Here is a 57,671-nt window from a genome sequence, read left to right on the forward strand (position 1 = left end):
CAAAACATTCTTGTTCGCATTCTGCTGCAATCTCAACAAACTCAGGATCATCTTGTCCAGTACGAAGTAAGTTCAACATGTGTTGAGTACTTGTTAGGTGTAATGATTCATCACGAGCGATCAGCTTGATGATTTTTGCGTTACCTTCCATCAGTTCACGTTCAGCAAAAGCAAATGAACAAGCAAAACTTACGTAGAATCGAATGGCTTCTAATGCATTAACTGACATTAAGCATAGGTATAATTTCTTTTTAAGCTCACGCTTAGAAATAGTAATTTCTTGACCGTTTAAAACGTGTGTACCTTCACCGAAGCGATGATAATCATTTGTTGCTTGAATTAGATTATCGTAATAGTGAGCAATGTCTTTTGCACGTTTTAGGATCTCTTCATTTTCAACAATATCGTCAAAAATAACAGAAGGGTTATTAACGATATTACGAATAATATGAGTATAAGAACGTGAGTGAATTGTTTCAGAGAACGACCAAGTTTCAATCCACGTCTCTAGTTCAGGAATAGAAACAAGAGGAAGTAAAGCAACATTTGGACTACGACCTTGAATTGAATCAAGCAACGTTTGGTACTTTAAGTTACTGATGAAGATGTGTTGTTCGTGTTCTGGTAAGTTGTTGTAATCAATACGGTCACCAGAAACATCAACTTCTTCCGGACGCCAGAAAAATGAAAGCTGTTTTTCGATAAGTTTTTCAAAAATTTGAAATTTTTGTTGGTCATAACGAGCAACGTTTACCGAGTTGCCTAAAAACATAGGTTCTTTCAATTGATCATTTTTTTCTTGTCGGAAAGTACTGTACGCCATGGAAACCTCAATGTTATCAAAGCCAAAGAAATAGAAAAGGGCTCTTTATTTAAAAATTATGCCGATAGATACCTATACGAACTTAGGTACATATTGGATTAACCATTAAAGATGTTGAAACTAAAGATAATAAGCCCGCTAATGAAAGCGGGCTAAATATTAATGTGAAAACTTAGATCTTACAACCGCCGCCTGCACAATCGTCATCTTGTCCTAGGTCGTCTTGTGAGTCGCTAGCACCATCACGAGTGTTATGGTAGTAAAGTGTTTTAAGACCAAGCTTATAAGCAGTTAGAAGGTCTTTTAATAACAGCTTCATTGGCACTTTGCCATTTGGTTGAATGTTTGGATCATAATTAGTATTCGCTGAAATTGCTTGGTCAACGAATTTTTGCATGATGCCTACAAGTTGTAGATAACCATCATTTGAACCAATATTCCAAAGTAGTTCATAGTTGTTTTTCAGATTCGCAAAATCAGGAACCACTTGCTTCAAAATACCATCTTTTGATGCTTTAACTGATACAAAACCACGTGGTGGTTCAATACCGTTAGTTGCATTTGAGATCTGAGAAGACGTCTCAGACGGCATCAATGCAGATAGTGTAGAGTTACGTAGACCGTGTGTCTTGATCTCTTCACGCAATGTTTCCCAATCTAAATGTAATTCTTCATTACAGATAGCATCGATATCTTTCTTGTAAGAATCGATAGGTAGAATACCTTGAGCATAGGTTGTTTCATTGAAAGCAGGACATGCGCCTTGCTCTTTTGCTAGACCAACAGATGCTTTTAATAGGTAGTATTGAATCGCTTCAAATGTTTTGTGCGTTAAACCATTTGCACTACCATCAGAGTATTTCACACCATTTTTTGCAAGGTAGTAAGCGTAGTTAATAACACCCACACCTAATGTACGGCGGTTCATTGTTGATTTGTATGCCGCTGGAAGAGGGTAGTCTTGATAATCTAAAAGCGCATCAAGAGCACGAACAGCAAGTTCAGCAAGCTCTTCAAGTTCTTCTAGTTTTTCAATTGCACCTAAGTTAAATGCAGAAAGCGTACATAATGCAATTTCACCTTCTTCGTCATTAACGTGAGTTAGTGGCTTAGTTGGAAGTGCAATTTCTAAACATAGGTTAGATTGGCGTACAGGTGCAACACTTGGGTCAAATGGACTGTGTGTATTACAGTGGTCAACGTTTTGAATGTAAATACGGCCAGTTGATGCACGTTCTTGCATTAGCAGTGAGAACAGCTCAATTGCTTTTACTGTTTCACGTTTAATCGACGTGTCTTGCTCGTATTTTTCATATAGGCGTTCAAACTCAGCTTGATCAGCAAAGAACGCATCATATAGCCCTGGAACATCTGAAGGTGAGAATAAGCTAATGTTTCCGCCTTTGATTAAGCGTGTGTACATCAGTTTATTGATTTGTACACCGTAATCCATATGACGAACACGGTTTTCTTCAACACCACGGTTGTTTTTAAGAACAAGCAGAGATTCTACTTCACGGTGCCAAATAGGGTAGAACAGCGTTGCTGCGCCACCACGAACACCACCTTGTGAACAACATTTAACAGCTGTCTGGAAGTATTTGTAGAATGGGATACAACCTGTGTGGAATGCTTCACCATCACGGATTTCAGAACCAAGAGCACGAATACGACCTGCGTTGATACCGATACCAGCACGTTGAGATACATAACGAACAATAGAACCCGCTGTTGCGTTAATTGAATCTAAGCTATCGTCACACTCAATTAATACACATGAACTAAATTGACGAGTAGGAGTACGTACACCAGACATAATAGGCGTAGGTAGTGAGATCTTAAACTGTGACGTAGCATCATAGAAACGCTTGATGTAATCAAGACGGGACTCTTTTGGATATTTAGCAAATAAACACGCGGCAACTAAGATATAAAGGAATTGTGCACTTTCATAAATCGCGCCCGTTACGCGGTTTTGAACAAAGTACTTACCTTCAAGTTGCTTAACAGCGGCGTAAGAGAAATCCATGTCACGATTGTGATCGATCATTTGATCCATCAAATCAAATTCTTCTTGAGTATAGTCTTCAACAATATGCTTATCGTATTTACCAAGCTCGATAAGGTTCAGAACGTGGTTAAACAGCGTTGGTGGCTCAAATTGACCATACGCTTTTTTACGAAGGTGGAAAACAGACAATCGAGCAGCCAAATATTGATAATCTGGAGTGTCTTCAGAAATTAGATCCGCAGCCGCTTTAATGATGGTTTCATGAATATCAGAAGTCTTCATGCCATCGTAAAATTGGATGTGAGATTTCATTTCGACTTGTGACACAGAAACATTATCTAGACCTTCTGCAGCCCATGTGATCACTTTATGGATCTTATCTAGATTAATTTTTTCTGTGCTGCCATTTCGCTTAGTAACGGTAAGCTGTTGAGTCATTTGTCTACTTTTCCTTTAAATAAAGAACGAAGATGTAATTTTTGTAATTTTCGTTGTTAATTTGTGATCAAGCTCATAGTGGTGCGCTTTGAAATAAACACAAGATATAGGGCTTAATGATTAATTGACTACAAGATAGTGATTATTTTGCCTCTGATCAAGTTTCAAAATCATTGTCCCCTGTGGATAACCTATGAATTAAAAAAAACAGTAAGTATCTACTAACCTAATCACTTTAGTGATATCAAGGTGTGGGAAATGACGTTTTTTATTATGGTTGATAAGTAAGCAGTTAAAAAAATATTTTTCTTGATTTTTGTCGTTTATGAGGATCTTTGCATTTTAGAAAAAAATGATGATTTCTCATTCAATTTGGCATGATAAATGAAATGTGGAATTTAGGTATAGCAGTATATTAATTAAGGTTATAAATGGCTCTTTAATGAGACGCTTGTATAATAAAAAGCCATTTAGTTTAAGAAAGAAGCAGAAGGTTATAATGTAGTGTGAACAATATAATTAACATCTACATTCTTACCAAGAGAGTAGGTATCGGTAAGAGGGTTATAATGCAAACCGGTAATACCGCGCTCTTGTAATGCGGTTTGATCTAACATTTTTAAGAGTTCAGAAGGGCGAATGAACTTATTATGATCGTGTGTACCTTTTGGTACTAACTTTAATAGTTGCTCTGCACCAACAATAGCAAATAAATAAGACTTGATATTGCGGTTTAGGGTTGAGAAGAATACGTGCCCACCAGGTTTTACCATTTTCGCACAAGAACGGATCACTGAAAGCGGATCTGGTACGTGCTCAAGCATTTCCATGCAGGTAACCACATCATACGTTTCAGGATTCTCTTCAGCATGTTGCTCAGCTGTTGATTGAACGTACTCGAGTTTTGTTCCTGTTTCTAAAGCGTGTAAGCGTGCAACAGTTAAAGGTTCTTTTCCCATGTCTAAGCCAACAACATCGGCACCTTGCTTTGCCATGCTTTCAGCTAAAATCCCGCCACCACAGCCCACATCAAGTACTTTTTTACCAAAGAGGCCATTTGCGTTTTCAAGCACGTAATTCAAACGAAGAGGGTTGATTTGATGTAGAGGTTTAAATTCACCTTCTAAATCCCACCAACGTGAAGCCATATCTTCAAATTTTTTGATTTCTGCCGGGTCGACATTTAACTGCTGAGTCATAGTTAATATTCCTTTTTTATATCCCTCTATTATATACAGAAAAAAAAGAGAAAGTGAGCATTTAAAACGGCGATTTTTTCAGCACATTTTCTGAGGTTTATCAAGAATATGATGCTCAGGTGTGTGACTTGCACCCGATTTCGCAGGATTCTTAAGCTTAAGAGGCATTTTACAAATTAAAACGGTGCGAAATCCCACTTAACTGTGCTATATTTTGCAATCTTGCACGTTTATCAGTATTAATTATCTTGGTGCATAGAAATAGTATTATTTGTTAAGGCAATTGATATTGATACGACAGAACTAATTGAGGGATATTGGCTCTATGAGCGATCTTGCTAAAGAGATCACGCCCGTAAATATTGAAGATGAGCTTCGAGGTTCTTACCTAGACTATGCGATGTCAGTAATCGTTGGTCGTGCTCTTCCCGATGTGCGTGATGGCCTAAAACCAGTACACCGCCGCGTTTTATTCGCAATGGATGTACTAGGTAATGATTGGAATAAACCATATAAAAAATCTGCCCGTGTTGTTGGCGATGTAATCGGTAAATATCACCCTCATGGTGATAGTGCTGTTTATGACACCATCGTACGTATGGCGCAACCGTTCTCACTACGCTATATGCTAGTTGATGGCCAAGGTAACTTTGGTTCTATCGATGGTGACTCAGCGGCGGCGATGCGTTATACCGAAGTTCGTATGGCGAAAATCGCTCACGAACTGTTGGCTGACCTAGATAAAGAAACTGTAGATTATGTTCCTAACTATGATGGTACAGAACAGATCCCTGCAGTATTACCAACAAAGATCCCGAACCTACTTGTAAATGGTTCATCGGGTATCGCGGTTGGTATGGCAACAAACATCCCACCACACAACTTAACAGAAGTGGTAAATGGTTGTTTGGCTTTCATCGAAAATGAAGAAATCACGATCGATGAGCTAATGAACTATATCCCAGGCCCTGACTTCCCGACAGCTGCATTGATCAGTGGTCGTAAAGGCATCGTTGATGCTTATAAGACAGGTCGTGGTAAAGTTTACATGCGTTCTAAAGCAAATATCGAAGCTGACAAAAATGGTAAAGAAACCATTATTGTTACTGAGATCCCTTATCAAGTTAACAAAGCTCGCTTGATCGAAAAGATTGCTGAGCTAGTTAAAGATAAGAAAGTAGAAGGCATTTCAGCACTACGTGACGAATCTGATAAAGATGGTATGCGTATTGTTATTGAATGTAAGCGTGATGCAGTAGGTGAGGTTGTTCTTAATAACCTTTACTCTCTGACTCAACTTCAAACTACATTCGGTATCAACATGGTTGCACTAGATAATGGTCAACCAAAACTATTCAACCTGAAAGAAATGTTGAAGTGTTTCGTTGATCACCGTCGTGAAGTAGTAACTCGCCGTACTATTTTTGAATTACGCAAAGCGCGTGATCGTGCTCATATCCTTGAAGGTTTAGCACTAGCATTAGCGAACATCGATGAAATCATCGAATTGATCCGTAATGCACCAACACCAGCAGAAGCAAAAGAAGGTCTAATCTCACGTGGTTGGGATTTAGGTAACGTTGCTTCAATGCTAGAGCGTGCTGGTACTGATGCTGCTCGTCCTGATTGGTTAGAGCCAGAGTTTGGTATTCGTGAAGGTAAATACTTCTTAACAGAACAACAAGCTCAAGCAATTCTAGAACTTCGTCTACACCGTTTAACTGGTTTAGAGCACGAGAAGATTTTAGATGAATACAAAGCACTATTAGATGAAATTGCAGAGCTAATGCATATTCTTGCAAGCACTGAACGTCTAATGGAAGTGATCCGTGACGAATTAGTGATGGTTCGCGACATGTACGGTGATGAGCGTCGCACTGAAATTGGTGCAGCGATCCATGACATCGACATGGAAGACCTAATTACACAAGAAGATGTTGTCGTAACACTTTCTCGTGAAGGTTATGTTAAGTACCAAATTCTAAGCGATTACGAAGCACAACGTCGTGGTGGTAAAGGTAAGAGTGCAACTAAGATGAAAGATGAAGACTTCATCGAGCGTCTACTTGTTGCGAATACTCATGATAATATCCTTTGTTTCTCTACACGTGGTAAAGCGTATAGCTTGAAAGTGTTCCAATTACCTCAAGCAAGTCGTACTGCTCGTGGTAAGCCAATCGTAAACATTCTTCCTCTAGAAGAAGGTGAGCGTATTACAGCGATTCTACCAGTATCTGAATACTCTGAAGATAAGTTTATCTTTATGGCAACAGGTGATGGTACTGTTAAGAAAACATCACTAGATCAATTTGCAAAAGTTCGTGCAAACGGCTTAATCGCAGTAAATCTACGTGAAGATGATTCACTAATCGGTGTTGATATCACTGATGGTTCAAGTGAAATCATGCTGTTCTCTAAAGCAGGTAAAGTGGTTCGTTTCAACGAAGAACAAGTTCGTGGTATGGGCCGTACAGCTTCTGGTGTTCGTGGTATGAAACTGTCTGGTGAAGATCAGGTTGTTTCGTTAATCGTTCCTTCTAATGAAGGCGATATCTTAACAGTGACTCAAAATGGTTACGGTAAACGTACTGTTCTTTCTGAGTACCCTGCGAAGAGCCGTGCAACGCAAGGTGTTGTATCTATCAAAGTTTCTGAACGTAACGGCAGTGTTGTCGGTGCAGTTCAAGCTGAAGATGGCGATGAATTCATGATGATCACTGACGCAGGTACGCTAGTACGTACTCGTGTATCAGAAGTTAGCCAAGTGGGTCGTAATACTCAAGGTGTAACATTGATCCGTACTTCTGAAAATGAAAATGTAGTTGCACTGCAACGCATTGATGAAGTTGAAGAAGCTGAAATCATTGAAGGCGAAGAGGGTGAAGTAACAGAGGCAACAGTAACAACTGAAGCAACTGAGACTCCTCAAGCTGATACCGATGCTGAGAGCACTGAAGAATAATTTATTCTGATGTTTCCAAATAAAAAGCCCGCTTAGAAATAAGCGGGCTTTTTTTATTATTAAAAAACGTCGAAAATACCTTGTTCTGAATATAAGTTTGAGGCAATAACAAACGTTTTTTTGCCACAAGAAATACAAACAGGTGGACCAAACCACGCAGCATAGCATTCGCCACATGAATAATGAGCATTAATTAAACGTAAATGAGTTTTATCAGGAATTACGTTTAAAGCCGCTTGCTGTAACTTAATTTGTCTTTCATCTTTTATTATTGTTTTCATTCTAGCCAACTTTACGGTGTTAATGAGATACATAAATTTCATTAATGAGATACCTATAAAGGAGTATGATATGATATGGCTCGTAAAACAATAATGCAGATTGTGATCTAGATTATCTTTTTGAAAATAAAAAAGAGTGCGGAAGCACTCTTTTATAAGTCATTATTTATTTTATAAATTTTAGTTATTATAAGCGGTTTTTAGAGCAACAAATCGCTCGACTAAGTCATCGATAGAAGCTTGATCGTAAGCCTTTAAACCCGTCGCTATCATTCGCTTAGTACCATGACCCACTTCTTCACCGTTTTCAGTAAATTTAAAGTTTAACTTAACAATGCCACGCTTTCCTTCGATATCCATGGTTGCGCCAGTAAACTCAACACTTGGTGCAGTAAGATCAAGTCGAGTAAACTCAATATCCATACTTTCATAAATTACTAATGGGCGCTGACAATTAATCATTAATTGTTTTTCTTCCATTAATGGAACCATGATATGAGGGAAGTTCATTCCTGAAAATTGAACATATTGTTTTACAACATGTTCAATGAATTCTGGATTAAGATTTTTTTCACCGCTACGACTTACGTGAAGGTATACTTTATCATTATCGTCTGAAAGCGAGTATTCACCTTGCTCTGTGTGGTTAATATGTAATGCTGTACCGTTAGATACCATACCTGCAAAATCGAAGTGCATTTTATTACTGATGCCAGTTTTGGATAATAAAACTGCAAATAATAAATCACCTGGAACACAGAAACGCTTAGAATCCACATCATGAATTGGGTTAAAATCACCAGCCACTTTTTTTGCAAAATCGCTTGCTTGTTGGCGTGTGAATTCAAATGAGTTATCTGTTTCTGAAAAATATTGATTTAACTGCATAATAAATTTGGTAAAAACCTAGCTAATGAAATAACTCGGCTAGTATAACCAATCTCTTCTCATCTAATGGTCTATCCAGTGCGAATAAACGTAAAAACAATCAGTTAAACGTTTCAAAATGTAGAAAAATTGACATTTACTTCACGATTATCTCGATATAATCACAAGTGAAGTACTCACATCAACCAGTGTATTTATTGTATCTAAGGTTGAATATTAAGGTTAAAGAATGAAATCGTTAATAATGGTAGGGCTAGTTTTTTCATTAATGGCACCAAGTTACCGTGCGCAAGCAGAAGAAAAGCAATCTGGAGATCTCGCTGCAGACATTGGTGCGGTTGGGATTCCTGTTATTGCAGGCTCGATAGCTTTATATAAAGAAGATTACGATGGTTTTTGGATGTTTGCTAAAGGTGCTACTTATACTTTAGCTGCAACACAAGCGTTAAAATATACGGTAAAAGAGGAGCGACCGAATGGAGAGGACAATTTAAGTTTTCCATCTGGGCATTCATCGTCTGCATTCCAAGGTGCTTCATACTTACAGTTCCGTTATGGTTGGGAATATGGGGTTCCTGCTTATATAGGGGCGAGTTTAGTTGGATATTCACGTGTAGAGAATGAACACCATTATTGGCGTGATGTAATTGCCGGTGCAGTATTGGCGACAACCATTCAATATTTGGTTACTGATAAGTATCTTGATTCAAATAGCGTCATGATTGCACCTGTGATCAGTGATGAACAAGTTGGAATCGCAGCATCTTTCTCATTTTAATTGGCAAATGGTGTACAAGCGAGTAAAATCAGCTCCCTTTTAATAATGCTAGGTGTACCACAATGTTTATTGGATTTGACTACGGAACCGCTAACTGTTCAGTTGCGACCATTCAAAATAACCAAACAAAATTACTAAAACTAGAAGGGGATAATACTTTTATTCCTTCTGCGTTATGTGCACCTACTCGTGAAGCGGTTTCTGAATATTTATTTCGTATTTGGGGCGTTCAGCCAAGTACAGATATAAATGAACGTTTGCTTCACACTGCAATTTCATACAATCGTGAAGAAGATATTGATGTTGATGCTGAGTCGATGACATTTGGCCAAGCTGCATTAAATATGTACATCGAAGATCCTGAAGAAGTGTATTACGTAAAATCACCAAAATCATTCTTAGGGGTATCTGGTTTACGTGATGTACAAGTGAGTTTATTCGAAGATCTTGTTACTGCTATGATGAAAAACATCAAAAACAATGCAGAGCAAGAACTACAGCAAGATATTACGTCGACAGTAATTGGCCGCCCAATTAACTTCCAAGGCGCAGCAAGTGACGAAGCTAATGCACAAGCAATCTCAATTTTGTCACGTGCAGCAATGCGTGTGGGTTTTAAAAATATTGAGTTTCAATTTGAGCCAGTAGCGGCAGGTTTAGACTTTGAACAAACATTAACAGAAGACAAAACGGTTCTGATTGTCGATATCGGTGGTGGTACGACGGACTGTTCAATGATTCAAATGGGGCCGTCTTGGCGTGAACACCATGATAGAACGAAAGGGATCTTATCTCACAGTGGTTCTCGTATTGGTGGTAACGACTTAGACATTTACCTAGCACACCGTCAGTTTATGCCTTTACTTGGTTCACAGAGTCGAACTCATAAAGGCTTAGAATTACCAATGACGCAGTTTTGGAACCCAATTGCCATCAATAACATTGTTGCTCAACTGGACTTCTTTGGTTTTGGTAATCGTAAACATTTAATACAGATGCTTAATGATACTCAAGAGCCAGAAAAAGTTGCACGTTTAATTAAACTTTATGATGAAAAATTAAGTTACAAACTGCTACGTGATGCAGAGCAAACGAAAATAGCGTTGTCAGAATACGCTGAGCAAGCGGTAGATTTAAGTTACCTTGATGAAGGTTTAACTTTGAATATTTCTCAACAATGTCTAGCAGAAGCAATTGCGAAGCCACAAGAGAACATTAATAAGTTGATTAAAGAAGCGATCGTTCAAGCAGGCACGACACCAGATATCATTTATGTAACTGGCGGTTCTGCTCGTTCTCCAATTCTACGTTCAGCATTACAACAGCAATTACCAAACATTGAGATTGTTGGTGGCAATTATTTTGGTTCGGTTACAGCTGGATTAGCACATTGGGCAAACTACTGCTTTGGATAATGAACTCCATTTTATTAATTGTTAATTTTCGAGCTGCATTGTCGCAGCTCGAATTGTATTAGGAAAACACAATGAAAACAGCACCAACAGAAATGACGTTTTTTGAGCGTTTTGAATCAGATATTTTATCGGGTAAGAAAGTGATCACAATTCGTGATGAATCAGAAAAGGATTATGTGGTTGGAACCGAAGTTGAAGTCAGCACTTATGAAGACAATCGTCGTTTTTGCCGATTAGCTATCGATAACGTTGAACCAATCAATTTTGATGATCTTAATCAGTACCATGCTGAACAAGAGAATATGACATTAGAAGAACTTAAAAATATTATCGAAGAAATTTACCCGAATAAAGGTCAACTTTACGTTATCTCTTATCATTTAGTTTAAAGGGAATAGAGGTCAATAATGGAATTATTATCTATCGACTTTTTAGGTCAGCCACTTCGTTTAGAAGGCTCAATGGCAGGTTGGCAGCGATTATTTTGGAGTAATACTCTCGTTGCTCAACACGCTGCATCAGCTGATCATAATGATCACTATCATCATGAGTTTCAGTTAACTCAAGGTGAAAAAATCATCACTTGTCAGTTAGAGGCCAAAGTGACTTGGCAACCATTCCTTATTGAATATCGCGCAATGATTGATGGTGAGTTAGTAGCAGAAGGCAGTCGTAACGAAAAAGACATTGAAAAACAGGTTCCGCATACACCTATTAAAGCCGAGCGTAAATTCAGTTTAATAGGGTTAGTTTCATTAGGAATGAAGGCATTAAAAAGTGCCAAACTAATTAAGGTTGTTTTAGCTTCTGCAAGTCTTGCTGCATACTCGTGGTTATTCTCTATTGAATTCGCTTTATCTTTGATCGCTTGTTTAATGTTTCATGAGTATGGACATATAAAAGCGATGAAATATTTTGGAATGAAAACCAAAGGTATTTACCTTATACCATTTTTAGGCGGCTTAGCTCTGAGTGATGAGAAGATAAATACGCGATGGCAAGATGTGGTTATCTCGATTATGGGGCCATTTTTTGGCTTAATCCTTTCGCTTATTCTTATGGTGGTATATTGGATAACAGGGGAGATGTTCTTTGCTGGTCTTGCTGTATTTAATGCATTCTTAAATTTATTTAATTTATTACCAATACTCCTATTAGATGGTGGGCACGTTTTAAAAAGTATTAGCTTTTCAATGAACAGTAAGCTTGGTATTTTTTTATGCGCGCTTGCTGCTATTGGTGGTGTCATATTAAGTTACCAATTAGGTCTAGCACTATTTGGTTTTTTACTTATTATGGGGAGCTTAGAGATTGTATTTGAGTGGCGAGGTCGTCATCAAAGTCATTTATTACCACTGGATCGATACGGACAAATTATTTCATCGGTTTGGTATATAGGGTTAGTGAGTTCTTTAATTGGTATTATTTGGTATTTTGCAAGTAGCGGTGATGCTTTGTTGCGATTACCGATGCAAATACTAGGGACCTAATCCTATCGGCGTTATTCTAGAACTAAGGTCATTAGCTCATAATAGCTAAAAGGAATTTACGGATGTTTAAAAAATTAAAAGCGTCTCTTGGTATTGGAGCCGCAAAAGTGGATACCATTTTGGAAAATGCAGAGCTTTTTCAAGGTGATAAACTTATCGGTGCGGTTCATATTCAAGGTGGTGATATTGAACAGCAAATTGATGCTATTCATATTAAACTGAATACAGAAATTAAAATTGAAAATGATAATGGTGTGAGTTATCAAACATTCACTTTATTTCATACTCAAGCGGTTAATCCATTTGTTATCCAAGCTGGTGAGCAGAAAAAATTACCATTTACGATTAAGTTACCTGATGAAACCCCAATTACTGCATTGAATGTTCGCAATAACCACTGCGATGTATGGGTTGAGACGGTATTAGATATTGATTATGCATTGGACCCAACGGATCGAGATCTATTGATTGTAAAACCATTACCAGTCGCTGGATCGATTATTCAGCAAGTTGAGCAAGCAGGCTTTAGTATGGTAAAAGCCGATGTTGAAAAGGGCTTTTTAAACGGAGGCCACTTCAAATCTCACTCTGGTTGTTACCAAGAAATTGAATTTAGAAGTAGTGGTTTTATTAATAAGAAAGAAATTGAATTGTCATTTATCTTAGATGGCAGTGTTCTTCATTGTTTAGCTGAGGTCGATCGTTCACTTGGGTTTAATCGTGGTGATCAATACATTTCATTTTCTTTAGGCTTAAATGCGTCTAGTGCTGAAATAAATAATGCCGTGCAACGAATTTTACGCGTATAAAGATTGACGAAGTACGGTGTAGTAAATAAAAAGATTACATGCATTAATAAAGCTCTCTACATTTAGAGAGCTTTATTTGTTTTATGCTTCTATAGCATTATAAAACGTTATTTTTGGTTCTTCTTCTAAAAGACCATCAAGGTTAGCAATCAAATCAGTAAAATGTGTTTCTTTACAATGTGAATCAAAAGCATTTTGGTCAGCAAACTGTTCTTGAAATAAAAATTTATGGTTATCTGATTGGTCTTGAAATAAACAATAGCGAATACAGCCTTTTTCATTACGAGTGGGCGCTAATATTGCTTTTAGTAATTGATGTAATGCTTCTTCTTTTCCAGCTTTAGCGCAGAACTGTGCAGTCAAGTGAATCATTTTGTTTCTCCAATTTATTTATTATAAATAACGACCAGCTCGTTGAATAAATTCAATCTTGTAGCCGTCAGGATCAATAACGAAAAAGAACGTCGCTAATAACACGCCTTCATGATCAAATGATTTAATGTCTGAAGTGTTAATACCATATGTATTTAGGCGCTTATGTGCCGTGTGAATACAATCCACACTTACTGCGATATGCCCATACCCGTTGCCGTGAACATAGGGTTCATCTTGATTGTGGTTATGAGTTAATTCGATCTCGAATCCTGTTTCAGAATTAGCAAGGTAAGTCAGTGAAAAATCATCAAAGTGATATTGATTCACGATATCTAGTTCTAGTGCATCACGGTAGAATTTGATGGAGGCAGGTAAGTCATGCACTCTCACCATGCTATGTATTAGTTTTGTCATGGGTTCTCCTTGTGAACGAGAACATCATAATGAGAGTTTGAAGTAGGGTGGTAGTACGTGAGTACGACAAATGATAAATCTATTAAAATTAATGTGTCATTAAAGAGTTAAGAGTGTTTCTTGGGGTTTACGTGAATAAATTAAACAAGCACAGCGAAGTAACGAAGCAAAATTAGTGACCTCTCCGTTATGTTCTAATGCTTCATTGTATATTGTAGAAATAAAACGAGGGACGCTTAAACCTTGGTACTCAGCGATTTCTTCAAGCGTTTCCCAAAAGCTGGCTTCTAGTTTTACACTGGTAGCATGACCATCAATTCGAATAGAACGAGTGATGAATTGGTAGTTTTCAGTTGGCTGATGAGCAAATATTTCACACATAAATATCATAGGTCTGTTGAGTGATTGCATTATTCTGTATGGAAATGAAGCGAGAATCAAATAACTGGGAAATATCATTTTTGTGATCTTGATTCTTTTTTTGCATTAATGAGTTAAGAAACGTACAATAGCGCTCTTGTGAGTATTCCCGACCTTTGTGTGGTTGATTGATTCTCACAACTACTCTATATACAACGTATTTTTCGTTTATTAATTTTTAGCATGTGTTGCTTCGTGTGCAACACCACTGTAAAGGATAAAACATGCCTGTAATTACTCTTCCAGACGGTTCTCAACGTCAATTCGATAACGCTGTTTCAACTATGGATGTCGCTGCTGACATCGGCCCAGGTCTTGCGAAAGCTTGTATCGCTGGTCGTGTTGATGGTGTTCGTGTTGATGCGTGCGATTTAATTGAAAATGACGCTCAACTTGAAATCATCACAGCAAAAGATGAAGACGGTTTAGAAATCATTCGTCACTCTTGTGCGCACCTTTTAGGTCACGCAGTTAAGCAGCTTTTCCCTGAAGCTAAGATGGCGATTGGTCCAACAATCGATAACGGTTTCTACTACGATATCGATATGGAGCACTCTTTAACGCAAGAAGATCTTGATAAGATTGAAAAGCGTATGAAGGATCTTGCTAAGACCAAGTACCAAGTAATTAAGAAGAACGTAAGCTGGCAAGAAGCGCGTGATACTTTTGAAGCACGCGGTGAAACTTACAAGATTGAAATCCTTGACGAAAACGTATCTAAAGACGATCGTCCAGGTTTATATCACCACGAAGAATACATTGATATGTGTCGTGGTCCTCACGTTCCTAACATGAGCTTCTGTCAGAACTTTAAGATTCTGAACGTTGCTGGTGCATATTGGCGTGGTAACAGTGACAACAAAATGCTGCAACGTGTCTACGGCACTGCATTCCAAGATAAGAAGTTGCTTAAAGCACACCTTATCCGCCTAGAAGAAGCAGCAAAGCGTGATCACCGTAAAATTGGTAAGCAGCTTGATCTGTTCCATATGCAGCAAGAAGCTCCAGGTATGGTATTCTGGCACCACAACGGTTGGACTATCTTCCGTGAACTAGAAGTATTTGTTCGTGAAAAACTAACTCAGTACGATTACCAAGAAGTAAAAGGCCCATTAATGATGGACCGCGTACTTTGGGAACGTTCTGGTCACTGGGACAAATACGCTGAAGCGATGTTCACAACAAGTTCTGAGAACCGTGAATACGCAATTAAACCAATGAACTGTCCAGGTCACGTTCAAATCTTTAACCAAGGTCTGAAATCATACCGTGATTTACCATTACGTATGGCTGAGTTTGGCTCATGTCACCGTAACGAACCATCTGGTGCTCTACACGGTATTATGCGTGTTCGTGGCTTCACTCAAGATGATGCACACGTATTCTGTACAGAAGCACAAGTTCAACAAGAAGTTAAATCTTGTATTGAAATGGTTTATGATACATATCAGACATTTGGTTTTGATAATATCGTAGTTAAGCTGTCTACACGTCCAGAACAACGCGTTGGTTCTGATGAAATGTGGGACCGTGCTGAGTCAGATTTAAAACTTGCTCTAGAGTCAATGGAGATTCCATACGAGATTCAAGAGGGTGAGGGTGCGTTCTACGGACCGAAAATTGAATTTACTTTGCATGATTGTCTGGACCGTGCGTGGCAATGTGGTACAGTACAGCTTGATTTTGCATTACCAGAGCGTTTAGGTGCAACTTACGTTGGTGAAGATAACGAACGTCACACACCAGTGATGATTCACCGCGCGATTTTAGGTTCACTAGAGCGTTTCATTGGTATCTTAATCGAAGACTATGCAGGCTTTTTCCCAACGTGGTTAGCTCCTGAACAAGCAATTGTTATGGGAATTACGGACAAACAAGCTGATTACGTACAAGAAATTGCAAAAAAACTGCAAAAAAATGGATTTAGAGTGAAAGCGGACTTGAGAAATGAGAAGATTGGCTTTAAAATCCGTGAACATACTTTGAAGCGTGTACCGTATATGCTTGTTTGTGGCGACCAGGAGATGGAAGCTGGAGAAATTGCAGTACGTACTCGTAAAGGTAAAGATTTGGGTAAATTCAAAATTGATGATTTTGTTGCATTCCTGCAGCAAGAAGTTAGTGCCCGAACGCTCAATACTGTGGAGGAATAAGGTATTAAAGGCGGAAAAAGAGCCCAACAGCCGGCTAAACAAAATGCTCATCGTCTAAACGGTGAAATTCGTGGCGTTAAAGAAGTGCGCCTAACAGGCCTAGATGGTGAATCAGTAGGTGTCGTTTCTCTAAACGAAGCTCTGGATGCAGCACTTGAAGCTGGTGTTGACTTAGTTGAAATCAGCCCAAATGCCGAGCCACCAGTTTGTCGTGTGATGGACTATGGCAAATTCCTCTTCGAAAAGGCGAAGGCTGCTAAAGAACAGAAGAAAAAGCAAAAACAGGTTCAGATCAAGGAAATTAAATTCCGACCTGGAACTGATATTGGAGACTATCAGGTAAAACTACGCAACCTGACTGGTTTCCTTGAAGACGGCAACAAAGTGAAGGTAACAATTCGCTTCCGTGGCCGCGAAATGGCTCACCAAAACATCGGTGTTGACGTTCTTAATCGTTTGAAAGCGGATACTGAAGAATTTGCAGTAGTCGAATCTTTCCCAACGAGAATTGAAGGTCGCCAGATGATTATGGTGTTGGCCCCTAAGAAGAAGTAATTTAGTGCATTCAAGTAATACAGCAGGGTAGCTGTTCGCAGTTACCCTGTTTTATTCGCCTAATTACTGTATGTTTAATCACGCAACAATGCGGAGTTATATTCATCATGCCTAAGATGAAATCAAACAAAGGTGCTTCTAAGCGTTTTAAGAAAACTGCTGGCGGTATCAAATTTAAGCACGCTACAAAACGTCACATCCTGACTAAACGTACTACTAAGAACAAGCGTCAGCTTCGTCCTAACTCTCTACTTCCAAAATGTGAAGTAGCAGCAGTTGCTCGTATGCTTCCATACGCATAATTTTTAGTATTTATTTATAATTTTAGTTTAGGAGAGACATAATGCCTCGCGTAAAACGTGGTGTACAAGCTCGTGCACGTCATAAGAAAGTTCTGAAACAAGCTAAAGGTTACTACGGTGCACGTTCACGTGTTTATCGTGTAGCTTTCCAGGCGGTAACTAAAGCAGGTCAATATGCTTACCGTGACCGTCGTAACAAAAAGCGTGTTTTCCGTCAACTTTGGATCGCTCGTATCAATGCTGCAGCTCGTCAAAACGAGATGTCTTACAGCCGTTTCATCAACGGTCTTAAGAAAGCATCTATTGAAATCGATCGTAAGATCCTAGCTGACATCGCTGTATTCGACAAAGTAGCATTCGCTGCTCTAGTTGAAAAAGCGAAAGCTGCTCTTTAATTAGAACAGTTTCAAAGGCTTTAAGACTAAATAAGGAGAGCACTAGCTCTCCTTTTTTTATGCTTCCAATTTATTCATATTCCAAGCATCAACCTCCTAATTCCCTTTCTATCTGTCAGTTTCTGTAAAGCTTATACAACTAACGTAAAGTTACTTTTGATTTAAAAACAAAAGCCTATTATTCACTCAATTGATTCATTTAATGAGTATTGAAAATGCGTAAATTTACTGTTCTGTTGCTTTTGCTATGGCTGCCATCTTTTGTTTCATCACTTACTCAATTTGATAGTGTGATGGATTTACGTAAACAATTAATCGTCTTAACTGGTTGGCTTGGTTTTGCTTATATGGGCGCCGCTATTGTTCTTTCCGCTCGCTTTAAATGGACAGAACGATTAGTAAAAGGGCTAGATAAGGCTTATGGTTTACATAAAAAATTAGGGATTTCAGCTTTTATTGCACTGCTCTTGCACTGGTTAGTGATTAAAGCTGCGCATTGGGCTGTGCAACTAGGTTGGCTTGTTCGTCCAACGCATGCAGGAAAAGAGAGAGTTATCACAGGTATTGATTGGATTTCTCTTGCAGAGAAAGTAGGTGATATATCGTTTAAGGTTTTTATACTTTTTACTATCATTAGCTTGGTTGAAAGAATCAGTTATAAAAAATTTAAAGGGATCCACAAAATTGGTGGAGCATTAATGTTGGCAGGTGTGTTTCATACGCTGTTTTTGATCAAATGGGATCTTTCATTAATCCCAATGAATATAGCTATTATACTTATCTCTGCTATTTCAGTTTGGTGTGCAATACTTTCACTAACGGGTTCTATTGGTAAGAAAAATAAAATAGGTGGTCAAGTAGTTCAGGTTGCTAAATTTAAAGATGATTCTGAATTTACTGTGGTGGCTCGTCTTCAAATTAAACTGGAGAGTGAACTGCGATATAAAGAGGGACAGTTTGCTTATATCAATTTTCATGACGGTGAAGCGCCACATCCATTTTCTATTCTAAATTATAACGAAAAGACAAGATTGGTTGAGTTTGGGATTAAAGATCTTGGGGATTATACGCATCAATTAGTTAACCAAATTGCAGTAGGAAAAAAAGCAACAGTGGAAGGCGGTTATGGTTACTTTCAAATCCCATCTGATATGAACCAAGTATGGGTAGGGGCCGGAATTGGTATCGTACCATTATTATCTCGAATGTATTGGTTACAAAAGAGCACCGACAAAACCACAAAAAGGATTGAAAAAATTCACCTTTTTTATTGTGTAAATAATGAGAAGGAAGCCTTTTTTAGTACTGAAATAAAAGCTATTTTACGTAAGATGGATTTTATTGAATTACACCTTATCGAGTCAGATAAGGGTTATAGATTAACCTCTGAGCATATTTTAAAGAAAATTGATAATGAGTCATTTTCTGTTAGTTTTTGCGGGCCTGAAGGGTTTGGAATGAGTTTAAAGCAAGGTTTGATGGCAAACGGTCTTCCTGAGGCATCATTTCATAAAGAAATATTTAAAATGCGTTAATCTGTATTTTGTATTTTTATTTAATTTTAAAGAGCCAACATAAACATATTGGCTCTTTTTTGAAATCTCTTTGGGCTTTATGCTGCAAACACTACAGGGAAATTCAACGTAGGGTGAGCTTGCACTAAGGTTTTGTGTCCATAAACATTCTCTATCATTTCTGATGTTATCGCCTCCCATGGCGCTCCGTCTGCTTGCAGCTTTCCATCTTGAAGAACAATGACTCTATCTGAATATTGTGCAGCTAAATTTAAATCATGCAGTACCACAATAACCGCAGCGCCTTCATTTGCTAAGTCCTTCGCTAATCTTAACGTATTGTGTTGGTGTGAAAGATCTAACGCTGATGTTGGTTCATCTAGCATCACGATCTTCTGTTGATGTTGGCTCACTTGGGTTAGCACTCGCGCTAAATGAACACGTAGTTTTTCACCACCAGATAAAGAGGGATAGGATCTTTCAGCTAAGTGTTCAATTCCTGTTTTTTGCATCATGCTCGATGTGATTTCTCGTAATGCTTGATTGGATAGCGCTAATGGCAATCCTCCAAGTTCAACCACTTCATTTACATTAAAAGCAAAGGATAGGGTGCTGTGCTGTGGAAGAACCCCAAGTCGTTTTGCTAGTTCATTACTATCCCATTGACCTTTTGTTTTTCCGAAATAACGAATGTCATTAAAAGAGGTGATTTCATCACATAACAATTTCAGTAATGTACTTTTTCCGGCACCATTTGGCCCAAGTAGTGTTGTGACTTCACCACAACGAAGATCTAAGTTAATGTCATCTAAAATTATTTTAGATCCAATGCGATAAGAAATGTTGTTGGCTGAGATAGCTAATGAAGAAAGGCTCATTAAATTTTACCTCGTTGGGTAAAGAGTAAATACAAAAAGAAAGGCGCACCAATAATGGCCGTCACGATACCAACAGGTAGTTCAGCAGGGCTAACGGCAACTCGGGCAAACATATCTGCTGCAGTTAATAAAAGACCACCAAGTAATGCTGAAAGTGGTAATAAGGTTTTATGGTTTGGTCCAGATAGCATACGGCCAAGGTGAGGGATGATTAATCCAATAAACCCAATCATTCCAGATAAGCTAACGGTAATACCAACGCCGACAGCACTTAAAATGATCATACGTTTCTTTAATGATTGAACATTAATGCCTAAATGTTTTGCCTCCGCTTCACCAAGAAGTAGGGCGTTAAGTCCTGACGCATTTTTCATAAATAAAATAAGCAAGGTGATAAGACCAATACTTGCAAGCAGTAGGTCATTCCACTTTGCTCCGGCTAATGATCCCATAGACCATAACGAGAGATCACGCAGCATTTGATCATCGGCAATGAAATTCAAATAGCCAATTCCAGCACCAGATAACGCGCTGATAGCAACACCAGCGAGTAGCATAACGGTGATTGAGGTGCCAAATTTACTGGTTCCTAATCGATAGACAATGAGCGTGGTTATTGCGCCACCAAGAAAAGCAAAAATAGGTACAGCGGCAAAATTCATAAAAATAGGAAATTGCTGAGCAACGGATGAAAATAATACGATTGCCATTGCTGCACCAAGTGCGGCCCCAGCCGATACACCAATGATCCCTGGTTCAGCAAGAGGATTGCGAAATAATCCCTGCATGACAACACCAGAAATAGCCAATATGGCACCCACAAGCATACAAAGAATGGTTCTTGGTAGGCGAACTTGATGAATGATCAAATTAATGTGTGCTGGAATTTCAGCGGTTGACCAAGGTATAAGGCTATGAAAACTATCACTTAGCGTAATGTTCATTGGTCCTGTCGCAATGGAGCTTACTGCGATAATGAGCAGAGAAAAACCACTTAACCACAGTAATTTTGAATAAGAGAGGTATTTTAACAACATAATAATCACTTAAGGATAAAGAAGGGTATTCAAACGAGCGGCTTCATCAAGTGTCGCCAAGCCAAGGCCACCGACGAGTGCTGAGCCATCAATACCAATAATTTGTTTATTAATACCAGCAGGTGTGGAGGCTAAGGTTGGAATCGATTCGATAATATTATCAATGCCTTTTAACGTCTTGATACTACGGTTGCTGACTAAAACAACGTCAGGTTGCATTGATATCATTGCCTCCATTGAAATAGGTTTAAACGATGATATCGATGGGCTTGCAGGGTTATTTGCTCCTGCTAAATGGATCAATTCATCCATTGTCGTATCACTGCCTGCCACATAAGGTGCTCTGCCTTCATGCAATAAAAGGTAAATGACTTTTTTCTGTTTTGCTTTACTTGGAATATTACTGTTTAGTAACGCGACCTTTTTATTTACTTGATCCTTGATGGCTTCTGCTTGCGATTGATGCTGAGTAATAGAGGCAATTTCGTCAATACGATTTAATAAGCCTTGAACTGTTGGTGTCGTGTTTACGATATTCACCTTTACATTCGATTGAGAAAGTAAATCTAATGTAGTTTGTGGTCCCATTTCATCGGAGCCAATAATTTGTGTTGGCTGCAAAGCCAGTAAGCCTTCTGTTGATAATTGACGGTGATAACCAATTTTAGGTAAGGATTGTGTCTGCGGCATTTTGCTCGTTACATCAACGGCAATAAGAGAGTCTTCTGCACCTAGCGCGTAAATTAGCTCCGTAACGGCACTTCCAGCACTAATAATACGCTCTTGTGCCGTACTAATGGATGAGAATAAAAGCAATGCAATAGCAAGAAGAGAAGAGGTAATTTTTGAGTTAATCATGATTTATTTTCGTCCATTAAAATTTGAGTCGCTTTAATATTGTTATCTTGTAAAAAGGCCAATAATTTCACCATATGCTGAATTTCAGCTGTTTTATCTGAGGCAATAACCACTTGAAAATCTGGCTTACTTTTTACTTTTTGTAGTAATGCGTTAGTAAAAGAAGGCCAAGTAGAATAAGAATGCCCATCCAAACCCCAATATGGCGGTTGTTCTAATATATTGATGGTAAAAGACTTACTGTCTACGTCACTTACCGATTCGGTATCCGCTGTCGGTAAGCTCACTTCTAAAGATTGAAGTTTCACGGTAGCGGTGAGTAATAAGAAGACCATTACGATGAAAATAATATCGAGTAAAGGGGTCAGATCAGGCTGAATGGATTCTTCAGCAGCAGAGGAAGGTGACTTAATCATGCATTCACCTTGATGATTTTATGTTGGATGTTCTCACTCATTGAATCATTTGAGCTAAATACGCCTTCAATCCACAAATTAGTGTAATTTAATGAATGCTCTAAACGTGACAAGATACGATCAGCCCATAAGCCTAGAAGCTGTGAGCTTGCGATAGCAGGTAAGGCAATGATCAAACCAATTGCCGTTGTACGCATTGCTAACCCTAAACCATCAGCCAGAATATTTGGTGTAATAGAGCCCGTTGTTGCGGCTACCTCTTTAAACATATCAATTAAGCCAAGAACCGTACCTAATAAGCCTAGTAATGGGCTGATCATACCAATAAGAGCTAAAAGACGTAATCCAGAACGTAATTGATGACGTTTTTCTTGAAGCCATAATCCAGCCACATCCTCTCGTAATCCTTTTTCAAAATCACGATGAGCGAGTAGCATGGCATTGCCTTTTGCTGAAAGGGCACGACGTTTTTTCAACTCTTGAATAAAGGAGTGAATGCCTTGTGTATCGTCTTTTTTTAATTGAGTTAGTGTTGACTGTATTTTTTTATGAGAGCAGCCAGAAAAAAGTAAAAGCTGAATGGTTCGTTCAAGTAACAAGGCAAGAGTGAGTAATGAACACGCTATTAAGGGTAAAGCCATAATGCCAAGTTGTGAATATAAGTGTGAAAAGTTAAGCATAGTTAAATCCGGTATAACTGATTAATTTAGTGAAAATCTGACAGGGATCTGCACACGGTGTGCAATCGCTTGGCCATTGATAACTTGAGGTGAAAATTGCCAATCACGAATTGCATTAAGAGCGGCTTCATCGAGAACTTGTGCGCCTGATGAGGTGATTAACTCTTGTTTAATTTGTTTTCCGTTTTCATTTAGCCAAATTTCATATAGCGCAGTACCTTCAATGCCTTTACGCTGAGCTATGCGAGGGTAACGTGGTGCATTAGGACGTTTTAAGAAACTCGGTTTTTGGACTAATTGTGGTTTTTCTGTCGCTCCTGATTTAGAAGCAACAGGCTTCGCTGCTGATTCTTTTTCTACAGGTTTATCTGTTTTCTTAGCCGTTTTAGTTGTTGGCTTAGTTTCTGCTTTTTCTTTAATAACGTTTTTTTTAGTTTCAATTGGCTTTGAAATCGTTGGTTTTTTTACCATTTTCTTTTTTGGTTTAGGCTTTTGCTTAGATTGTACGGGTTTCTTTTTCACTATTTGTTTTTGAACTGTTTTTTCAACGGTGGTTTGTTGCTTTGGTTGTTCTTTCGGTTTTGTTACCTCATTTTTTTTCGTTTGTACTGACTGAGGGGTAGGAACACTTGGTGCGACAAACTGGATATTTACTTGTGATGAAGTACTACCGGTAGGCATAGCAAAGGCTTTTTTTTCAGGTACAGACCAAATAAGCGCGGTATGAATAGCTAATGAAATACCAGCTGCAGCTAGATAACGAAAGTTCAGCACGAATGTCTCCATTTAATTCAGTACTTTTTAAGATGACAATATTATAAACAAAACAAGAATGAGATCAATTATCAATTGCATTCTCATTTAAAAATACTTTATGATGTAAAAAGAAGCAAAACTCTTTGAAGTAACGAGTTAAAAAGAATTGAAATCATGAGAACAGAAATTGACTTAAATCAGCTACCTATTTCACTTGTCGGTGAAAGTACACCAGAGCCATTACTGTATGCCTTTCAAAGAAAAGCATCCGCTCATGCTGGGGGAGGCGCAACACCAATCTCGGCGGATTTGTTTAATGAGCGTTTTTCTTCCGTTTCATCGGAAACCACACAGATCAGTAAACATCGTTGTCTTTACGTTCATATTCCTTTTTGTCGTGTGCGATGCACTTACTGCAATTTCTTTCAACACGCTTCAAGCAAGCAGCTAGTACAAGAATATTTTGATGCCTTATTAGTTGAGTTGAAATGGAAAGCACAGCTCGCTTGGACTCAAGCTGCGCCATTTCATGCGGTATATATTGGTGGTGGAACGCCTACGGATCTTACTGCAGATCAAATTGAACAATTGGGTAAAGCCATTCGCTCTCAGTTCCCATTAACCCCTGATTGTGAAATTACGCTAGAAGGGCGAATTAACCGTTTTGATGAAGAGATGTTTGATAAGTCATTAGAAGGTGGCTTTAATCGTTTTTCATTTGGCGTACAGAGTTTTAATACAAAAGTAAGACGCTCAGCCAAGAGGCTTGATGATAAAGAGTATGTATTACGTCGTATTCAAGAGTTAAGTGATTCAGAGCAAGCGCCCATTGTGGTTGATTTACTTTATGGCCTTCCTTATCAAACCTCCGAGATCTGGCAACAAGATCTCAACGATTTTTTAGAGACAAACGCACATGGTGTTGATCTTTATCAGCTGATCGAAATGGGCGGAACTCCTATGAAAGGCATGATTGATAAAGGTAAATTGCCACAACCCGCATCAACCGAAGAAAAAGCCTATATGTATAAATATGGTGTGGAGTTTATGAACAAACATCATCTTAATCGCTTGAGTGTTAACCATTGGGCACGCAGTAATCGTGAAAGAAGCATCTACAACAGTTTAGCTAAAACCACTGCAGAGGTATTGCCTGTGGGGTGTGGTGCTGGTGGTAACCTTGGCGGTGTAGGCATTATGCAACATCGCACGTTAGACGCCTATATTCAGTCAATTAACGCTCAACAAATTCCGATTGCAATGATGACACAATCCGCTTCTTCAGCAGGGTTATTCTCAATGATTAAAGCAGGGTTTGATCGTGGTGTTCTATCAAGAAAATCACTATTGCAGCAGACGTCAGAGGATGTCTATCAATACTTAATGCCACTATTTAAACAGTGGCAAAACAATGGATTAGTTAAGGTTAATGCCGATTATTTAAGTTTAACGCTAGCGGGTGAATTTTGGGCAGTGACTTTAGCACAAAGTGTGATATCCGCTTTATCAATGACGAACAAACAGCCTGTTTTTAATGAACATGCCGCATAAATTTAATCAATATAATAAGAGTATTCCAGTGAATAAACACGTTATCGAATTATTAGAAAATGACCCATCATTATTACCAAGTGATATAGCTAAGCAACTGTCTATTAGTGAAGTCGAAGTGGTTAAATCATTACCTAAAGAGATGGTGACTATGGTTTCTGGCCTGAAAACCCAAGAGATTTTAGAAGGGCTAGTAGGTTTTGGTGATGTAACAACCATCGTACATTCATTTGGTTCTATCTTTGAAGTGAAAGCGCCGTTTCCAAAAGGGAAAGTTGCACATGGTTACTATAATCTGATGGGGCGAGAGGGGCAGTTACACGGTCACTTAAAATTAGATTTAATTCAAGATATCGCATTAATTAGCAAACCGTTCAGAGGGACAGAAAGTCATTACTTTGGCTTCTTTAATCATGAAGGGCATTCCGTATTTAAGATCTATTTAGGTCGAGATAAAAAGCGTCAACTTATTCCTGAACAAGTTGAAGCGTTTAATGTCTTAAAACAAGAATATAAATAAAAAATAGTCAGCTCAGCATACAACTCAGCACCAAATTTAAAAGGAAAGAAAAATGAACTCAAATGTTAAGCAGGAAAGATTACAAAGTCGTCTTGGCCCTGAAATTCAAGAGTTTCGAGACTCACGTAAAACCCTTCAATTAGCAACCGTAGATTGCGAAGGAAAGCCAAACGTAAGTTACGCCCCTTTTGTTTTATTAGAAGATGGTTACTATGTCTTGATCTCAGAGATCGCACGCCATGCAAGAAACCTGTTACAAAACCCAGATGTATCGTTAATGCTTGTCGAAGATGAAGATTCATCGAAACAATTATTCGCTCGTAAAAGATTAACGTTTGATGCGACAGCGATTTTAATTGATAGAGAAGAAGCCAATTGGCAGCTTGCGGTTGATGAAATGAAACAACGCTTTGGTGACATTATTGACGGCTTGAGTTCGTTGGAAGACTTTAAAATGTTCCGTTTAAAACCCATTCAAGGATTGTTTGTAAAAGGATTTGGTCAAGCGTTTCAAGTAAGTGGTGATGATCTTGTCGACTTTGTTCACCTAGATGAAGGGCACAAGAAAAGAACTGCTTAATTCCAGCTACATAACATCAATAGAATTTAAGACTAAAGCTCAATATTTTGGGCTTTTTCTGTATCTGGAATACCATATTAATTGTAGTAAATTACGGGGCTCTCTAACTTGTTAAAATGCTTGATAATTTCGTTGGCGTTTTTGATTATAAAATTGCAGAACATGTATTTATTATGATTGGTATCAGATCTCACTCGAAAAAGTAGTAAACAGAATAAGTGACCAATAATTTTGGCATGAATTTTAGTTTGATTGATTTTCAAGCGTGGAAGTGCCGTCGATCGCATATTTATTCATCAAATTAGGAACTAAATATTAACTTGATATCATTCAGTGTGAATTTTACTAAGTAACTGATTAATCTATTAATTAAGGGCTGAGTTGACCATGCAGGATGCAAATCAATCAAAGTTTGAGTTGAACGTAACCACGGTAGATATACCGCTCCAAGTCTATGAATTTACAGGTGAAGAAAAAATAGGTGAAAGTTACCAATTTGACGTTACCTTTATCTGCGAAGATCCCGATCTTATTTTAGAACAGTGGTTACAACTGCCTGCACGGCTAAGTATCTATGGATATAATGCAAATAGTGATGCCAATACTCGTTATGTTCATGGTGTTATTCAATCCATGGAGCAGATCAGTACATCATTTAGATTTAGCACGTATCGATTGTCGTTAGTTCCAGTATTTTCTCTATTATCACTTCGTCACAATTATCAGATTTTTCAACACAAACCAGTACATGACATCATTTCTGAAATTTATTCTAAAGCAGGCATTTTAAATCATCATTATGAAATTGAACTTCATCATGTTCATGAATACCGAGATTATTGTGTGCAATATGGTGAAACTGATACGCAATTTATACAGCGTTTAATGGCTGAAGAAGGATTAATTTCCTACTTTGAACATACAGAGTCGCAATCTAAATTAATTATTTCCGATGGTAAAGAAACACACACTAATCTCCATGAACTTGAATTTATGCCTGAAAATGGCATGGTTCAGGAGAGTGATGTTATTTATTCTTTGGCTAAAGAACAGAACATTCAAACCGGTAAATATGCAATAAAAGATTATGCTTTTCAGCAACCAAAGCAAATGATTAACGCTGAAAAGAGTACAGAGCAAGTAGAAGATACTGCGAGTGAAGAGGCGTTAGAGTGTTACGATTATCAAGCATTAAATCAAGCCAACCTTTATCTTGAAAGAAAACGCACTAATCAAATCGTATTGCATGGAGAGAGTGACAGTCCGCAATTAATACCAGGCTATTTTCAACCTATCTCTCATCATCCGATAGAAGAGTGGAATACTAATTGGTTAATTACTTCAGTGAATTATGAAGGGAGGCAACCGCAAGTGCTAGAAGAACTTGCAGAGGGAACCTCTCATTTTGAATCTCGTTTTCAATGTATTCCTTGGTCGGTTCCTTACCGTTTAGCAAAAATAGAGAAACCGCGCATTCATAATATTGATACTGCAATAGTAACAGGCCCAGAGAATGAAGAGATCTATTGTGATGAATATGGGCGAGTAAAAGTGCAATTTCATTGGGATAGAAATGGCCAAGCGGATGAGAAAACAAGTTGTTGGCTTCGTACCTCACAAGGCTGGGCTGGTAATCAATACGGTCAGTTTGTATTGCCAAGAATAGGACACGAGGTGATCGTTAGTTTCATTCAGGGTGATCCCGATAAACCCATCATCACCGGTTCACTGTATAACGGGGATAATAAACCGCCGTATCCACTGCCAGAGCATAAAACACGAAGCACATTTAAAACATCAAGCTCTATTGGTGCAGATAATTTTAATGAATTACGTTTTGATGATAAAAATGCATCAGAGCAGATCTATATTCATGCAGCGAAAGACATGGATAGTCAAATTCAAAACAACCGTACTAATGAGATATTTAATGATGATCTCTCTGTTGTGCATCATGATCAATTTCATCAAATCACCAAAGATAATCATCTGACCGTGCAATCAGATAATTTAAGCTCAATTAAAGGTGACGCACACCAGCAAGTATCAGGCTCTGTTCAACAAAAAATCCAAGGCAGTCGACTTGAGCAAATAGGCACCGAGTTACACATTAAGGTGGGTAATAAAGCCGTCCTTGATGCGGGCAGTGAACTGACCATCACCACAGGCAGCAGTACCATGAAGTTAGATTCTGGTGGTATTCATTTACTCGGATCGGCCATTGACTTAAATAAGGGCGGCAGTGCAGGAAGCGGCAGTGGATATGCAGGTATAACAGCAACAAAACCCGTCATGAAGCAGAGTGAAGCAGCAGGCAGTGTGGCTGAAAGCGCAACGGCATCTGAATACACAAGAAGTAAAATTAACGTTTCTCATCAGATAGAGGCATTAAAAACATCGGATCCTGTTTGTGAGGTGTGTGAGCAAGAGCAGGGACAAGAATAATGGAAACGCAGTGCTTTGATTCTCTGAATATTGATGACTTCACCTCCTTCTATTTGATGCTAGATACAAGTCAGGAAGGTGACGTATTAAAACAACTATATCGATTAGATACAGCAGTAGAGCAAGAACCGCTGTATTTGTATGAGCCTTGGAATGAGTTGATATCTGTCTCTCCTTATTTAGTCAAAGCAACGCCTGTTATTGCACAGTGGTTTGACAGTCAACGTGGTCAGCTAGACGGTTTCTTATTCAGTTCACCATTAGAACTAGAAAGCCTTGCAGATCATTTGAGGTGTTTGATTAAGGTTCAATCGCCTTATGGCTCATCCATCATATTGAAATCCGCACACTCAGGGTGTGCCAATGTTTTATTCTCGACAGGAACTGATTGGTATTGGCAACACATTGATGAGGTTTGGCTTCCATATAAAAAGGGATGGCTCCATTATCTATCGCCTTGCATTGAGGTGAAAAGCGAGAAACCTTATCGTTTAACGGATGAACAATGGCAAGCGTTAGGAGAGTTAGCGACTGAAAATGCCTATGCCTATGTGCTTAATCATGTAGAGCACTTCTTCCCACATTGTTTAGATAACGTGACAGATAAACAAAAATGGATTCAGTATTGGTTTGAGGCCGCTTATAGCAGAGGGTTTCAAAATGAATCTGATGTCTGTCTATTTATGAATGTGATGGGGTATTTGGGAAAAGAAGCAATTACAACCGATAAATATCCAAAAATCACAGAATTGATTTATCAAACATCACAGCAAACCCCATCACAAAGAATTAAACAAGCGGCTGATTTAGCCTATCAATATCGTCAATCTATGCAAAAGGATTTACAAGAATGAGCGAAGAAAACAATGCAGCCAAGTGTGGCAATAAAAATGACGCAAAAAACCCAGCAGGGTCTTGCCCTGTAAAGTTTGGCGTTATTGACATTGTTCCAGTTCGTTATGCGATTGATGATATGGATGATGAAGAAAAAGAGCAGAAACACCCATTACTTGAGACCCATAAAGGGAACGGCTTTTTTGATGTTTCTCATTCAAAATATACATTAAGACAATTAAGAGACGGTTGGCTTTACGTTTATAGCAATAAAGATAAAACCTTTCATGAATATCAGGTAAAAGGCACTCAATTCATTAAGATTGATTGGGGCTCAAATGAAGCCGATAAAGCACCAGAGGAGAGAGGGAAAGCAGGAGAAGCTAAAAGCTGTTTGTCTTACTCTAAGAATGACACATTAACCATATCATTTTCTCACCAACGTTGGACATGGCGCTTATGTGAACACATGCGCTCAAATACTCAGTGCCGAAACGAATGGATGCGAACTGTCGACTTAAAAAACTATTCAAACACGTTAGAGATAGAGCACGGTGGTGGCATGCGTGATTTTGTTCATGCTGTTTCTGATATTGGAACTCCCAAACCCTCCGATGTCTTGTTTGGAAAAACATGCTCCCCATTAAAAGTCGATGATCCTTCTGATGATGAGTTTCATCTCGCTACCCATAAGAAACCCGTATTAGAAACCGATTATCAATGCGATTTATTAGAAAAGAACAGCGCTTTGTATATCGCACTGGATGATCAGTTGGCAGATATAACGGATTTGTTTTTGAAGTTGTCAGAAACATACGTGCGTATTGTTGAACTACAAGGAACAGAGGAGGATGAGTACAAAGCTCAAATGGCTGAATTAACACGATCTTTAGCAAGGGTAACATTTAGTGATGATCAACTTCCTGAACATATTAAATCAGATCCAATTGAACGGTTAAAACTAGAAATAGAGATAAATGAGTATTTATACCAAGAGCAAAATGTCCAACAATCTTCAGCATCTTATGAATATCATGTCGGCGAAGGGGTAGAAAATACCTCATGGTATAAGGCGTTAGAAGCGAAAAAACAAGCCATAAAAGAGCGGTTTAATTTTGAAATTAAAAAGGAACATACTTCTCAGTGGAAAAGGCAATATCGAAATTTTGATGAAATTCGATGGAATGAATTAAACGAATACCTATTTGAACAATACGATAAATTATCAGAAGTAGAAACATTAAATAGTAAGTTAGTTTATCAACATAAAGAGGTAACAGATACCATTGAACAGATGGGTATCGATCCTATGTATTTTGGAATTGATAACCAAACAGAGGTTGGTCAACGTTATTTATCCGAACTATTTTCACCAATAACCGTTGAGCTTGTTCAATCGGGTTTTAATGTTCCGGAAATTAAGCATTATTTAGAAAAAATGCTAGATCTGAGTAACCCAAATAATCTATTAGCATTAGCCCCGTTTGCTTACTCAAAAGAAGTGGTGGATGAGTTAACCACTTACTCTGAAGGTGGAGCTGCACTTAATATGAGTAGCCCAAGCGACATGATCGCACTGCATACTCGATTATCAGAATTCGATACATTAACAGGTGACGTAAGAATTCAAGATTCTGATTGGTACAAGCTGCTTCATATCGATATTAAAGCCGTGTTTGCTGCATTTATTGCCAGTAATAAATCCAATCCGATACTGCAATTTCGACCTTCGATGGAGATGCTCAACGCAATCCAACCTCGAACTAATCAATTCAGTGCCCTTAGTTTTATGACTCGCTTCAGAGTTCTCATCATGGAAAATCTAGCAGATAGCAGTTTTATTGTTTCTGTAAATCCTAATTACCCTAAAGAACTGGCGGCATTTAATAAAAAATATGATCTGTTTTTATTATCTAACAGTAAAACAATGGCTGCGATTATTCGGAAAGAACAATTTGCAGCGGTGCTAGTACAAAAAGCATCTGAATTTATTTCAGAGAACATGCCTCAAATGCTTAAGGTTTCGCAAAATGGATCAATGTTGAATATAAAAGGGGCAATCAGCAAAAGCGTTGTAGAGAGTTGGGCTGCATATAAGAATACAAAAGCAGATCTTGTTAGTTTTTCGGAAAGAAAGTGGAAAGGATCAGCAAGTTGGAATGGGGTTGTTGCAGCATTAAATATTTGGAATTCAATAACCGTTTTTTCAAATTTACTTCAAAGAAACCAAGAGAGCAACACGACAGAGGAATATAAATCAGTCGCCGCAGAGGTTGTTTATACGGCTTCTTGGACAGTCAATGCCTGCGCCTTGGTATCAAGAGACGCGGCATGGGCTGAAGTGATGAAAGATAAAAAACTGTTGAATAAAAACAGATATATTGCTCTGAAATCAAACAAAAAATTAATTACTAAATTTATTAATTTAACTAAGATTGTTGCTGTTACTGGATTAATTGCCAGTGTGTCTGAAATTTATTATGTCTATAAGCGCTTAGATAGTCCTCTTTTATCAAAAGAGGAAAGAATAGCTGAGAAACTTAAATTATTCGCATTAGGCGGGCAAGTAGTAGTTTTTTCTGTTCAGTTAATTTCATGTTTTATGAATGGGACCATTGGTGCTATTTTTGCTCCTTGGATGGTTATTTGGTTAAGTGTATTTGGTATTGCTTATATTGCAGCAACGGTATTCATTAATATGTTTAAGCGAACCGACATGGAGTTGTGGTTAGCACAATCCATATGGGGAGTAAAGACGGCTAAGTGGGCACCAGAAATTGAGCTAGTTAACTTGCAAAACATATTAAATAAACCTGTAGCCCAGATAGATACTGGAATAGTTAGAACGTATCAGTTAATTTCTGATTCAGACAAACAATGGACGTTAACTATTGAGTTACCTGATTACTTATCCGATAAATGGTTTGGAATTAAAGTGATTAAAAGCGCATCTAAAAAAGTAATAAAACATTATAATTTCATTGGAAATAACGAGGTCTACCAATCAGAAGTAGAAGTCAATTTTACTAAAGTAAATAATGATAATAATTGTTATCAAATGAAAATTGAACGTAACCAGTCGGAAGATATTTCTAATATAACTATTTATTTAGATGTTTTAGCCAATAGAACGCCTCATGTGATTTCTTATTCTGGATTTCAAGGTGGTGAGGGGGATATGAAATTAAATGTCAATAAGATTACTTCATTTAATGATTATTCAAAAAATGAAAATTTAGGCATGGAAATTGTGAGGTTAAAAAATGCTAACTCATAAAGATATAGACAATACAGACAAAATAGAAACCATGAGAATGGCCTTATATAACGAAGAAGTGCTTTATGAGTATGAAACCATAGAGCATCAATATTTAGGGTATTTCGCGGCAGCTGGTTTTTTCAGTGTGATGCTTTGGTTTTTATATGATTTTAGTGATGATGGAATAGACGCAGGTGAAGCCATTATATTTGGTGGTGGTGGAACCATAATGACACTATTTTTAATTTTTTTTGCATCTGCAGACATAAAGCGGATTTACAAGTTCACTAAAAATGGAATATTAACCGAGCAAGCAGATGTGGTGCCTGAGTATGCTTATCAATGCATACGAATGATAGGTCGAGTGGGTGTTGTTGTATGTTTAGTTGCAGTTGTTTTTGTTGGCCCTATGGCGTTCATTGGCGCAGGGGCCAGTGCATTACTCTCATTCAAACTGGTTAACTTTAGGTTGAAACCTATGTTGTTTGAAACTTTGTACTTTGATGAGTCAGTGATATTTAAAACAAGCAAAGAAAATTATATAGATATTACAGCAAATACTAATGATACCTGCTCTTCAATGGGTTTTTTTTGTAATAAAGATAACGTAGAAGAAATTTTTAATATAATAAAAATATTTTATCCAAATGGATATTTTTTTGAAGTGATGAGTGTTGAAGATATTTGTGAACACGAAAAGTTTAATGAATTTTTACATCCAGCAGATCAGGGTTGATGTGAAATAGTAAGGATGCGTTAAATAATGCATGATAAAGACAATGAATTAGAACTTGAGCGCGAGCTTCATGAATTACCAATTATTTATCAGTGGGAAATTATAAGGTGTGATTTTGGTAATACACTTCGGTGGGTTATCTCTATAGGAGTTCCTTTTTTTGGTTATAGTTTTTTATTATTACTAATACAAGATATGGATGCGGTTCCAGTATTGTTTTTTATTGGTTTAATAATGACTTTTGTTATTCGTTATTTATTTTTGGCAGACAATCAGCATCATTATTTCTTAACGAAAAAAGGAATTCACTTTACAACAGAGCAGATAATTCCTGAAATGGCGTATAAAGTGATGAGGGGTTTTTCTTGGTTTGGTGTGGCGGTAAGTTTTTTGGCTGTAACTATAATAGGACCAATGGCTTTTATTGGAGCTGGCGCTTGTGCATTGTTGTCATTTAAAATGACTGGTTTTAAATCGGTACCTCGCAGTTCTTTTGTATATTTCGTAGATGAATATACTGTATTTGACATTCAAAAAGAAAATACTTTTTCAATAATAAGTCATCCACATGATATATATGATTCATGCTATCGCTTGTATTATTTTCTTGAAGATAGAGATGAAATAAAAAAACAATTACTTCAGGTGATTAAAAAAAGTCACTATAAAATCATTAACCATCCAGATGATATTTATGACTATGCTCCATTTGAACCATCCGAAAACTTGAACATAAATAATGCTAACTCATAAAGATATAGATAATAAAGACAAAATAGAAACCATGAGAATGGCCTTATATAACGAAGAAGTGCTTTATGAGTATGAAACCATAGAGCATCAATATTTGGGGTATTTTGTGGCATTGTTATGTTCGTTATTTATTGTTTGGATGTCATATGATTCTAGTCATGATGGACTTGATGTTGGAGAGATTATTATTTACGTAGGAGGTGGGCTTTTACTTAATTTGGTTTTTATTTTTTTTGCATCAGCCGATATAAAGCGGATTTACAAGTTCACTAAAAACGGAATATTAACCGAGCAGGCAGATGTGGTACCTGAGTATGCTTATCAATGTATACGAATGATAGGTCGAGTGGGTGTCGTAGTATGTTTAGTTGCCGTTGTTTTTGTTGGCCCTATGGCGTTTGTTGGGGCTGGAGCGAGTGCGTTACTCTCATTCAAACTGGTTAACTTTAGGTTGAAAGCTATGATGTTTGAAACTTTGTATTTCGATGAGTCAGTGATAATTAAATCATCAAAAATAAACTATATAACGATAGTTCCAAATGCTCAATTATTATTGTCATTGGATGGTATTTTTTGCAATAAAAAAAATGCAAATGATATTTTCAATACCTTGAGGGATTTTTATCCAAATGGTCATTTTTATGAGGTAGAGGAAGAAGATGATATTTATTCCCATTATAAATATAAAGAGTTCTTACACCCAATGGATCAAGATTGATGTGAAGTCGTAAGGGATGAGTTAAATAATGCACGATAAAGAAAATGAATTAAAACTTAAGAATGATCTTTATAACGCTAAGGTTATTTATCAGTGGGAAGCTATTGGACGTAATTTTGGCCATACACTTAGATGGATTGTATCTATAGGAGTCCCTTTTTTTGGTTATAGTTTACTTATGCTATTAATACAGAATATGGCTGCGGTTCCAGTTTTATTTTTCATCGGTTTAATAATGACTTTTGTTATTCGTTATTTATTTCTTGCTGATGAGCATATTTGTTTTTATTTAACGAAAAAAGGCATTCACTTTACAACAGAGCAGATAATTCCTGAAATGGCGTATAAAGTGATGAGAGGCTTTGCTTGGTTTGGTGTGGCGGTAAGTTTTTTTGCTGTAACTATAATAGGGCCTATGGCTTTTGTTGGGGCAGGAGCTTGTGCATTGTTGTCATTTAAAATGACAGGGTTTGAGTCAAAAATCAGCAAGTCATACATACTTTTTTCTGATGAATATACATTATTTGATATTAGAAAAGAGGATACTTTTGCAATTATAAGCCATCCATATGATTTATATGCTTCATACGAATGGTTATTTTATTTTCCTAAAGACCGAGAAGAGATAAAGAAGCATCTATTAAGTGTATTTCGTAAAAGTAGATACGTTGAAATAAACCACCCTAAGGAAATAGATAACTACGCTCCATTTGAACTCTCTGAAATAACAAAATCATAATACAACAAACATAAAAAAGCGGCGATGAAGCCGCTTTGAACTAGCCAATTAACGTTGAGTGCTATTTTTAGAATTTATAGTCTAACTCAATACCCCAGTTACGACCTGCTTGAGCTTTACGATCAATGCCATCATCGCCAGATTCTGTACCAATCATATCGTTGTATAGCCAGTATTGTTTATCAAATGCATTAAATAAACCACCACGAAGAGTTAAATCCTTCATTGGTTTATAGTAAGCGGTTAGATCAACCAATGTGTAACCAGCAACATTGATGTTTTCATGATTAATGTTTGCCCATTTGTCTTTGCCAGCAACCATATTAATGTTTAATAAAGCACCGTAAGTGTAACCCACTGAGTCATAACCTAAGCCTAGGTTTGAAGTAAGGGGAGCAACACTGTCTATCGGAGCCCCCGTCTTTTTATCTCGGCCTTCTGCGTAAGCAATGCTCAATTTAGAGTACGTGCCTTGAGGCGCATTGAAGGCTTCATCTAATAAATACGTTGAGTTAAATTCAATACCGTAAATTTCTGCTGAATCGATATTCTCTTTTGTATAATGCTCTTTACCGTCGTTCGGGCCACCAACGACTTTACCTATGTATTTTTGGTTGATGAAATCGGAATAATCATTATAGAAAGCAATTAACTCAAGTTGTGCGGCATTAGATTGAGCTCGAATACCTGCTTCATACGAAATACTGCTTTCTGCTTTTAGATCTGGATTTGCATCGATGACAGCGCCACTATCGTAAAAGTAGTACATATCTTGCAGAGTAGGGGCTTTAAATCCTTGGCTAATTTGACCAAGTACGCTGAAATTATTATTGATATGATAAACCGAACCTAGCTTAGCTGTGAAAGCGTCATTTTGACTATCAGGATATTCGGTTTTAAAGCCTTCATTGGTTTCAGGTTCTGCTTTGAATGAGTCATAGCGTAAACCTGCTGTTAGCACTAATTGTTCATTGAATAAGAAAGCTTGGTCTTGTGCAAAAATACCGTATTGAGTCATTGTTGCATCAGGCATATCGGTATGGCCCGGTCCAACGGTGCCTTTGTCGTATTTATAATCGGTGTTTTCAGTTGCGAACTTGTTTTGTCTAAAGCTTACACCATAAGTGATTTGATGGAATCCTTCTCCAAACTCGGCAATTTTATCAAATTGTGCGTCAAACTGGATAGAATCATCAGTAGCAATACGTTCACGCATACGACGACCACTACCATAAGGACCTGTTGAAGTATCGTAGTTTTCTGACAATGATTCAGTTTGTTGCACGTTTAATTTTGATTCTAGTGTATCGAATAGTGAATTATTCGCTTGCCATTCGTGCTCTAAACCAACACGTAATCGAGTGTTTGTATCTTTATTGTAATTGTCATAATAAGTAATGATTGGGGTGCCTCGACTCATCATCGAATAACCATTTTGTGATAATTCATCTTCATCGTATTGAGAGGTGAAGTATTCAACAGTAGCACCGATGCGATGTGAATCGTTTAATTGGTAAAAGGCTTTAGCAAGAAGGTTACCGATTTGTGCATCGGCTGGGTTAGCAGCACCGCGATCAGGACCTTCAATATCAGCACCATTTGAATGAGTTTGTGATTCATTGCCTTTTTTATACGTTAGCATGATCAGTGTTTCTAACTCTGCCGCACGCATTGCCCATGTGCCCGTTGTCTTTGAGCTTGTATCAATGCTGTTATAGCTAGTTTTTACTTCAAATGCGTTTTCATCGCCATCGGTTCTTAAGATATCTTCAGGATTTTTCGTTTCCATTAGCACTGTTCCGCCAAGTGCATCTGAGCCATATAGAGTAGAAGAAGGCCCTTTATTTACCTCAATTGCTTTTAGCGTATCTATTTCAATCGTACTTGGGTATTTACGTTGTTCGTTTGAACCTGGGTTATAAGGAGTAGGTTGTTGAACGCCATCAACTAGCATTTTTATACGGCTATCACTCATACCACGAATGGTAAATCCGGATAACCCAAAACGGCCACCACCATTAGCCGACACACCAGGAGTGTATTTCAGAGCATCTTGAATGTCGGTTGCCATTGTTTTTTCAATATCATCTGATGTGACTTTTGAAATCGAACTTGATGTGTCTTTAATGCTTTGCTCTGTACGAGTTGCAGAAACAACCACTTCATCAAACATGGTTGTTTCTTTATTTGATGAGGTTTCAGCGTGGAGAGTGGGAGATAGTGCAACGAGAATAGACGCTGCTAAAAATGTTTTTTTATTAGACATGAATTTTTCCTTTGAAGTTGTCCTCTCATAATTCGCCGGAGATGATACATATTGCGAATGATAATTACTATCATTTTCATTTGATCTTTTCATTTTTTGTTCTATGGCAGCAAAAATTGATTTGAAATAGGGAAGACAGACTGTGAAAAAGAAAGAAAAAGTGCAGATAGGGTAAGCAATTGGTTAAGAAAAGCACTTTTTTCTATTAGATTGAATATTTTATCTAATTCAATTTGGATTTAGCGCTGTGATTTATTACTATGTGTTGTTATATGTATTTTACTCGCAACGGATACCACCTATAAGTGGATGAGGAAACGATGCAACATCTAGACGAGATCATTGCCAATGCAACGGCAGAAATTGAACAAGCTGGCTCTTTAGTCGCTCTGGACGAAGTCCGTGTTCAATATTTAGGTAAAAAAGGCCACTTAACACTTCAACTTCAAGGTCTAGGTAAACTTGACCCATCTGAGCGTCGTGAAGCGGGTCAATTAATCAACAAAGGTAAGCAAGCTGTACAAGCAATGCTAACAGAGCGTAAAGACGCACTGCAAACGGCTGAGCTTGAAGCAAAACTTGCTGCTGAAACTATCGATGTGAGCCTTCCTGGCCGTCGTATCGAGAACGGTGGTTTACACCCTGTTACTCGTACTGTTGAGCGTATTGAGCAATTTTTTGGCGAGCTAGGCTTTAGCACTGAGTCTGGTCCTGAAATCGAAGATGCATTCCATAACTTCGACGCACTAAACATTGCAGAAGATCACCCAGCGCGTACTGACCACGATACCTTCTTCTTTAACCCTGATCTAATGCTACGTACGCACACATCAGGTGTTCAGATCCGTACAATGGAAAACGGTAAACCACCATTCCGTTTCATTGCACCTGGCCGTGTATACCGTAACGATTACGACCAAACTCACACGCCAATGTTCCACCAAGTGGAAGGTATGTTAGTTGATGAGAACGTAAACTTTGCACAACTTAAAGGTATTCTTCACGATTTCCTTTGTAATTTCTTTGAAGAAGAAGTTGAAGTGCGTTTCCGTCCTTCATTCTTCCCATTCACTGAGCCTTCTGCTGAAGTTGATGTTAAGCGTAAAGATGGCAAATGGTTAGAAGTATTAGGTTGTGGCATGGTTCACCCTAATGTACTTCGTTCTGTTGGCATCGACCCTGAAAAATACTCAGGCTTTGCGTTTGGTATGGGTGTTGAGCGTCTAACTATGCTTCGTTACGGCGTAAATGACCTTCGTGCGTTCTTCGAGAACGATCTTCGTTTCCTTAAACAATTCAAGTAATTCGGGGCTAGAAACTTATGAAATTCAGTGAATCTTGGCTACGCGAGTGGGTTAAACCTGCTATTAACAGCGAAGAGCTAGCTCACCAAATCACAATGGCTGGTTTGGAAGTTGATGAAGTTGCACCTGTTGCTGGTGAGTTCACCGGCGTTAAAGTAGGTAAAGTGGTTGAGTGTGGTCAACACCCAGACGCAGACAAACTTCGTGTAACTAAAATTGATATCGGCGAAGAAGAGCTTTTAGACATCGTTTGTGGTGCATCTAACTGTCGTCTTGGTCTAACGGTTGCTGTTGCGACAGTTGGCGCAGTACTTCCTGGTAACTTTAAAATTAAGAAAGCAAAACTACGTGGCGTTCCATCACACGGTATGCTTTGTTCTTTCTCTGAGCTAGGTATCGATGTTGAATCTGAAGGTATTTTAGAATTACCTGAAGGTACAACACTAGGTGCAGATGTTCGTGATATTTTAGAACTTAACGACGTTGCTATCGACGTTGACTTAACAGCAAACCGTGCTGACTGTTTCAGCATTCGTGGTTTAGCTCGTGAAGTAGGTGTTCTTAACCGTGCAGACGTTACAGAACCTACTATTGCAGCAGTAGCGGCAAGCATTGAAGATGCAGTATCTATCGAAGTTAAAGCAACTGAAGCGTGTCCACGTTACCTTGGTCGTGTTATCAAGAACGTAAACGCTAAAGCTGAAACACCAATTTGGATGCAAGAGAAACTGCGTCGTTGTGGTATTCGCTCAATCGATGCGATTGTTGATATTACAAACTACGTAATGCTTGAGCAAGGCCAACCTATGCACGCGTTTGATCTAGCTAAGATCGACGGTGGCATTGTGGTTCGTATGGCTGAGCAAGATGAGAAACTGACTCTTCTTGATGGCAACGAAGCAAAATTAAACGACAACACATTAGTGATTGCAGACCAAAATAAAGCACTAGCAATCGCTGGTATCTTTGGTGGTCAAGAGTCTGGTGTTACTTCTGAAACAACTGACATCATGCTTGAGTGTGCATTCTTCGCACCTGATCACATCCGTGGTCGTGCACGTGCATACGGTCTACACACTGATTCTTCTCTACGTTTTGAACGTGGTGTTGATTCAACGCTACAAGCAGCAGCAATGGAGCGCGCAACACAGCTTCTAGTTGAACTTTGTGGTGGTGAAGTAGCTCCTGTTGTTGCTGTTGAATCAGAAGCTGATTTACCAAAAGCAAACACAGTTGAATTACGTCGTAGCAAGTTAGATGGTCTATTAGGTCATCACATCCCATCAACAGATGTGGTTGAGATCCTTACTCGTCTAGGTTGTGCAGTTGAAAGTACTGACACAGGTTGGACTGCAAGCTCTCCATCATGGCGTTTTGATATTGCAATCGAGCAAGACCTAATTGAAGAAGTAGGTCGTATCTACGGTTACAATAATATTCCTAACCAAGCGCCTGTTGCTGCACTAAACATGAACGATCACAAAGAAGCAAACCAACCGCTTAAGCGTGTTCGTGATCTTCTTGTTGACCGTGGTTACCACGAAGCAATTACCTACAGCTTTGTAGAGCCAGAGCAACAAAAACTGATCGTGCCTGAGATTGAGCCGTTAATTCTGCCATTCCCCATCTCAGCTGAAATGTCAGCGATGCGTCTAAGCCTATGGACTGGTTTGATCAATACCGTTGTTCATAACCAAAAACGTCAACAACCACGCGTTCGTTTATTCGAATCTGGTCTGCGTTTTATTCCAGAAGAATCAGCAGAAAACGGCATGCGTCAAGAAATGATGCTTGCTGGTATCATCGCTGGTACTCGTGGTGAAGAACACTGGGATATCGCAACAAACACAGTTGATTTCTTTGATCTTAAAGGCGATTTAGAAGCGGTTCTTGAACTAACTGCTAACGAATTAGCGTATGAGTTTAAAGCGGCTAAGCACCCAGCACTTCACCCAGGCCAAACAGCAGCAATCGTTGTTGATGGTAAAGAAGTTGGTTTCATTGGTACAGTACACCCAGAGCTAGAGCGTAAGTTTGGCTTAAACGGTCGTACAATCATGTTTGAAATCGAGTGGGACGCAATCAATACTCGCGTTATTCCAGAAGCTGCATCAGTATCTAAGTTCCCTGCAAACCGTCGTGATATCGCGATCGTTGCAGACGAAGCAATTGCTTCTGGTGACATCGTTGCTGAATGTCTAGCATCAGGTGGCGAGCTATTAACTAGCGCGAAACTGTTCGATGTTTACCGTGGTCAAGGCGTTGAAGAAGGTAAGAAGAGTCTTGCAATCGCACTGACACTTCAATCTGTTGAGCGTACGCTAGAAGAGGCTGATATCACTTCAGCTGTTGATGCTATCGTTGCTGCAATTGGTGAGAAGTTCTCAGCAACACTGCGTGACTAATATACTTCTTTTCTAACGAAAGAATATAAGATCCAGTACTGACATTTGTTGGTACTGGATTTTTTTTATTCAAAACTTAAGATTTATAAATTAATCTTGATAACACATTCACGCATCTTATGTGAAACATATTAACTCCACCTTATTAACGCTAAATCAGTAAAGAAATAGGCGCTTTCAGTATATAATCCTGAAACCACAATAAGCGTGAGTTTATGGTTATTTAGCGGCTAAAACTAACTACAACATAATCATATAGATGGACTATCTTCAAATTTATTAATAAAAGTTTGGCCTTTATCACAGAGTTAAAAACAGAGTTTTATCCTGTTATTTTTAAATATTTAGGTTTAGATATTATTTCAATAACTTAGCATGGCAAATAATAAGAGATTTCAGTAGATAAGACTTATAAACTTGATCTTTATCTCATAAATGCAGCATTAAATTTTAGAAAAAAGTTGGCGAAAATCAGTCGGTTGGCATACACTGTCATTAGTTAAACAATGCAGATGCATCGTACTAACTGTTCAGTTTCCAGTTACAGCAATGCTGTGACTCTGTCTAACGTAACTTGAGGGTAGTTTTTATGGCACTCACTAAAGCTGATTTGGCTGAGACCTTATTTGAAAAAGTTGGATTAAGTAAACGCGACGCCAAGGAAACGGTAGAAGTATTTTTCGAAGAGATTAAGCAAGCTCTAGAGAGTGGTGAGCAAGTGAAATTATCAGGATTTGGTAATTTTGACTTACGCGAAAAGAGTGAGCGTCCTGGACGTAACCCAAAAACTGGGGAAGATATTCCAATTTCTGCACGCCGAGTTGTAACATTCAAACCGGGTCAGAAGCTGAAAGCTCGTGTAGAGAATCTACCTGTAGAAAAATAGTCTTGCCATTTTAGGCGAACAAGAGAGAAGCCGTGTGATGCAGTTAATCACATGGCTTTTTTATTGCCTGTAATATTAACTCTATGAAGTGAAAGGTTTATACAATCGTAGTATAACTGCGTTGAATTATTTGATTGTAGAATAACGACTTATCGAAACTATTTCTGATCATTTACTACAGTGATTGGTATTATTCAGGTTGTTATCACATAATTGTTTTTAATTTGTTATTGTTTTGTTTTTGTAATGGTACAGTTTTTAGTATTAAGTTTTACTAAAAACAGGAAGTGCCGATGGATCGCATTGCATTTATTAAAGACACACTGGATTTCTCTACGCCAATAAAGAGCACAACTTGGTTATTAGATAATGGAACACAAGTTAATTATTTAGCTAGAGGAATCATCGAAATTGTTCCTAAAAATCCATCAAGTAAAGCAATCGTTTTATCTTCAGGCATTCATGGAAATGAAACCTCACCAATTGAAATCCTTAATGACATAATCAATGATATTCAAGATGGCTTGTTAGTATTGCAACATCCATGTTTGTTTATCTATGGGCACCCAGCAGCAACGCATCAACATATTCGATTCATTGATACCAATTTAAACCGATTGTTTTCACACCACCAAGCACCAGACGATGCTATTCAAGAAGTCGCTATTGCTAATCAATTAATGTCTTTTGTTGATGATTTCTATGCTAAATATTCTGAAAAAGAAAAATGGCATTTAGATCTGCATTGTGCGATTAGGCGTTCTAAACATTATACTTTTGCAATACATCCTTTTAATCGTCATTACCAACGCTCTGAGCCATTACTTCAATTTTTAAAACAGAGTCAGATAGAGGCGTGTTTATATTCAGACGCGCCAGCATCTACTTTTAGTTGGTACAGCGCAGAGCATCATGGAGCACATGCGGCAACGGTTGAGCTAGGGAAGGTATCCCGAATGGGAGAGAATGATTTCTCGTTGCTGAGTGGTTTTATTCAAGAGTTAAAGCGATTTATTTCTTCTTCAGATACGAATGCTACGGAACTAAGTAATAGAGAGATTGCGGAGTATCAAGTCACTCGAAGCATTATGAAAAAAAGTGATGAATTTGAGTTCTCTTTTGCAGCGGATTTATCAAACTTTACCTATTTTGAAGAGGGCGAGTCATTAGCTCTTGATGGTGTTGACCACTACAAAGCAAATAGTGGTGGTGAATCGGTTGTATTTCCTAACGCCAATGTAGAGATTGGCCATAGAGCGTGTTTGCTCGTACAAAAGTGTAAATAATATGCTTATCTGTCTTATAAATTGAGTCGATGAAGTGGAAGGCTTTACCTTGGACAGTAGCTTGATATGATAGAGAAAAAATAAATAAGGGCACAATTATGACAGCACCAAGCTGGGATCTTTCTATCGCATTCCAATCACTTCAAGATCCGAAATTAAAACAGACTATTTCTCAATTAGAGCAACAGATTGCCGATTTCCCACAGTTAGACTCTGATGCCACTGTATCGCAATTGCAGCACGCTATTTTAATGAAAGAAGCTATCACTGTGAATCTTGCAACCGTGGCCAGTTATGCAAACTGCATTGCCTCGGTTGATTCTGCGAATAACGAAGCAAAAGCCTTAGTTAATCACATGACAAAGCTAGGCTCTGCATTATCACAAGTATTCAGCCCATTTTTAGATAGTATCGTAAATTCACCTCTTGAACAGTTTGAGCAGATCATTTCAGAAAATGAAGAACTGAATGCGCATCGTTTTCTGCTTGAAGAAGAGCGCAAGCTTGTTGAAAACCGCTTAAGTGTAAAAGAGGAGCAATTGCTGTCTGCGATGAGTGTTGATGGTAAAAATGCATGGGGTAAGTTATACGATAATATAACAGGCTCTATGAAGGTCACATTGGAACTTGCTGATGGTACAGAAGAAGTGATGGGGCTGTCACAAGCAGCAAGCATTTTATACGGTAGTGATACCTTACGTAGAGAACCTGCGTGGCGAGCGATTCAACAAGGTATGAAACAGAATCAAGAGAGTTTCTCTGCCATCTTAAATGCGCTAGCGGGTTGGCGTTTAACGGAATATCAAAAGCGCAGTAAAGAAAAATTGGTTCACTTTCTTGAGCCAAGTTTACATGGCAGTCGAATCGAACAAACAACACTAGATAGTATGATGTCTGTGGCGAAAAAGAATCGAGAAGTAGGACAAAAAGCTGGGCGATTAATGGCCAAAATGTTTGGAACAGAGCAGCTAACGCCTTGGGATCAACTTGCATCAATGCCACCATTAGTTGGAGACGCTTCTAATTATAGTTTTGATGAAGCCATTGATATCATAAAAGATGCATTTTCAGGTGTCTCACAAGAGATGGCTGATTTTGTTGATGTAATGGTGAAAAACGGTTGGATAGATGCAGCACCACAAGAAACCAAACGTCTTGGTGCTTATTGTACAAAGTTTGCTGACTCACGTACGCCATTGGTCTTCATGACGTGGGGTAACAGCATGTCTGATGTGCTTACTCTTGCTCACGAACTCGGTCATGCATTTCATAACTGGGTAATGCGAGACATGCCATTGTGCACGACACGTTACCCAATGACACTTGCTGAGACAGCATCTATATTTGCTGAAAACGTAGTACGTGATGCTTTGCTTGCAAAAGCGAAAACCAAAGAAGATAAAATTGAAATGTTATGGGAAGAGTTGTCATCAGCATTGGCATTGACGATTAATATTCCTGTTCGTTATGAGTTCGAAAAAGCATTTTATGAGCAGCGTTCATCAAAAGAGCTTGGTGCCGAAGATTTATCTGAGCTAATGCGTGTCACTTGGGAAGAGTGGTATGGTGACTCAATGAATGAAGCGGATTCACTTTTCTGGGCAAGCAAATTGCATTTCAGTATTCCTGAAGTAAGTTTCTACAACTACCCATACTTATTTGGTTATTTATTCAGTATTGGTGTGTATGCACAAAGAGAAGCGAAAGGGGCTGATTTCTATGGAGATTATATTAATCTTTTAAGAGATACTGGAACGATGCGTGCTGAAGAGGTGGTACAAAAACATCTACAAATGGATTTAACGCAAGAGACATTTTGGCAGCAGAGTTTGGATAGAGTTAGTAACCAAATTGACGAATTTGAACGTTTGATAAGCGAATAGAATTGAACAGTAAATAATAATACCAATTCCATTAATTAGTTGTTCATTATTACAGGTTAAATCACTCAATAGTTGCGTTAAAAATTATTATTGTAGAATAACTACTTATAAGAATTTTTGCCTTGCTCTTAAGTGATTTTCCTGCGTAATAAATAGATCACCTAATTAGTTACATTGGTATAAAAAGCGCCTCACTGAAAAGTAGAGGCGCTTTTTTATCTATCAAACTTAAACTAACAGTAATTAGTCACGGAAGTTAGTGAATTGGAAAGGTTGACCAAAATCACCTTCACGAACTAATGCCATTACCGCTTGTAGATCATCACGCTTTTTACCAGTGATACGCAGTTGTTCACCTTGAATCGCTGCTTGAACTTTGATTTTAGATGCTTTGATTTCTTTTACTAATTTCTTAGCAATTAGCGTATCAACACCTTGTTTAAAATCGATGTCTTGGTAAAAATTCTTACCTGAGTGAACCGCATCTTTGATATCCATAGCACGAGCATCAACGCCACGTTTTGCTAGGTTACCACGAAGAATATCAACTAGTTGAGACAGTTGGAAATCATCTTCAGCTTTGATTTTGATGTTTTCGCCTTTAAGTTCAAAGCTAGCGTCAACGCCACGAAAATCAAAGCGAGTTGCAAGTTCACGTGTTGCGTTATCAACCGCATTCTTCAGTTCTACATTATCAACTTCAGAGACAATATCAAAAGCAGGCATAGTTTTAATCCTTAAATTAACGAGATGTTTTAATAGTATTCGATAACATGTCTAACATAGCCACGGTATCTTCCCAACTTAAACATGGGTCTGTAATAGATTGACCATAAGTTAGGTTATTTAAATCCGTCATTGGTTGGTTGCCTTCAACAATGAAGCTTTCAGCCATAATACCAACAACTTTATTGCTACCAGATTCGATTTGAGCACAAATATCTTTGGCTACATCAAGCTGGCGGCGGTGTTTTTTCTGACAGTTAGCATGGCTAAAGTCAACGATTAGGTGAGGAGGCAAATCAACATCCGCTAAACGTTGACAGGCATCTGTCACAGAATCGATATCGAAGTTAGGCTTATCATTACCACCACGAAGGATCACATGACCAAATGGGTTACCCGCAGTGCGGTAAACTGTCATACGGCCTTGTTTATCTGGCGAGTAGAAAAAGTGAGAAGCTTTCGCTGCACGAATCGCATCCATAGCAATTTGAATATTACCATTTGTACCGTTTTTGAAACCGACAGGGCATGATAATGCAGATGCCATTTCACGGTGGATTTGAGATTCAGTTGTACGAGCGCCAACAGCACCCCAAGTGATCAAATCAGCAATATACTGACCTGTGATCATATCTAAAAACTCAGTCGCTGTAGCTAAACCCAGTTTGTTGATATCAAGGAGCAGTTTACGAGCCTTATGTAAGCCAGCTTCAAGTGCGTAGCTGCCATCTAAATTAGGATCAGTAATTAAGCCTTTCCAGCCCACAATCGTGCGCGGTTTTTCAAAATAAGTACGCATAACGATGAAAAGCTCATCTTTATACTGTTCTTGAATGTTTGCTAAGCGTTGTGCGTAATCCAATGCTGCTTCTGTATCGTGTACAGAGCATGGTCCCACAACAACTAAAAGGCGCTTATCTTTGCCAGTTAAAATTGCTTCAACCTGCGCACGAGATTGCTCGATATGTTCAGCAACATCGTCCGTAATAGGGTGAGCAGTCGTAAGCTCAGCTGGCGTTGGCATTGGGCCTAGAGGCTGAGTACGAAGTTCATCTGTTTGAAATGGCATAAAAGTTCGCCTGTTAATTCTTTTTTAATACACACCGATAAGATAACGGAAAACGAGAGGGGATGAAACCCAAAACTTTTATTGTTAGCCACAATAAGTAAATAAAAGTTAACTTGTTGTATCTTTTGGACTTGAGTTGTTGGCAATGTATCGGTATGTTCACATTAATAACAACATAAATGGTATTTACGCGTTTACTGGAGCAAGCATGACAGACACAATTTTACCGACACTTAATCGTGTTGCGAGTTTACCTTCATATCAATCAGAGACAGACTCAGACGCTTCATTGTATGTATCTATTGCCGCACTTATTCAAGAACACTTGTTTTACCATCCAAAAGCGGTAATCAAAGCACCTGAAATGACGTCAATTGATGCTCAAAGTTTTGCTGCAATCATTGAAAGTGCGGCAGATGGAAAAACGCATTTTATTGATACACTAGCAAACGTGATTCTATCGAATGTTACTGAAGCGACAAAAGAAATCAAAATTGCATTTTCAGATGCAGATAGCGCGGCTTTTGCAGGTCTTCTTGCTGGCCAACTAGAAGAGAAAGAAGCCAATCCAATGATGGGAGTTCGAGGTGTGACTCGATACGCTTCTGACGCTAGCGCCGACCAATTTGCACTAGAGTGTGAAGTGATCAAAAAGGTAATTGCAAACACATCAGCAAGTGTGCAAATCGTCGTACCATTTGTTCGTAATTTAAGTGATGCTGCAACCATTATTGATCGTCTAGCGATTCAAGGCTTACCACGTGGTTTAGATAGTTTAAAAGTACACTTTGTGTGTGATGTGCCAGCTGCAGCATTAATGGCAGATAAATTACTGCAATACTTTGATGGTATGGTGATTAATGTTGATACATTAACACAGTTTACATTAGGCGTTGATAAGCAAAATGAAGCACTAGAACATCATTTTGATCCACAAAACGATGCGGTTATTCACCTTATTGGACATGCTATTCAATCAGCGAATAAAGCAAATAAGCCAGTGTTAACCACCATTGATGAACTGGCTCAAAACCCTCGTATTCAAGAGTTGTTAGAGCAACTGAATGTCGTAGATGTTGTAGTTACAGCGTAACTTAATGTTATTAAGTAGCAATAAAAAACGCCTTTATTTCGTTAAGCAATAAAGACGTTTTTTTGTATCATAGGCTGTTTAATTATTTTTCGTCAGATATCTTTTCTATATCAATAATCTTTGAACGGTTAACAATGATTTTCCAGCGGTGCAATTGCGTGCTGTAATCATCCATTGTTTCTCTAATGACCAAATTAATTAAATGACGTTTTTCAACAGATTCTTTACTGACTTGACCATCATTTAAGTGATAAATCTTTTGAGACCCTTTCTCCATTAAACGAGCGATAGGGCGCAAATCAATCAACATGGTTTCACGAGTTTGTTCATAACCACTCATGAATTTGGTAATGGCCATTTTAGTTTGACTTTTATAGGCTAAAACGACTTCTTCACGTTGTACAACACGGTGTTTACGCAGTTTTTGAATGTCAGAATCAAGCTCAGCAAACGTCATGTAATCAAGCCATTCTAATTTTCTTCCAACATAAGTATTACTTGTTGGGTCAAGGTAGCGTTTACGCCACTTAGGTTGTCCTTTACGTATCCAACGCCACATTACATCACGTAAGTCATCCTTAAATACTTCACGCATGGCATAGATAAATGAGACAGCAAATATGAAAGAGGCCGTAATTTCACCCAAGAAACCACGAGCTTGAATCACCATTAATGACACAAAGATCATGACCACAGCCGTCGCACCGCCTTTTACCATACGCTTAATATGTTTACCTAAAGCAAGGTTCTTTTCTTTAAGCACGATAGGGAATTCGATTAAACGACGCAGTAGACGCATTTTGTTTGACATACGAGTGATATCTTCCCGAGCTTTACGGGAGTTATAACTCTTATCTAAACGATGCAGATCTTCTTTTTCACAGAAATCGATAAGCTTCTCTTTCACTTCTTTATAATCTTCATTGCGTGGCATGTGCGCAATCAGAGAAAGGAACTTCTGCTCGGTGTACCAAGAAAGGTAATTGTCGATGTTTGCGTAGTAACGCTTTAGCGTATCGTCATAAGGTACGTTACGGCGTAACTTTCTAAGGATGTCAATTGCGAGTTCAATAGCATCTTCAACTTCCTCGTGCGTAATGTCGTCACGAGTCGTATCGCTTAGTTGTTGTATCGCTTTTTCTAATGCAAGGGCATATTGATAGGCGTATAAACTCAAACTTAAACGATATTGTTCGCTCGATAAACGTCCACGTTGTGCAAGGCGAGAGTGCACAAGAGGTAGGTGGTTTTTATCACTAAAATAGGTTCGTTGGCTTTGAATCGAGTTGTAATAAAACTCAGATTCAGAAATCATATCCTTGTTTAATCCAAGCTCACCAGGAATAAAAAGAAACATTTCTAGTTCATGTTGTTTGGATTCTTCAACAATATGAGAAATTTTTAGTGATAAGCCATCCTTCTTACCAACTGTAATCACAGGAAATTCCTATAAAAATGCTAATTCATACAGCAAGCATATCAGAGTTCGGGTATAATCACCGAGTATTTTATTTAGGAATTGAAGTAATGGTTAAAATTGGTCAAATCAACAAATTAGAAGTAACAAAAACCGTAGATTTTGGTGTCTTTTTAGATGGCGAAGATTTTGGTTCAATTCTTCTTCCAAGTCGTTTTGTTCCAGAAGGCACAGAAGTAGGCGAAGCACTGGATGTGTTTATCTATTTTGATTCAGAAAATGAAGTGGTAGCAACAACTGAAACGCCAAAAGCACAAGTGGGTCAATTTGGACTAATGAACGTGATCGGTACAAACAGTATCGGTGCATTTGTGGATTGGGGCATTGCGAAAAAAGATTTGCTTATTCCATTTAGTGAGCAACGTGGTCGTTTAAATGAAGGTCAATCAATCCTTGTTTACGTATACACAGATAAAGCCTCTGGTCGTATCGTAGGAACAACACGTTTCAACAAGTGGTTAGATAAGACACCAGCAAACTACGAGAAAGGTCAACAAGTTGATATCTTAATTGCTGAGCGAACGGATCTTGGTTACAAAGCCGTTGTGAATGGCGAGCATTGGGGATTAATTTTCCACTCTGATGTGTTTGGCAAACTGTTCATTGGTAAGCAACTAAAAGCATTCATTAGTGATGTGCGTGAAGATGGTAAAATCTCATTATCACTTCAACGTCCAGGTAAAGCACGTATGGATGACTTAAGTGAAAAAGTGATTGCGACATTAGAGAAGAAAGACGGTTTCTTACCGCTAAGTGATAAATCATCACCAGATGCTATTTTTGCTGAGTTTAGAACCAGTAAAGGCACGTTTAAGAAAACCATTGGTGGTTTATATAAAGCAGGCAAGATCACCATCGAAAAAGACGGTATTCATCTAGTTAAATAACGTTTTTACCCCAAAAAATAGCCCGTAACTATTCCTGGTCACGGGCTTTGGGAAACGGCTCATCGCGAGCCTTGCGCTAATAATAAAATGGAAAGCATTACCTTATTTAGCGTAGTTCAAGGGCTCATCCTGTCCAGTTTTTCTTCAATTTATTTTCTTCAATTAGATATCTTGATAATGGGTGATTTTATTACGTCCATTATGTTTTGAGTAATATAGCGCTTTATCCGCTTGTTCAATCACATCATCTAATAGTACGTTTGGTTTATTAATTGTCGTAATCCCAGCGCTCAGAGTAATGTCTTCATGAAGCGTATTATAGTTTGAGATTTGAGTACGTATTTGGTCGGTAAATTCAATGACTGACTCAATGTCATTATCTCGAATAAAAAGAATAAACTCCTCACCACCATAACGACCAGCTAACACATTAGGGTATTGAGCCATTGTTCTACCCACGATAGCGATCACCTTATCGCCAACCAGATGTCCGTAATTATCATTAATACGTTTAAAGAAATCGATATCCAATAAAATAATCGAATAGGGCTTAAATTTGTTATTACTGTTACTCGATTTTATGAGTGGCGATACCTTACTATGAAACGTCCCACGGTTGTACAAGCCAGTGAGATAGTCTCTATTAAGTACATTAACTAATTTTCTGTGGCGATGGTTAAGTAACAGCATCAAAATCAAGATTAAAGCCGTTAAGCTGATCACTAAAGTCAGTAAGCTATACAGCAATGTATTTGTTGGTTGATTTAATTCATCTCGAGAGATACCAGAAATGATCGCCCAGTCTAAATAAGGGTAATAGATAAACAACACATCTTTTTGGTATGTTTTATTATCTAAAGTAATTTGGTAAGTGTAATCCTCAATATCCATACGAGAATGATCATTTGAGGTGGTTTGGTGTTGATTCATTTGTAAATTGTACGTATGAGCAGATTGGCGTATCTTCTCTAACAATCCATCAGCGTGAGAGCCTATTAGATCACGAACATTTTCGCCTTCATAGCTAGGGTGCAACAGCAGATTGCCATTTAAATCGATGACATATACATAGCCAGTCTCACCATACTGGTACTTGTCTAATTTATCTTTTAATAAACTTTTATCAATAAAGTGAAGAAGCTCATCTTTATAAGCACTTGCGGATACGATCAGATCAGAGTCAGGTAAATAAACGGAGTAAGTGATTTTCTTTCTTGGCTTCTCATCCCCAGGGTTCGTCCATAAGTACTCAACAAAATTATCATTATTCCCAATTTGTTGTTGAATATGCAGGTACTGGCCTACATTACGACCCTGAAAAATAGGGTGGTAAAGCAAATCCCCGTTTGAGTTTAGAATGTAAGGATAACCGGTATCCCCAATTTTACTGTCGTTAATATAATTTTGTATGAGCCTTCTTTTTTGCTCAGCATTTAATACAGGAGAGTTTTGAATTTGAGAGATAAATTCAGCAGAGGTTGTCACTATGCCTTTTAAATAACGCTTGATAGATTCATTAAGTGCAGTGTCTACAATATCGTAACTGGCTTCAATTGAGTTATTGAATGCCTGAAAGGATGAGGTTTTGATCGTTTTTTCAACAGATTTAAAGTTTTTGACACTAAATGTAAGCGAAACTGCAGCCATTCCAACCAAGATTAAGATGATGATTGGCTGCAAGAACGACAAGCGTTGAAGACGAGATTGAGGCATAAGATAAAAATCCTTTTAACGGTACATGCAATTGTATTGGAAAGTATGGACTCTATCAATATGTTCTGATTTTATTCGGATTGAATGAGAAATAGACAAACGATTGATAATGAAAAAAAATTACTTGCAGACTGATTCTGAACTCGATAATATCAGCCTCGTTCTAAAGGAATGCGTCTGTAGCTCAGTTGGTTAGAGTACTACCTTGACATGGTAGGGGTCGGTGATTCGAGTTCACTCAGACGCACCATTCCTTCTGTTTGTTTTTGTCAAACAACAACTATTGATTTAGTCACAATAGATTTTATAGAAGATTTAGAACACAGTGCGTCCGTAGCTCAGTTGGTTAGAGTACTACCTTGACATGGTAGGGGTCGGTGATTCGAGTTCACTCGGACGCACCATTATTTAAACGAAGAAGCCCACCTAGTGTGGGCTTTTTTGTGCCTGCGATTTGTTGTTTTAAATTTAAAATACTAAATATGGCCTCAACTCCTCAAGATTCCCTAAGATAATCTGCTGTCCTTTGGGGTTCGAGTTCAATACATTGATATCAATATTATATGCGTCTAAAACATAGCGTACTAAAGCAGCGTTAGTCGTTATGTGCAGGTTTCCATTTTTCATACCATAATCGTTAGCAATGATCGCTGCTTGAGCTTCAGTTAATCTAGGGTCTGGCATTAATTCGATATAAAGCTGAGTGTTCCAAGTTTTATCTTCATCTTTTCCCATTACTATTTTATCGTTGATGTCAGGAATACCACGAATACGACTAAGAACAAAATCTCTGTAGTCTTTGGAATGCTCACAATAAGCACGAACATGCCAACGCAAAGGGGTACAGACGAGCGTATGTGGAGAAATAATTCGTTCAACTTCCTCGCCACCTTTCAAAGATGTGTAGCTTATATCGACACGTTTTTTCTCTCGAATAGCTTGAACTATCGAACGTAAAATATCGGGTGAGATATTCCGTGTTACGGGACGGACCATTGTCGTATTTTCAAAGCCCATATCAAGCTCATCAAAAGTTACCATCATGTCTTCAGTGCGAGATAAAACATGTAAGTACTCGTCTGCATGACCTCGTGTAAGCTGAGGAGTAAAGCTCTCACTGGGTTTATAGCCTTTTAAATGTTTGTCGTAAATTAGGTTATCAGGTGCGATATTTGCTAAATAACTGTTTATATCTTTTGATGCTTGTTGGCGACCAATACCAAAGCTTTGGATTAGATGATTGGTAGTCAACCTTCCTTCCCATAACGCAATAATCTCAATCATTCTGTATCGAAAAAGAAGATCCCATCGAATTGGCCATTTGGCCATAGTTTGTTTCCTGCCTAGTTATGCTACGTGTATATGTAATCAGTATTTACCTGTCGTTAATAGCGTCATATTGTTGTGAGTACAAATGGTAGTCAATAGGTCGATGGATACCTTCTTTAATTAATCGACTCAGTTCGCAATACCCATTAGGGTTTTATGAAATACTTGACATTATCTATATGATTAAATTGGATTTGATGAAATGAAGCTTAATCAATACCTCACGAAGATTTCACAAGGAAAAACGATAAATTTAGATAGGTTTATCTCCAGCATGCCTCATTCTGATTTTAATGAGTGGCGTAAAATATACAGTGCTACGCGTGTCCGTGGTGGTTATAACTTGACGATACTTGATGAGAAACGACATAAAGAGCTTTTTGAACCAGAGCTAAGTAATAGAGTTAGTGCATCTCATGTTGGGCGTTCGCATGATTTTTCGAGCAATTACGCACATATATTAGTTCTTAACCGCATCACAGAATCTCAGATTCCGTTTGTTGTTGTATCTAACCTTGAAGGTTACAAAACAGAAGGGAAGCTTATTGGTAAAAAGGCTGTTCTTATCGAAAATATTGAGAATTTTTATCGTTATCGGGAGTTTTTAGAGTTCATTGGTCACTCTTCGATGATAGATAGTTGTGACATTATTTTTGGTTCAGGTAATCAAATATGTCATCACTTGAATCACTCGTTTCTTTCCAGTTATGACGAACTTTATTGTGCTCAAGACGTAGAATTAGGCGGTTTAACAATATACAAAACGCTCAAAGCATATCTTCCTCAGAGCAATTGGCTAGCGCCTAGTGACTGGGAAGTTTTCAGAAATAAATTTAAGCTTAAACCCAAAAATAGTACCCATCTTGAGAAAGCCATACAGCTCGCTCGTGATCTTGAGTTGAACACAGAAGCGGATCTCATGAATCAAACGCGTTTTTTCTTAGAGCAAGAAGCTCTACTACCAGAATTATCACAGGACTAACTCATGTCTAATAAAGCAATCGATAACCTTTTGATCAGTATATCTCGTCTTGTAGCCGTAGATTCTGCGGGTGTTGCCATCGCAGAAATTGATTTGCGTGAAGGTGGAATACTGATAGGTGGCGGAAATATCGGTAAAACCTCAATCCTTAATGCAATAAGATTATTTTTATTGCCGGAAGAAAACTTTAAAGACTCGGCAAAGAAATTTGGGTTTTCAGACAAAGAAGGTAAATTTTATACTAACGATGAGAGTTTCGAGCACTATTTCCCAAGCAGTACTAGCTTTCTGATTTTAGAGTGTGACAATTACTTAGGTGGTCCTTTACCTCATTGCCAGATTCTGTATAGAGGCAATTCTGATAAGTTGGATTATCGTCGAATGTTTACCTCATTGCGTTATGAGCAGATTCGACATCTTTTTTGGGATGCAAATGCTGGAGAGGATGGAATTGGTGGACGAGTAGAAGATTTAAGTCCAACCAAAGTTCAAGCCTTCCTCAAGCGAGAAGATAAACATTTTAAGACACTTATGCGTTCGGCGGCAATTAAAGACGTGATTTACGCAAATCAACTGCTAAATATTGATGCAATGCGCTTTTGCCTCTTCCCACTAAGTACGACGAGCGATGCTGACGTCGATGCTTTTCGTGCATTAGTTCGTTTGCTGTTTGATATGAAAACCGGTTCTGACACAGTACGATTAGCCATTGCTAATATCATTGAGTCGCAGAAAAAAGAGCGTAAAGATGAACTCAACTTTGATATTGATGCTTTTATTGCGCATAACGAATCACTGACGCGTCGTGAAGAACTGCTAAAAAATATCGATAATTTAAGGCCAGAGTTTGAAGCACTGTCTGACAGTCATCAACAGTTAATGAAAAATAGAAACGCTGAAGATGAGTTAATGCAATATGCCATGATGGTGCAAAACCGAATAGGTAATGAAAACCAAGCCTTAGATTTAGAAAATACTCAACTAGAACAGATAGAAGTTAAAACGCGATCTGCTAATAAAAATTGCAGTGATATAACTGATAAACAGAAGAAATTAGAAGGGGAGAAGAAAGTACTATTTCGTCAGTATAAAAAACTCGATGAAATTGTGCAGAAAACTCAGCTGTTAGTAAATTTATACGATGAGTCAGATTCTCTCGAAACGATTGTATCAGGTCATAGACAGCATTTAACTAATAAAAATAACGAGCTGGAACTGAAACAAGATGCTGAAAAGCGACAGAAAGAATTGGATGAACTTGAAGAAGAGATTAAAAAGTTTGAAGAAATGGAACGTCGCTTTCAATCTTCAGTAAATAAGCAGGAATTTAAGTTATTTAATCAATTACCTAAATTTATTTGGGAGAAGGTAGCTGCAGTAAACTCGGAAGTGGCAGAGGCTAACCCTGAAAGAGAACTCACCTCATCAGAGAAACATGCGATAGAGTCTTTTACTGATTTAATTGAGGTTAATGGCTTAGGTTATGAGCTATTTGGTGTAAAACTGGATGCGATTTCTGTCGATGGTCGAGAGTCAGATCAAGTTAAGCTAGATAAAACTCGAGCCGCTCTTGAAAAGAGCCGTAAACGTGCAGCAGAGATTAGCGCAATAGGTAATGAAACTCGCCTGGAAAGAGTTAAAGCTATCACAGCACTTGAGACAGAAATTAATCGTACTAAGGCAGACATTGATCTGTTATTGGCCTTCAATAGTAATGCACAGCAGCTTAATAATGTCAGTGAGGAGCTTGACCAAGCTAAAATTAAAGAGCAGAGACTTGAAGAGCAACTTGAAAGTCAGAAAGTAGTATTAGCGCAAGAAAGAGAAGCATCTGAATCGCAAAAAATCAAAGTAGATCAAATTAAATTAGACCTAGAGACATTAGGTAATTATCACGTTCGGGTTAAGGCAGAGCTTCAAGCCAATGCTTTACCTACTATCGACTTTTCTGTATTGCCAGATCATACAGTAGAACTAAATGAAGAGAACTTACAACATCGTATAAAAGCTCTGCAAAATAAGCGACAAGCGAAAAATGAGATTGTTGAAAAAGTTCAAGGTTTTGTACGAAATCAGGTGCTTGAGAACGATGATAAATTGATGTCTGCTCATATTGAGGATGATCTACTAGATCACGCCTTCCAACAACTTCAGTTGCGTTATCGTGGCTTAGATGAAGAGTTCGATATTCTTCGTAAAAACTTTGTTGAGCATAAGCATTCAGTTCACGCCATTATTAATGAATTAAAAAATAATCGTGAAATGGTGCGCCAGTTTGAACAGAGTATTAACCGATCTTTTAAGGGTGTTGCTATCAATGATTTAGCAGAGGTCGAAGCAAATATAAAAGTGGAAGCAAGGTTCAGTGATTTAGTTAGTGAAA

Annotated in this window: 50 protein-coding genes and 2 tRNA genes (2 of these 52 cut by a window edge); 32 read left to right on the plus strand and 20 right to left on the minus strand. The window is 38.1% G+C overall.

All coding sequences use genetic code 11. The features are described 5' to 3' along the window. The 3 genes from nrdB to ubiG form a co-directional block, all read right to left on the minus strand. A protein-coding gene (gene nrdB / locus HC728_RS12470) for a class Ia ribonucleoside-diphosphate reductase subunit beta (RefSeq protein ID WP_005419053.1) crosses the window boundary here: on the minus strand, positions 1-823 show its 5' portion. 311 nt of this gene lie to the left of the window's left edge; only the first 823 of its 1,134 coding nucleotides appear in the window; it begins with the start codon at positions 821-823; its stop codon lies beyond the left edge, outside the window. Positions 824-995: 172 nt separating this feature from the next. Further along, a complete protein-coding gene (nrdA, locus tag HC728_RS12475) occupies positions 996-3,272 on the minus strand; it encodes a class 1a ribonucleoside-diphosphate reductase subunit alpha (RefSeq protein ID WP_012533193.1) in 2,277 nt (758 codons plus the stop codon). Between the two features lie 494 nt (positions 3,273-3,766). Then, complete coding sequence (gene ubiG, locus HC728_RS12480) at positions 3,767-4,471, minus strand: bifunctional 2-polyprenyl-6-hydroxyphenol methylase/3-demethylubiquinol 3-O-methyltransferase UbiG (protein WP_012533605.1); 705 nt, start codon at positions 4,469-4,471, stop codon at positions 3,767-3,769. A gap of 325 nt (positions 4,472-4,796) precedes the next feature. Here ubiG and gyrA point away from each other — a divergent pair, with 325 nt between their 5' ends. Then, positions 4,797-7,433: a DNA topoisomerase (ATP-hydrolyzing) subunit A gene (gyrA, locus tag HC728_RS12485; protein WP_005419056.1), complete on the plus strand. Its 2,637-nt coding sequence runs from the start codon at positions 4,797-4,799 to the stop codon at positions 7,431-7,433. Between the two features lie 59 nt (positions 7,434-7,492). On the opposite strand, the gene HC728_RS12490 is transcribed toward gyrA, so the two are convergent. Both HC728_RS12490 and HC728_RS12495 read right to left on the minus strand, forming a co-directional pair. Next, on the minus strand, positions 7,493-7,714 hold the full coding sequence (locus tag HC728_RS12490; RefSeq protein ID WP_005419057.1) for a hypothetical protein: 222 nt from the start codon (positions 7,712-7,714) through the stop codon (positions 7,493-7,495). A gap of 180 nt (positions 7,715-7,894) precedes the next feature. After that, positions 7,895-8,602 (minus strand): DUF3581 domain-containing protein, encoded by a 708-nt coding sequence (locus HC728_RS12495; RefSeq protein WP_005419058.1) that lies wholly within the window; start codon positions 8,600-8,602, stop codon positions 7,895-7,897. 229 nt (positions 8,603-8,831) lie between these two features. On the opposite strand from HC728_RS12495, the gene HC728_RS12500 reads away from it, so the two are divergent. The 5 genes from HC728_RS12500 (at position 8,832) to HC728_RS12520 (ending at position 13,094) form a co-directional block, all read left to right on the plus strand. Further along, positions 8,832-9,380, plus strand: a complete 549-nt coding sequence (locus HC728_RS12500; RefSeq protein ID WP_065597271.1) for a phosphatase PAP2 family protein — start codon at positions 8,832-8,834, stop codon at positions 9,378-9,380. Positions 9,381-9,442: 62 nt separating this feature from the next. Beyond that, positions 9,443-10,795, plus strand: coding sequence for a molecular chaperone (gene yegD, locus HC728_RS12505; protein ID WP_065604946.1), 1,353 nt, complete (start codon positions 9,443-9,445; stop codon positions 10,793-10,795). Between the two features lie 71 nt (positions 10,796-10,866). After that, a complete protein-coding gene (gene yqfB / locus HC728_RS12510; RefSeq protein WP_012533341.1) occupies positions 10,867-11,184 on the plus strand; it encodes a N(4)-acetylcytidine aminohydrolase in 318 nt (105 codons plus the stop codon). Between the two features lie 18 nt (positions 11,185-11,202). Further along, positions 11,203-12,285: a site-2 protease family protein gene (locus HC728_RS12515; protein ID WP_190395553.1), complete on the plus strand. Its 1,083-nt coding sequence runs from the start codon at positions 11,203-11,205 to the stop codon at positions 12,283-12,285. Between the two features lie 62 nt (positions 12,286-12,347). Further along, positions 12,348-13,094, plus strand: coding sequence for a sporulation protein (locus tag HC728_RS12520; protein WP_012534223.1), 747 nt, complete (start codon positions 12,348-12,350; stop codon positions 13,092-13,094). An 81-nt stretch (positions 13,095-13,175) separates the two neighbouring features. Here HC728_RS12520 and HC728_RS12525 read toward each other — a convergent pair whose 3' ends face one another. The 3 genes from HC728_RS12525 to HC728_RS12535 form a co-directional block, all read right to left on the minus strand. Further along, positions 13,176-13,466 (minus strand): putative quinol monooxygenase, encoded by a 291-nt coding sequence (locus HC728_RS12525; protein ID WP_065597269.1) that lies wholly within the window; start codon positions 13,464-13,466, stop codon positions 13,176-13,178. A 21-nt stretch (positions 13,467-13,487) separates the two neighbouring features. Further along, entirely contained in the window at positions 13,488-13,883 is a 396-nt protein-coding gene (locus tag HC728_RS12530; protein WP_190395554.1) for a glyoxalase superfamily protein, read from the minus strand. 99 nt (positions 13,884-13,982) lie between these two features. Continuing rightward, positions 13,983-14,264 (minus strand): ribbon-helix-helix domain-containing protein, encoded by a 282-nt coding sequence (locus HC728_RS12535; RefSeq protein ID WP_190395555.1) that lies wholly within the window; start codon positions 14,262-14,264, stop codon positions 13,983-13,985. Positions 14,265-14,527: 263 nt separating this feature from the next. On the opposite strand from HC728_RS12535, the gene thrS reads away from it, so the two are divergent. The 5 genes from thrS to HC728_RS12560 all read left to right on the plus strand — a co-directional run bounded on the left by thrS (position 14,528) and on the right by HC728_RS12560 (position 19,243). Next, on the plus strand, positions 14,528-16,456 hold the full coding sequence (gene thrS / locus HC728_RS12540) for a threonine--tRNA ligase (RefSeq protein ID WP_011261833.1): 1,929 nt from the start codon (positions 14,528-14,530) through the stop codon (positions 16,454-16,456). Positions 16,457-16,459: 3 nt separating this feature from the next. Beyond that, positions 16,460-17,011, plus strand: coding sequence for a translation initiation factor IF-3 (gene infC / locus HC728_RS12545; RefSeq protein WP_065594655.1), 552 nt, complete (start codon positions 16,460-16,462; stop codon positions 17,009-17,011). Positions 17,012-17,118: 107 nt separating this feature from the next. Beyond that, positions 17,119-17,313, plus strand: coding sequence for a 50S ribosomal protein L35 (gene rpmI, locus HC728_RS12550; protein ID WP_005419080.1), 195 nt, complete (start codon positions 17,119-17,121; stop codon positions 17,311-17,313). Between the two features lie 41 nt (positions 17,314-17,354). After that, positions 17,355-17,708, plus strand: coding sequence for a 50S ribosomal protein L20 (gene rplT / locus HC728_RS12555; RefSeq protein WP_005419081.1), 354 nt, complete (start codon positions 17,355-17,357; stop codon positions 17,706-17,708). Between the two features lie 215 nt (positions 17,709-17,923). Beyond that, a complete protein-coding gene (locus HC728_RS12560) occupies positions 17,924-19,243 on the plus strand; it encodes a ferric reductase-like transmembrane domain-containing protein (RefSeq protein WP_065597268.1) in 1,320 nt (439 codons plus the stop codon). Positions 19,244-19,320: 77 nt separating this feature from the next. Here HC728_RS12560 and HC728_RS12565 read toward each other — a convergent pair whose 3' ends face one another. The 6 genes from HC728_RS12565 to HC728_RS12590 are packed head-to-tail and all read right to left on the minus strand — an operon-like array spanning position 19,321 to position 23,865. Then, positions 19,321-20,100 carry a heme ABC transporter ATP-binding protein gene (locus HC728_RS12565; protein WP_190395556.1) on the minus strand — a complete coding sequence of 260 codons (780 nt, stop codon included), beginning with the start codon at positions 20,098-20,100 and terminating at the stop codon, positions 19,321-19,323. Further along, positions 20,100-21,137 carry an iron ABC transporter permease gene (locus HC728_RS12570; RefSeq protein ID WP_190395557.1) on the minus strand — a complete coding sequence of 346 codons (1,038 nt, stop codon included), beginning with the start codon at positions 21,135-21,137 and terminating at the stop codon, positions 20,100-20,102. The genes HC728_RS12565 and HC728_RS12570 overlap by 1 nt, the downstream gene beginning before the upstream one ends. Before the next feature lie 9 nt (positions 21,138-21,146). Further along, entirely contained in the window at positions 21,147-21,995 is an 849-nt protein-coding gene (locus tag HC728_RS12575) for a hemin ABC transporter substrate-binding protein (protein ID WP_190395558.1), read from the minus strand. Then, the gene (locus HC728_RS12580; protein ID WP_190395559.1) at positions 21,992-22,411 is read right to left on the minus strand and encodes a biopolymer transporter ExbD; all 420 of its coding nucleotides are present in this window, start codon (positions 22,409-22,411) and stop codon (positions 21,992-21,994) included. The genes HC728_RS12575 and HC728_RS12580 overlap by 4 nt, the downstream gene beginning before the upstream one ends. Further along, positions 22,408-23,091, minus strand: coding sequence for a MotA/TolQ/ExbB proton channel family protein (locus HC728_RS12585; RefSeq protein ID WP_190395560.1), 684 nt, complete (start codon positions 23,089-23,091; stop codon positions 22,408-22,410). The genes HC728_RS12580 and HC728_RS12585 overlap by 4 nt, the downstream gene beginning before the upstream one ends. A gap of 21 nt (positions 23,092-23,112) precedes the next feature. After that, a complete protein-coding gene (locus HC728_RS12590; RefSeq protein ID WP_190395561.1) occupies positions 23,113-23,865 on the minus strand; it encodes a TonB family protein in 753 nt (250 codons plus the stop codon). Positions 23,866-24,021: 156 nt separating this feature from the next. Between HC728_RS12590 and hutW the strand changes: the two genes are divergently transcribed. The 10 genes from hutW to HC728_RS12640 all read left to right on the plus strand — a co-directional run bounded on the left by hutW (position 24,022) and on the right by HC728_RS12640 (position 35,982). Continuing rightward, positions 24,022-25,398, plus strand: a complete 1,377-nt coding sequence (hutW, locus tag HC728_RS12595; protein WP_190395562.1) for a heme anaerobic degradation radical SAM methyltransferase ChuW/HutW — start codon at positions 24,022-24,024, stop codon at positions 25,396-25,398. After that, positions 25,382-25,918 carry a heme utilization cystosolic carrier protein HutX gene (gene hutX, locus HC728_RS12600; protein WP_370539789.1) on the plus strand — a complete coding sequence of 179 codons (537 nt, stop codon included), beginning with the start codon at positions 25,382-25,384 and terminating at the stop codon, positions 25,916-25,918. The genes hutW and hutX overlap by 17 nt, the downstream gene beginning before the upstream one ends. A gap of 52 nt (positions 25,919-25,970) precedes the next feature. Then, the gene (gene hutZ, locus HC728_RS12605) at positions 25,971-26,498 is read left to right on the plus strand and encodes a heme utilization protein HutZ (protein WP_012534214.1); all 528 of its coding nucleotides are present in this window, start codon (positions 25,971-25,973) and stop codon (positions 26,496-26,498) included. A 387-nt stretch (positions 26,499-26,885) separates the two neighbouring features. Then, positions 26,886-28,943, plus strand: a complete 2,058-nt coding sequence (tssI, locus tag HC728_RS12610) for a type VI secretion system tip protein TssI/VgrG (RefSeq protein ID WP_190395564.1) — start codon at positions 26,886-26,888, stop codon at positions 28,941-28,943. Continuing rightward, positions 28,943-29,797: a DUF4123 domain-containing protein gene (locus tag HC728_RS12615; RefSeq protein ID WP_190395565.1), complete on the plus strand. Its 855-nt coding sequence runs from the start codon at positions 28,943-28,945 to the stop codon at positions 29,795-29,797. Before tssI ends, HC728_RS12615 begins: the two co-directional genes overlap by 1 nt. Then, positions 29,794-33,054 carry a T6SS effector BTH_I2691 family protein gene (locus HC728_RS12620; RefSeq protein ID WP_190395566.1) on the plus strand — a complete coding sequence of 1,087 codons (3,261 nt, stop codon included), beginning with the start codon at positions 29,794-29,796 and terminating at the stop codon, positions 33,052-33,054. Before HC728_RS12615 ends, HC728_RS12620 begins: the two co-directional genes overlap by 4 nt. Continuing rightward, entirely contained in the window at positions 33,041-33,772 is a 732-nt protein-coding gene (locus HC728_RS12625) for a hypothetical protein (protein WP_190395567.1), read from the plus strand. Before HC728_RS12620 ends, HC728_RS12625 begins: the two co-directional genes overlap by 14 nt. A gap of 27 nt (positions 33,773-33,799) precedes the next feature. Beyond that, on the plus strand, positions 33,800-34,525 hold the full coding sequence (locus HC728_RS12630) for a hypothetical protein (RefSeq protein ID WP_190395568.1): 726 nt from the start codon (positions 33,800-33,802) through the stop codon (positions 34,523-34,525). Beyond that, entirely contained in the window at positions 34,512-35,243 is a 732-nt protein-coding gene (locus HC728_RS12635; protein WP_190395569.1) for a hypothetical protein, read from the plus strand. The genes HC728_RS12630 and HC728_RS12635 overlap by 14 nt, the downstream gene beginning before the upstream one ends. A gap of 28 nt (positions 35,244-35,271) precedes the next feature. Further along, positions 35,272-35,982 carry a hypothetical protein gene (locus HC728_RS12640; protein ID WP_190395570.1) on the plus strand — a complete coding sequence of 237 codons (711 nt, stop codon included), beginning with the start codon at positions 35,272-35,274 and terminating at the stop codon, positions 35,980-35,982. A gap of 67 nt (positions 35,983-36,049) precedes the next feature. On the opposite strand, the gene HC728_RS12645 is transcribed toward HC728_RS12640, so the two are convergent. Further along, positions 36,050-38,248 (minus strand): TonB-dependent hemoglobin/transferrin/lactoferrin family receptor, encoded by a 2,199-nt coding sequence (locus HC728_RS12645; protein ID WP_190395571.1) that lies wholly within the window; start codon positions 38,246-38,248, stop codon positions 36,050-36,052. A 320-nt stretch (positions 38,249-38,568) separates the two neighbouring features. On the opposite strand from HC728_RS12645, the gene pheS reads away from it, so the two are divergent. The 5 genes from pheS (at position 38,569) to HC728_RS12670 (ending at position 46,012) form a co-directional block, all read left to right on the plus strand. Beyond that, on the plus strand, positions 38,569-39,552 hold the full coding sequence (gene pheS, locus HC728_RS12650; RefSeq protein WP_005419116.1) for a phenylalanine--tRNA ligase subunit alpha: 984 nt from the start codon (positions 38,569-38,571) through the stop codon (positions 39,550-39,552). 17 nt (positions 39,553-39,569) lie between these two features. Then, the gene (gene pheT / locus HC728_RS12655; protein WP_012533866.1) at positions 39,570-41,957 is read left to right on the plus strand and encodes a phenylalanine--tRNA ligase subunit beta; all 2,388 of its coding nucleotides are present in this window, start codon (positions 39,570-39,572) and stop codon (positions 41,955-41,957) included. Positions 41,958-42,546: 589 nt separating this feature from the next. Continuing rightward, positions 42,547-42,843 carry an integration host factor subunit alpha gene (ihfA, locus tag HC728_RS12660; protein WP_005419121.1) on the plus strand — a complete coding sequence of 99 codons (297 nt, stop codon included), beginning with the start codon at positions 42,547-42,549 and terminating at the stop codon, positions 42,841-42,843. Positions 42,844-43,136: 293 nt separating this feature from the next. After that, a complete protein-coding gene (locus tag HC728_RS12665; RefSeq protein WP_190395572.1) occupies positions 43,137-44,129 on the plus strand; it encodes a succinylglutamate desuccinylase in 993 nt (330 codons plus the stop codon). A gap of 98 nt (positions 44,130-44,227) precedes the next feature. Then, positions 44,228-46,012 carry a M3 family oligoendopeptidase gene (locus HC728_RS12670; RefSeq protein WP_190395573.1) on the plus strand — a complete coding sequence of 595 codons (1,785 nt, stop codon included), beginning with the start codon at positions 44,228-44,230 and terminating at the stop codon, positions 46,010-46,012. 243 nt (positions 46,013-46,255) lie between these two features. Here HC728_RS12670 and HC728_RS12675 read toward each other — a convergent pair whose 3' ends face one another. Both HC728_RS12675 and HC728_RS12680 read right to left on the minus strand, forming a co-directional pair. Continuing rightward, entirely contained in the window at positions 46,256-46,738 is a 483-nt protein-coding gene (locus HC728_RS12675) for a YajQ family cyclic di-GMP-binding protein (RefSeq protein WP_005419131.1), read from the minus strand. Positions 46,739-46,754: 16 nt separating this feature from the next. After that, positions 46,755-47,807: a 3-deoxy-7-phosphoheptulonate synthase gene (locus HC728_RS12680; RefSeq protein WP_011261854.1), complete on the minus strand. Its 1,053-nt coding sequence runs from the start codon at positions 47,805-47,807 to the stop codon at positions 46,755-46,757. Positions 47,808-48,015: 208 nt separating this feature from the next. On the opposite strand from HC728_RS12680, the gene HC728_RS12685 reads away from it, so the two are divergent. After that, positions 48,016-48,900: a putative PEP-binding protein gene (locus HC728_RS12685; RefSeq protein WP_005419135.1), complete on the plus strand. Its 885-nt coding sequence runs from the start codon at positions 48,016-48,018 to the stop codon at positions 48,898-48,900. An 82-nt stretch (positions 48,901-48,982) separates the two neighbouring features. Here HC728_RS12685 and HC728_RS12690 read toward each other — a convergent pair whose 3' ends face one another. Beyond that, the gene (locus HC728_RS12690; RefSeq protein ID WP_005419137.1) at positions 48,983-50,338 is read right to left on the minus strand and encodes a hypothetical protein; all 1,356 of its coding nucleotides are present in this window, start codon (positions 50,336-50,338) and stop codon (positions 48,983-48,985) included. 89 nt (positions 50,339-50,427) lie between these two features. Here HC728_RS12690 and HC728_RS12695 point away from each other — a divergent pair, with 89 nt between their 5' ends. Further along, positions 50,428-51,264 (plus strand): S1 RNA-binding domain-containing protein, encoded by an 837-nt coding sequence (locus HC728_RS12695; protein WP_005419139.1) that lies wholly within the window; start codon positions 50,428-50,430, stop codon positions 51,262-51,264. Positions 51,265-51,426: 162 nt separating this feature from the next. Here the strand turns inward: HC728_RS12695 and HC728_RS12700 are convergent, their stop codons facing one another. Further along, positions 51,427-52,977, minus strand: coding sequence for a diguanylate cyclase (locus HC728_RS12700; protein WP_190395574.1), 1,551 nt, complete (start codon positions 52,975-52,977; stop codon positions 51,427-51,429). 173 nt (positions 52,978-53,150) lie between these two features. Between HC728_RS12700 and HC728_RS12705 the strand changes: the two genes are divergently transcribed. After that, a tRNA-Val gene (locus tag HC728_RS12705) sits at positions 53,151-53,227 on the plus strand. Between the two features lie 77 nt (positions 53,228-53,304). After that, positions 53,305-53,381, plus strand: a tRNA-Val gene (locus tag HC728_RS12710). Between the two features lie 64 nt (positions 53,382-53,445). On the opposite strand, the gene HC728_RS12715 is transcribed toward HC728_RS12710, so the two are convergent. Beyond that, complete coding sequence (locus tag HC728_RS12715; protein WP_190395575.1) at positions 53,446-54,306, minus strand: YafY family protein; 861 nt, start codon at positions 54,304-54,306, stop codon at positions 53,446-53,448. Between the two features lie 202 nt (positions 54,307-54,508). On the opposite strand from HC728_RS12715, the gene HC728_RS12720 reads away from it, so the two are divergent. Together HC728_RS12720 and HC728_RS12725 are read left to right on the plus strand one after the other, a co-directional pair. Beyond that, a complete protein-coding gene (locus HC728_RS12720; RefSeq protein WP_190395576.1) occupies positions 54,509-55,288 on the plus strand; it encodes a DUF2220 family protein in 780 nt (259 codons plus the stop codon). 3 nt (positions 55,289-55,291) lie between these two features. Further along, positions 55,292-57,671 carry the 5' portion of a hypothetical protein gene (locus HC728_RS12725; RefSeq protein ID WP_190395577.1) on the plus strand. 560 nt of this gene lie beyond the right edge of the window, so the window shows 2,380 of its 2,940 coding nt (coding positions 1-2,380); the start codon lies at positions 55,292-55,294; its stop codon lies off the right edge, out of view.

This window comes from Aliivibrio sp. S10_S31, assembly GCF_014694495.1.
Taxonomy (GTDB): domain Bacteria; phylum Pseudomonadota; class Gammaproteobacteria; order Enterobacterales; family Vibrionaceae; genus Aliivibrio; species Aliivibrio fischeri.

What these genes read in the sequence shown, in the direction of transcription:
- nrdA (WP_012533193.1), bottom strand. Translation starts at nt 3,272, where the DNA reads ATGACTCAACAGCTTACCGTTACTAAGCGAAATGGCAGCACAGAAAAA.
- ubiG (WP_012533605.1), bottom strand. Translation starts at nt 4,471, where the DNA reads ATGACTCAGCAGTTAAATGTCGACCCGGCAGAAATCAAAAAATTTGAA.
- gyrA (WP_005419056.1), top strand. Translation starts at nt 4,797, where the DNA reads ATGAGCGATCTTGCTAAAGAGATCACGCCCGTAAATATTGAAGATGAG.
- HC728_RS12490 (WP_005419057.1), bottom strand. Translation starts at nt 7,714, where the DNA reads ATGAAAACAATAATAAAAGATGAAAGACAAATTAAGTTACAGCAAGCG.
- HC728_RS12495 (WP_005419058.1), bottom strand. Translation starts at nt 8,602, where the DNA reads ATGCAGTTAAATCAATATTTTTCAGAAACAGATAACTCATTTGAATTC.
- HC728_RS12500 (WP_065597271.1), top strand. Translation starts at nt 8,832, where the DNA reads ATGAAATCGTTAATAATGGTAGGGCTAGTTTTTTCATTAATGGCACCA.
- yegD (WP_065604946.1), top strand. Translation starts at nt 9,443, where the DNA reads ATGTTTATTGGATTTGACTACGGAACCGCTAACTGTTCAGTTGCGACC.
- yqfB (WP_012533341.1), top strand. Translation starts at nt 10,867, where the DNA reads ATGAAAACAGCACCAACAGAAATGACGTTTTTTGAGCGTTTTGAATCA.
- HC728_RS12515 (WP_190395553.1), top strand. Translation starts at nt 11,203, where the DNA reads ATGGAATTATTATCTATCGACTTTTTAGGTCAGCCACTTCGTTTAGAA.
- HC728_RS12520 (WP_012534223.1), top strand. Translation starts at nt 12,348, where the DNA reads ATGTTTAAAAAATTAAAAGCGTCTCTTGGTATTGGAGCCGCAAAAGTG.
- HC728_RS12525 (WP_065597269.1), bottom strand. Translation starts at nt 13,466, where the DNA reads ATGATTCACTTGACTGCACAGTTCTGCGCTAAAGCTGGAAAAGAAGAA.
- HC728_RS12530 (WP_190395554.1), bottom strand. Translation starts at nt 13,883, where the DNA reads ATGACAAAACTAATACATAGCATGGTGAGAGTGCATGACTTACCTGCC.
- HC728_RS12535 (WP_190395555.1), bottom strand. Translation starts at nt 14,264, where the DNA reads ATGTGTGAAATATTTGCTCATCAGCCAACTGAAAACTACCAATTCATC.
- thrS (WP_011261833.1), top strand. Translation starts at nt 14,528, where the DNA reads ATGCCTGTAATTACTCTTCCAGACGGTTCTCAACGTCAATTCGATAAC.
- rpmI (WP_005419080.1), top strand. Translation starts at nt 17,119, where the DNA reads ATGCCTAAGATGAAATCAAACAAAGGTGCTTCTAAGCGTTTTAAGAAA.
- rplT (WP_005419081.1), top strand. Translation starts at nt 17,355, where the DNA reads ATGCCTCGCGTAAAACGTGGTGTACAAGCTCGTGCACGTCATAAGAAA.
- HC728_RS12560 (WP_065597268.1), top strand. Translation starts at nt 17,924, where the DNA reads ATGCGTAAATTTACTGTTCTGTTGCTTTTGCTATGGCTGCCATCTTTT.
- HC728_RS12565 (WP_190395556.1), bottom strand. Translation starts at nt 20,100, where the DNA reads ATGAGCCTTTCTTCATTAGCTATCTCAGCCAACAACATTTCTTATCGC.
- HC728_RS12570 (WP_190395557.1), bottom strand. Translation starts at nt 21,137, where the DNA reads ATGTTGTTAAAATACCTCTCTTATTCAAAATTACTGTGGTTAAGTGGT.
- HC728_RS12575 (WP_190395558.1), bottom strand. Translation starts at nt 21,995, where the DNA reads ATGATTAACTCAAAAATTACCTCTTCTCTTCTTGCTATTGCATTGCTT.
- HC728_RS12580 (WP_190395559.1), bottom strand. Translation starts at nt 22,411, where the DNA reads ATGATTAAGTCACCTTCCTCTGCTGCTGAAGAATCCATTCAGCCTGAT.
- HC728_RS12585 (WP_190395560.1), bottom strand. Translation starts at nt 23,091, where the DNA reads ATGCTTAACTTTTCACACTTATATTCACAACTTGGCATTATGGCTTTA.
- hutW (WP_190395562.1), top strand. Translation starts at nt 24,022, where the DNA reads ATGAGAACAGAAATTGACTTAAATCAGCTACCTATTTCACTTGTCGGT.
- hutX (WP_370539789.1), top strand. Translation starts at nt 25,382, where the DNA reads ATGAACATGCCGCATAAATTTAATCAATATAATAAGAGTATTCCAGTG.
- hutZ (WP_012534214.1), top strand. Translation starts at nt 25,971, where the DNA reads ATGAACTCAAATGTTAAGCAGGAAAGATTACAAAGTCGTCTTGGCCCT.
- tssI (WP_190395564.1), top strand. Translation starts at nt 26,886, where the DNA reads ATGCAGGATGCAAATCAATCAAAGTTTGAGTTGAACGTAACCACGGTA.
- HC728_RS12615 (WP_190395565.1), top strand. Translation starts at nt 28,943, where the DNA reads ATGGAAACGCAGTGCTTTGATTCTCTGAATATTGATGACTTCACCTCC.
- HC728_RS12620 (WP_190395566.1), top strand. Translation starts at nt 29,794, where the DNA reads ATGAGCGAAGAAAACAATGCAGCCAAGTGTGGCAATAAAAATGACGCA.
- HC728_RS12625 (WP_190395567.1), top strand. Translation starts at nt 33,041, where the DNA reads ATGCTAACTCATAAAGATATAGACAATACAGACAAAATAGAAACCATG.
- HC728_RS12630 (WP_190395568.1), top strand. Translation starts at nt 33,800, where the DNA reads ATGCATGATAAAGACAATGAATTAGAACTTGAGCGCGAGCTTCATGAA.
- HC728_RS12635 (WP_190395569.1), top strand. Translation starts at nt 34,512, where the DNA reads ATGCTAACTCATAAAGATATAGATAATAAAGACAAAATAGAAACCATG.
- HC728_RS12640 (WP_190395570.1), top strand. Translation starts at nt 35,272, where the DNA reads ATGCACGATAAAGAAAATGAATTAAAACTTAAGAATGATCTTTATAAC.
- HC728_RS12645 (WP_190395571.1), bottom strand. Translation starts at nt 38,248, where the DNA reads ATGTCTAATAAAAAAACATTTTTAGCAGCGTCTATTCTCGTTGCACTA.
- pheS (WP_005419116.1), top strand. Translation starts at nt 38,569, where the DNA reads ATGCAACATCTAGACGAGATCATTGCCAATGCAACGGCAGAAATTGAA.
- pheT (WP_012533866.1), top strand. Translation starts at nt 39,570, where the DNA reads ATGAAATTCAGTGAATCTTGGCTACGCGAGTGGGTTAAACCTGCTATT.
- ihfA (WP_005419121.1), top strand. Translation starts at nt 42,547, where the DNA reads ATGGCACTCACTAAAGCTGATTTGGCTGAGACCTTATTTGAAAAAGTT.
- HC728_RS12665 (WP_190395572.1), top strand. Translation starts at nt 43,137, where the DNA reads ATGGATCGCATTGCATTTATTAAAGACACACTGGATTTCTCTACGCCA.
- HC728_RS12670 (WP_190395573.1), top strand. Translation starts at nt 44,228, where the DNA reads ATGACAGCACCAAGCTGGGATCTTTCTATCGCATTCCAATCACTTCAA.
- HC728_RS12675 (WP_005419131.1), bottom strand. Translation starts at nt 46,738, where the DNA reads ATGCCTGCTTTTGATATTGTCTCTGAAGTTGATAATGTAGAACTGAAG.
- HC728_RS12680 (WP_011261854.1), bottom strand. Translation starts at nt 47,807, where the DNA reads ATGCCATTTCAAACAGATGAACTTCGTACTCAGCCTCTAGGCCCAATG.
- HC728_RS12685 (WP_005419135.1), top strand. Translation starts at nt 48,016, where the DNA reads ATGACAGACACAATTTTACCGACACTTAATCGTGTTGCGAGTTTACCT.
- HC728_RS12695 (WP_005419139.1), top strand. Translation starts at nt 50,428, where the DNA reads ATGGTTAAAATTGGTCAAATCAACAAATTAGAAGTAACAAAAACCGTA.
- HC728_RS12700 (WP_190395574.1), bottom strand. Translation starts at nt 52,977, where the DNA reads ATGCCTCAATCTCGTCTTCAACGCTTGTCGTTCTTGCAGCCAATCATC.
- HC728_RS12715 (WP_190395575.1), bottom strand. Translation starts at nt 54,306, where the DNA reads ATGGCCAAATGGCCAATTCGATGGGATCTTCTTTTTCGATACAGAATG.
- HC728_RS12720 (WP_190395576.1), top strand. Translation starts at nt 54,509, where the DNA reads ATGAAGCTTAATCAATACCTCACGAAGATTTCACAAGGAAAAACGATA.